Raw genomic sequence first — 57,671 nt, 5'->3', positions numbered from 1 at the left:
TTCGGACGGGTCGATTGAAATGAACCAGGATGTAAAATGTGAGTTCATTCGCACGCTGGCCCAGCAGGTTACGGTCCTTTCTGAGGTTGGTTCAAAGGATGAGAATAAAATTATCCCTCCTTACAAATGGATCCAGCTGATCAAATCGGAATTGCAGGCGGGTGCATGGAAAGTGATCGGAGAGGCGCGCGAGTCTGGTAATGTTGGTTTATTCCGTGCCAGTGGCGAAGTTCGCCAGGGTTTGGTAGAAGAGATCCTCACCGAGATTGCATTCGAAGATATGCTTTGGGAGGCGCCCCAAAAATCACAGCAGGTTTGGTTTGTGAAACTCCTGGGTGCCAATGTAAATTTAGGAAACATTGCTCCAAGCGAGCTTATTCCACTCGAAACAATCCGCCTTGGATTGCGTGGTGATACATTCAATCACTTTCTGAATGCAAAGACCAAACAGAAATGGAAAATTGATTCCAAGTAGTTTCTGCGCCTTTCAAAATATTTAGTCCACCAAAACATACCTATGGAATTTTTAACGCAATTCGTCGATTTCTTCCTACATCTCGACAAGCATTTATTCAACATTGTTGAGGAATACGGAACATTAACTTACGTAATTCTTTTCCTCATTGTCTTCACAGAAACTGGCCTTGTAATTATGCCATTGCTGCCAGGTGATTCACTTTTATTTGCTGCGGGCGCCATTGCTGCCAACGAAGGGACCGGCCTTAATGTCTGGCTGATCATTATCATTCTAATCGTTGCGGCGCTTTTAGGAGACAATCTTAATTATTTCGTGGGGAAAAAATTTGGGGGAGAAATCAAGAAGCGGGAACGCATTCTATTCCTGAAAAGGGAATATCTTGAAAAAACCGAAGCATTCTATGAAAAACATGGCGGAAGCACGGTAATCATGGCACGTTTCATCCCGATCGTTCGTACAGTAGCGCCTTTCGTGGCTGGTGCGGGAAGCATGAATTATTCAAAATACATCGTTTACTGCGTAATCGGAGCGATTCTTTGGGTTCCTTCACTTACATTGCTGGGCTATTTCTTCGGCAATATGGAGATTGTTAAAAAGAACTTTGAACTGGTTATCTTCGGAATTATCGGATTCTCAATCCTCCCAATGATATATCAATATCTGAAAAGCAGATTTGCAAAACCGAATGTAGCGTAACCAGCATTCGCTTTTTTTGAGATACAATAAACATAAAAAACGCCTCGTAACATTTTGTCACGAGGCGTTTTCATGTTATGTCAATCCTACTAACTGCTTACGATTTCGAAGAATAATTCGGTGCTTCTTTCTGGATCATCACATCGTGCGGATGACTTTCTCTCACGCCGGCTGATGTGATTTTTACGAATTGTGCTTTTTGCAATGATGCAATGTCACCCGCTCCGCAGTAACCCATTCCCGCTTTCAAGCCTCCAACCATTTGATATACAATCTCGGAAACCTTGCCTTTGAAAGGAACGCGACCCACAATGCCTTCCGGAACCAGTTTTTTCACATCATCCTCAGCATCCTGGAAATAACGGTCTTTCGATCCATCTTCCATGGCTTCCACTGATCCCATTCCGCGGTATGCTTTAAATTTCCGTCCCTCGTAAATCACGATTTCGCCCGGTGCTTCGTCGCTTCCTGCAAGCATGGAACCGATCATAATGGTGCTTGCGCCGCCTGCCAATGCTTTCGTCATATCCCCGGAGAAACGAATTCCGCCATCCGCGATAACGGGAACATCCGTGTCTTTCAATGCCTCAGCTGCCCACATAACCGCCGTAAGCTGCGGAACGCCGATTCCGGCAATGATACGGGTTGTGCAAATACTGCCAGGTCCAACGCCCACTTTCACCGCGTCTGCACCAGCGTCTGCAAGTGCCTTGGCAGCTGCGCCTGTGGCCACATTACCAGCAATTACATCGAGTTTAGGGAATTGTGCTTTTACCGATTTCAATGCTTCGATTACGCCCAAGGAATGTCCGTGAGCCGTATCCAGGCTGATCACATCCACACCGGCTTTAACCAATGCTTCGACGCGTTTCAGCAAATCGGCCGTAACACCAACCGCAGCGCCTACGCGCAAACGACCATATTCGTCTTTACATGCATTCGGGTGCGATTTACGTTTCAGGATATCCTTATAAGTGATTAATCCCGTCAGTCTGTACTCTGAATCTACGATCGGCAGTTTTTCAATTTTGTATTCCTGAAGGATTTTCTCTGCGTCATCCAGTGACAAACCATCGGAAGCGGTGATCAACTTGTCTTTTGTCATAATCTCTGTTACAGGCTTGTTCATTTCTCTTTCGAAACGCAAGTCCCTGTTTGTCAGGATGCCGATAAGCTTGTGGTCTTTGTCAATAACGGGAATCCCGCCGATCTTGAACTCGCGCATGATCTGGTGCGCGTCACCTAATGTCGCTGTGTCCGAAAGGGTGATCGGATCGAGGATCATGCCGCTTTCGGAGCGCTTCACTTTCCTAACCTGCTCAGCCTGAGCTTCGAGAGACATATTTTTGTGAATAATCCCGATCCCTCCTTCTTGCGCCATGGCAATCGCCAGGTCGAATTCGGTAACGGTATCCATTGCAGCGGAAACAAGCGGAATGTTCAGCTCAATGTTACGGGTTAGCTTGGTTTTTGTTGTTGTGTTGCGAGGCAGAATTTCTGAATAACCAGGTATTAGAAGAACGTCGTCGTACGTTAGCGCCTCGAAGAGGACTTTGGATGGGTCTGTGCTCATAGCAAATAAACTATTGTTATTTGCCGGGCAAAATTAAGAATAAGTTTGATGCCGAGCAAACATTTTGTCAAATGCCAAATATTAATTTTTTAAGAAACCAAAATCCCCTATCGCCCCAGGCGCCTTCCATTCCGGGAAACACCAATCTTACCATGTGAATAAAACGATCTGCGAAATGCGTATTTTTAAAAATTATTAAAAATATGATAAAATGGTTTAGGGATAATTGCAGGTTGCTTGACTATAACTTTGCAGCCACAAATCCAGGCCACATTAAAGGTTCAGATGAAGCCAACATTTACCGATGAACAACTGGTCGTTCAGCTTTCCGAAAGCAATAAACGCGCTTTTGAGGAGATCTATGACCGTTATTGGTATAAGTTGTACTGCATTTCATTTCACCAGACAGGGTCCAAGGAAGAAGCAGAAGAACTGGTGCACGACTTGTTTGAAAGCCTTTGGAAGAGAAGGTTAGAGAGTAAAATCACGCATCTGAGCTCCTATCTGGTCATTGCACTGAAATATTTGGTCGTTAATCACATCAAATCGCAGATTACCTGGCGGAAATACCAGGAATATGTGCTTCTGAACAAGATCCACGAGATTTCGACGACGGAGGAGAACATTGAATTTAATGATCTTTCCGAAGCCATTGATAAGGCGATGAAAAAATTGCCGGAGAAAACGAGCCGCGTGTTTCAGCTTAGCCGCTTTGAAAATCGGTCTGTTAAGAACATTGCCAAAGAACTCCACATTTCTGAAAAAGCTGTGGAATATCACATTACCAAGTCCCTGAAAGTCCTGAAAGACAATCTTTGGATTTATCAGACAGATAATTGAGACCTTACCCCTTAAAAATGAATCAATACGATTTCCAGAAAACCCTGAAAAAATATCTTGCCGGGCAGCAAACCCAGGAAGAAGAGGATTTCATTCTGGAACATTTAAAAAATAACCCTTTGAACGAAACACCCGTTTTCGAGGACGAAAAGGCGGTTATAGGTAAGCGAATTAAGAAAAAACTGGTTGCTAACACGATCGCTGAGCCCATTGTTGTCCGTTTGAGGCCTTATCTGGCTGCTGCGGCTTCGGTGCTGGTTGTGATCGGGTTCTGGTATTTTTTTACAAATAAAAACACGCCTGAAACCACTGCTGCACTGGATTTCTTACCTGATGACAGCGTTATTGAAATTAAAAATACATCAGGCAAATCCCAAAATGTGCCGTTGGAAGATGGCAGCATTGTGATTTTGCAAAAGAACAGCAGCATTAGTTACCCCGAACATTTCGGCAAGAAAAACAGGCTTGTTTACTTACACGGCGAAGCTTTTTTTCAAATAAAACGAAATCCTGCAAAGCCATTTATCGTCTCGACGGGCACATTGGTTACAAAAGTGCTGGGAACCAGTTTTACGGTTAAATCCTATGACGAATCTGCGTCTGTGGAAGTACAGGTGAAGACGGGCCGCGTGTCCGTTTATGAAGGAACGGCTAAGAATGTTGTTAATCGTAACGGTGTGATCCTGACGCCAAATCAGCGCATTGTTTTTGATAAAAAATCGAAGAAAATAGAGTTGTCCATCATTGAAAACCCGATGCTGGTCGTTCCGGTCAGCGAAACCGAACATGGCTTCACGTTCTCCGAAGTCCCTGTGAAAAATGTATTCTCAGCCCTCGAAAAATCTTACGGAATTGATATCGTGCTCGAAAACGATTCAACCGATTCCTGCCTTTTTACAGGCGATTTGAATGGGTTAACGCTGTTCCAGCAGCTGGATCTGATCTGCCAGTCGGCCAACATTACTTACGAAAGACGCGGAACGGCCCTGTTTGTCCAGGGTGCGGGATGCGACATTTAGTAAGCAAATAAATGGCGATGATGCTCGAACATCACCGCCACCATTACGCTGTTGTTACCAACAGTTTCATTTGATTGTCTTTGCGTTTGCGTTCACAAAAACCTCTAAAAATATGCATAAAAAAATACCCCTCAAAAGGGTTGTTTACAAGGTCATGAGTACTACGGCTAAACAACTGATTATCGCCATATTATGCTGCGGCATGTCGTTCGCGCATACACTTCACGGGCAGGAATTGCTGAATAAGGAGATTTCACTGAAAGTGGAATCGCTGGAAGTGAAAAAGGTGCTCCAAATGATCGAAAAGCAGGCGGACGTGAAGTTCGTATATAGCACATCGAGTATTCAGAATTCGCAAAATACAAGTCTGAAAGAGGTTAAGGGAACCTTGAACAAGGTCTTGGATCAATTGCTGACGCCTTTGAATGTGTCCTACGAAGTGGTTGGCAACTCGCGGATCCTGCTCAGAAAAAAGCCCTTAGCTCCGACCGGGAACGAACAAACATTGCAAAACCAGGGGATCACAGCGGAGCGTAACATTACAGGAAAAGTGCTGGACGAAAAAGGCGCCGGTCTTCCGGGCGTGAACATCCTGCTTGTAGGCACGCAACAGGGTACTTCCACGGATGAAAATGGTAATTTTCGCATAGCAGTGCCCGATCAGAATGCCACTTTGAAATTCTCCTTCATCGGCTATGTAAGCCAGGAAGTGCTTGTGGATAAGGAGATTATCAACGTAACACTTGCTCCCGACGTGAGTGCGCTGAAAGAAGTGGTTGTGGTGGGTTATGGAACGCAGGAAAAGAAAGATGTGACTGGCGCGGTGTCATCCGTGAAAGGCGCGGATTTCCAAAATCTGCCTTCCGGCGGCGCACAGCAAGCATTGCAAGGCCGCGCCGCAGGTGTGAACATTGTCCGCAACGGCGGTGCTCCGGGTGATGCGGGTTCCATTCAGATACGTGGTTTTGGAACGGTTAACAACTCTTCTCCATTGGTGGTGATCGACGGCGTTCCGGCTGGCACAATGAATGACGTGAACCCGAATGACATTGAATCCATTGAAATTCTGAAAGATGCATCTGCTTCCGCTATCTATGGAACTAGGGCGGCAAATGGCGTTATCCTGATCACGACCAAACGTGGGAAATTCGATAATCCACTGTCTGTCACCGTGAATGCTTATGTAGGCGTTACGAACCGGATCAAATCCCTGGATGTGCTTACCGCGCCTCAATTAGCAGAAATGAAGCAAAAAGCATACACCAATGACAAGCTAGACATTCCGGCGATCTGGGAAGATAAACAATATCAGACGCAGCTTACCAACTGGCAGGACGAACTTTTAAAGCAGGGCGTTACCCGCAATTACGACGCATCGCTGCGTGGTGGCGGCAAATATTCGACCTTTGCGATTTCGGGAGGTTACTATAATGAGGACGGAATAATCGGGAAATCAAACTATACGCGGTATACATTCAGGATCAATTCGGACCATAAGGTGGGTTCGCGGATTAAAATCGGGCAGAATTTCCAGTATACCAACACGCATAATTCAGGTCCGGACACGCAATCTTCACAGACTGGCCTGCTGTTCACCGCTATCCGTTTCCATCCTGGTTTGCCGGTCCGCAATGCCAATGGCTCCTATGGTTCAACCGACGGATTGGGTGCATTCGGAGACTTGAACAACCCCATTTTTACAGTTGATACACAGGATAAAAATAATATCCGAAATCGCTTTCTTGGCAACCTTACCGGCGAACTTGAAATTGTGAACGGATTGAAATTGCGTGCAAACCTGGCCATGGACGGTACGTTTTCAGACAGCCAGACATTTGATATAAAGGTTAACGACCAATTCCGCAAAAATTCTTACAATCAGTTGAGCGTAGGCCGTGATAAAACGTGGTCTTTCTTGCAGGAATATTTCCTTTCTTACGACAAGGCATTTGGCAAAAATTCGCTGAGTGTGGTCGGCGGTTATACTTCGCAGACATTCAAAAGCATTTATGCTAATCAATGGGGACGTGAGTTTGCCAGTGAAGATCCTTCGTTGCGTTACATGCAGTATGCCGGGATCATCGTCTCGGTTCCTTTGGCGAACGGCGGCAACGGCGGCCGCAGTTATGACGCGCTTGGGTCGTGGTTCGGAAGGGTTAATTATTCCTTTAATGACCGTTATCTGTTTACGGCAACTATGCGGAGTGACGGATCTTCCAAGTTTGCTCCCGGAAATCAGTGGGGCATTTTTCCGGCATTCTCGCTGGGCTGGAGACTTTCGGAAGAAGATTTTTTCAAAAATGCATTGCCTGTTTTCAGCAATTTCAAGCTGACGGGTGGCTGGGGACAGCTGGGTAACCAGAATGTGGCTTCCCTGCAATATCTGGCTTTGATCAACTCTACTTTCCGTTATGCATTCGGAAATGGCGGGGTGCAAAATCAGGTTTCAGGCGCTGCTCAGAGCAGGCTTGCCAATTTGAACATTGGCTGGGAAACGGCGGAAATGAGCAACTTCGGCCTGGAAGCAGGTTTGTTTAAAAACAGCCTCTATCTGTCTGCAAACTATTTTATTAAGGATACCAAGAAAATGCTGCTTGCGCCGCCATCAGTCGGCACAATCGGCAGCGCCACTATTCCTGACCAGAATGTGGGACAGCTTAGAAACCAGGGCTTAGAGCTGGAAGCTTCCTACAAGCATACAGTTGGTGCGGTAACATTCAATGTAAGTGGTAATGCGACTTTTATAAAAAACAGAATTACCAAACTGGCCACGCCAGGTGGCTTCCTGGCAACGCAGCTTTACGGAAGGGGCCAGCAAGAGATTGTAAGAACGTATGAAGGACAGCCATATGGCACTTTTTATGGCTATAAAACGAATGGAATTTACCAGAATGTCAATGAAATTGATGGCGATGCAAACATTTCAAACGATCCGCGCCGTGCAGACGGACAGATTGTGCCGGGCGATGTGCGTTTCCTGGATTTGAACAACGACGGCATTGTGGATGATGATGACAGAACGATCATCGGCAGCCCGCAGCCAAAGATCAACTACGGATTTTCTGCGGGTGCTAACTATAAAGGGTTTGACTTCACATTGTTCTTCGTGGGTGTAGGCGGCGTTTCGATTTACAATGCTGACCGCATGCAAGGGCTTGACGCAAGTTATCCTTTCAACCTCTATGCCGATGCTTTGAACAGCTGGAACGGCGAGGGATCGAGCAACACCATTCCGAGGATGAGCATTAACAACACGAACCGGAATTTCAGGCCTTCCGACCTCTTTGTGGAAAAAGGAGATTACCTGCGCTTGAAAAACATGACCCTTGGATATGCTATTCCAAAGAATGCGATCAGCAAACTAAAAATGTCACAGGCGCGGATTTATGTGACAGGGCAAAACTTGTTGACCTTCACGAAATACTCGGGCCTTAATCCGGAGCTGGGATATGTCGGAAGCGGCGGCACTTACAATCAGCTGAACGTGGATTATGCGCAATATCCGCTGGCCCGCACGTGGACGATTGGCACCACCATTTCTTTCTAAAACCCACTTAGACCAAAACTGAAAGAATTTATTTATGAAAAAGATAACAATACTATCCGGTTATATCATGCTGGCAATGCTCACAGGCTGTGATGATTTGCTGGAAACAACGCCTTACGGACAGGTGACTTCCCAACAATACTGGCGAAGCGGCGATGATGTGGTGGCGGCAGTGAATGCAGTTTACGCGCCATTGCTTGAAGAAGACGGTTTTGCCCACACAGAATACACATTTGATAACTGCTCGGATGACATGAACCGCGCGGGCGACCATTCGGATGAAACGGCTTTGGAAATGTTCACTTTCGATGCTTCCAACTCGCACATTCTGGCAACCTGGAAAACCAAATACGAAGTCATTTCCAGGGCAAATGCTGTGCTGATTAACGCCCCAAAAGTTGACATGGACGAAACATTGCGCAACCGCAGCATGGGTGAAGCCTACTTTTTGAGAGGTTTTATCTATTGGAGACTATCGCTCATTTACGGTGAAGTGCCCATTTTACTTGAAGAGGACGCATTAGCATTAAATTTTAATAAGCCAAAATCAACATTGGCAGAAGTCCGCGCACAAGCTCAGGCCGACTTTATTAAAGCTGCTTCATTGCTACCCGTGTCGCATGCAGATGGTGATGCAGGCCGCGTTACCCAGGGTTCTGCGAATGGGTTTTTGACCAAATTATACGTGTATCAGGAACAATGGGCGAAAGCAATTGAGGCGAGCACGAAGGTGACATCAAATGCTGCCTACAAGCTGGCCACTGGCTTCAACCAGAATTTTGAGCTGGCCACAGAAAACAATCCCGAAATCTTGTTCTCGCTGCAATACGAAACGGGCTGGACGGCCGACAACTCCCCTACTTTCTACCATACGCCGCAGGCATTCGGCGGCTGGGGCTTCCATGAGCCGATTGCGGATCTTGTTCAGGAATATGAAAAAGGCGATACGCGCAAAGCATCTTCCATTTTTAGTCCGGGTGATAAGGTGGATCGCAATGAAGCTGGCGTGGAAACCTTCGACGCAAAGATGACACGTGTGACAGGTTATGCATTCAAAAAATACACGCAGTTCGCTGAAAACGGCGATATGAGCCAGAGTTTGAATGCGCCGTTTTTGAGAACTGCCGATGTTTATCTGTTAGCTGCCGAGGCAAAGATTCGCTCGGGTGCAAATGGTGACGCAGAATTGAATGTCGTGAGAAAACGCGCTGGATTGGCTGCTATCACGGGTGCAACCATGAAAAACATCATGCACGAAAGGCGCGTGGAATTGGCTGGGGAAAACGAAAGACATCAGGATCTGATGCGTTGGGACAAAGCCGGATTGATCGACATTGTAGCACATTATAAGATTAACCGTGGCCCGAACAAGCCCAGCCGCAATTTCGTTAAGCCAAAACATTACTATTTCCCGTTGCCGCAGCGCGAGGTGGATTTGAGTAACGGCGTTTTAATCCAGAATAGCAATTATTAAGTTTTGATCAAAAAAGGAATTTCATTGATCTGCCTGCTTGTCTTTTTTACGGGATGCTCGTCCCGTGAAAAAGACATTGTAGGTTTATGGCGAACCGATTCCATTTCCAATTATGTAAATGGTTTCAGTTTTACCAACAATACAAAAGATGCACATTGGTCCTACTTTGACTATCGGGCCGATGGAACATTGTTCGAAAGAAGAAAAGGCGAATACCGCAAATCGCGCTATCAGCTAGGCTCCGCCGATTCACTCTTTTACACGGATTCGACGGGCAAAATCTTGTCAGGCTATAAAATCCTGGATCTCAACGAAAAGATTATGGTCTTAAAAATGTCGCAGAAGCCTTATTTGTCCGGAAAAAATCAGGAATTGTACGAAATAAGATATTTTTCAAAAGCAGTTCCAAAAGGCAAATAAGCTATCCAACCAGCACCCTAACCTTCTTAATCCGCTTCTTATCAGCCGATTGCACTTTAAAAGTCACTTCCCGGTGTGTCGCCATTTCGCCTGTGCGCGGCAATCTTGAAAACAATTCGAGGAGCAGGCCTGCTAATGACTCATTATTGCCCCTTACTTCGTCAAAATAATCCGTTTCCAGGTTCAGAAGTCGACAAAGGTCGCTGATAGAAACTTTTCCTTCGAAAACGTAAGTGTTATCGTCTACCTGGGTGTAATTCACTTCATCATCCTCGTCATATTCATCATTGATATCGCCGAAAATCTCTTCAATGATGTCCTCCAATGTGATTAATCCGCTCGTCCCGCCATATTCGTCCACGACAATGGCCATATGCACACGGCGATTCTGAAATTCCTTCATCAGATCATCCAAATGCTTGCTTTCCGGGATGAAATAAACCGGGCGCAGCAATTTTTGCCAGTTGAAATGTTCGTCCAAATGAATGTGCGGCAACAAATCCTTCACGTTCAAAATCCCCTCAATGTGATCCAGGTCATCCCGGTAAACCGGCACCCGCGAGTAACCCGATTTATTTATTTTATCCATCAATTCATGGAAATCCAGCTCAATATCGAATGCTGTAATGTGCAGACGCGCCTGCATGGCCTTCTTTGAATTGGTCTGACGGAAATTAGCCAATCCGCGTAAAAGGTCGGTTTCTTCTTCACTTTCCGCTTTTGCTTCCAGTCGCTCGGTTGTGATTTCGGCCCCTTCCGGCGTAAGCACGCCAAATGAATAGCCCAGCTTCATAATGGGCTGCGCAAGTGGCTGACAAATCTTGATCAGGAAATTGGTAACGCCCGAGATCTTCGGAATAAATTCCAATGCACGTCGCGCGGCATTGTAGCGGACCATCGCATCCAGCCAGATCCATAGCGCGAGACAGCCAATGAAAATCCACTTGTAAACATTATTTGGATCGTCCTGAATGTGAATCCAGGCAATGCGTGCTGCCAAAAGCAGAGCGAGCATCGTAATTCCACGCTGAATCAGCGAAAGGGCAAGCTGCTGAATGCGGTTTGGGAGCGTGCTTTCGGTATCACTTTTTCGTTCCCAGGGATTTTCCAATGCACCGGAGGCAGCATATGCGGCGCGGACGCCGGAGAGAAACAGGGAAACCAGGAAGAGGAATATAACCAGGATCAGGTCGTAAGGCGCAAGGAAATCAGTGGGTATAATGACTCCTGCAAATAAAGTTTGCGTACATCTTTGGGGGACGGTAATCCCCGTACGCGTTCGGGCAAGCGGATCGTCGCTGTCTGCTGTTTCTTTCACGAATTGGTTTGGAAAAGTTTGCAATAAACTTTCGTTTAAATAAATGTAGCGATTCTGTTCAAAAATATTATTCCAATCGACTATAAAAGCTGAAATAAATACATTTGAGCAGAATCGCTGACTTTTTGTAATTGCTTAGAACGGCAGATCGTCATCATCATTCCCGGCTGCCAGTGATGGCGGGATCGGGTCGGATGATCGAGGTGATTGCTGTGCTCTGGGTTGTGAAGATTGTTGTGCATAACCGCCGCTGCTTTCGCCGCCGCCAGACCCAGGTGCGCCCGGACCGCCCAGCAATGTCATGCTGTTTGCGCGGATCGTAACGCCGGTTCTTTGCTGTCCTTCTTTGTCAGTCCAGCTGTCGGTGCGGATGCGGCCTTCGATGTAAACCTGGTTTCCTTTTTTCAGATATTTTTCCGCCACTTTGGCCAATCCTTCCCAAAGCTCAATGCGGTGCCACTCCGTATTATCGACGCGTTCGCCACTTTTGTTGGTGTATGATTCTGTTGTTGCAATGTTGAATTTGGCCACTGCCGAGCCGCTTTCCAGATATCTAACTTCGGGATCGCTGCCCAGATTGCCTATCAAAATGACCTTGTTAACGCTTCCTGCCATGATTTCTAATTGTGGATGATTTGTTTAAGTTAATATTAAAGATACGGATGTAAAAGCACTTTTAAATATCCTGTTCGCTGATTTTGCCCGTAATTTTATGTTTCAAAATTAATTTATTCCGCCCGTCATGCGTCATTTCCTGTTTGATCAAATAATATTCGTCATTATAGGAAGTGTAGTTTGAAGGTTTGGTCACGCCTTCCTGTCCGCGCCAGACCGGCAGTTCCACTTTTTCCCAAAGCTTGGTTTTCGCCGATTTGTAAGCTGCATCAATCACTGCATTCACAACATAGCCATCATAAAAAGTTTCCGCCGCTTCCCTGCCATTTTCCACTGCATTGAACATGTCGGTAAACATATGGTTGTAGCCCAGATCATTCACCTCGTCCCCCACCGGAAACAGCCAGCCTGTATTGCTTTCGGCCTTTTCAGCTACGTAATCCTCTCCTTTTCCATCTGCATTCTGCCCTGTTGTGAACATTTCAAAACCCGTCCGCAGGAAATTGTTGATCCAGATCGTTCCTTCTGTTCCCATGACCTCGTCGCGCAAGTCCATGCCGCCACGGAAAGTCCAGCTCACTTCAAACTGCCCGATCGCTCCGTTTTCATATTTTACCAATGCAATGGCATGATCCTCAGCATCAATGGGTTTCACCTGCGTGTCCGCCCAGCACATGACTTCAATGGGCTTAATGTCCTTACCAATAAAATTGCGTGATATTTCAATGCAATGACAGCCCAAATCCAGGATACAGCCGCCGCCGGCCTGCTCAATGTCCCAGAACCATTCACTATGCGGACCAGGATGCGCTTCACGAGATTTTGCCCAGATTATCCTTCCTAATGAGCCGTTTTTGACACTTTCGAGCGATTTTAAAAATTTTGGTGTGTAACAAAGATCTTCCAGATAACCTGCAAAGATTCCTGCTTCCTCTGTCGCCGTCATCATCCGCAATGCCTCCGCCGCATTACGCCCGAGTGGTTTGGTAGAAATAACAGCCTTTTTATGTTTCACGCAGAGCTTAACTGCCTCTTCATGAACATTATTAGGCAACGCAATGCACACCATATTCACATCCGGGTGCGCAATCACTTCTTCCATACTGGACGACCAGAAATCGCAGCCATAGTCTTTGGCGAACTTTTGGGCACTTTCATCACGCCGTGCGTAAATGGCAACTACCCTATCCCGGCCCCGCTGCCCGTTAATGGATTCAGCGTAAAAACGTCCGATAAAACCGGAACCTAACATTGCAATTTTCTGCATAATCGTATTTTGAAGTTGTTTAGGAATAAATTCAAATGGCCTTACCTGTGGGAAATGGCCCTATCTAGATGCGTCTGCTAGTTGGTCTTCACTTCACTCTCCCAGCCAGTTGATTTCAGCGCCGGATCATCTTCTTTTTTAAGAAAATCGGCATCGCCAAAGGATGAAGCATCCCATTCGAGCAAAGCCCGGTCAGGAACTACGGAAACCGGAACACGCCAGGATGTGGAAGTTTCGGCGTAAGCAATGTTGGATTGTGAATTATAACAGGAAATCAGGGACCAGCGCGGATGATCGGACAAATTAGCTTCCGACCTGTGCATGAGGTTACTATGAAAGAATAATGCGTCGCCCGGTTCAATTTCACAATAAACCAGCTCCATCGTTTTCAATGCATGATTCACCATTTCCATATCCGCGCCCACCTGCTCACCTGCAAAACCATGATTGACACGACCCATTTTATGAGAGCCCTTAATGACTTGCAAACAACCATTTTCCTTGTTTGCAGGCGTTAGAGCGATCATTACACTCATTAACTGATCCGGGAATATAAACTGATTTTTATACCAATAACCATAATCCTGATGCCACTCCCAGGCACCGCCGACCTTCGGTTCTTTCTGCATTAACTTGGTATGAAAGTGACAAACCGGACTTTCCTGCCCCAGCAACTGCCAAACCGAATTGACCATGCGTTCGCTGCGGATCAGATAGCCAAAAACGTCATCACCCGGCGTAAACCAGAGCGAAAGCTTCGTCTTCTTCCCCGACTGGTCATTCAGGTCCATCGCATTTTTCTGCATCACCGAATTCTCAACCGCCGTCCGATATAATTTATCAGTCTCTTGTTCCGAAAACAGCCCTTTCACGACCACATAACCGTCTTCATGGAATGTCTTAATCTGGCTTGTATTTAAACTAAAACTTGTCATAACTCATCCGTTTTACGTGTTTAGTACAAAAATATATTACTTAAAATACAATTCCTCGCAGATTACGAAGATTAAAACCATTTAGACGTGAAGGTTTCGAAATGGTCACAAATATTTTTCTTCTTTTAAAACTGTATCGATCAAAATCGGCTTTGGGAGCGTCTCAACCTCGCTTTTGGAGAAAAAATAAATATTCGGGGGAAGGTCGACGGGCTCGTTTTCGGGGATAGTCAGCCACCAGAACTGCACGTGAAGCTTCTGATGGGTCAGCAAGTGAATGTATAATTTCGGCACCTGGCGGATAGTCCCTTTTTTCATTATTGCCAGCAACATTGGGTTATCGGCCAGCTCCTCTGGTGAATCGACGTGGGCAGCGGATTCAATTAAGAGAAAATCATAAAGTCCTTTCCAGATATCCTTAGTGTTCCGCTCCTGCATGGCCAGCTTATCACCTTGTTGTATGATAAAATAATTCAGGAAACGGTTTTTCACTTTCAGTTTTTTGGCCTTCACCGGAAGTTCATTCTGCACATTGAATGCACAGGCATAGCAAATGTCATTGAACGGACAAATGCTGCAATTGGGCGAAACAGGCACACATTGTAGCGCACCGAACTCGATCATTGCCTGGTTGTAAGTCGCCGGATCTTCGTGCGAAATCAGCGCTTTCGCAACTTTGGCAAACTCCTTTTTCCCTTCATTGGAAAGCATATCCGCCTTGATCCCGAAAATCCGAGACATGACCCGGTACACATTCCCGTCAATCGCCGCAACGGCCTCGCCGAAAGCGAAAGATGCAATCGCTGCGGCTGTGTAATTCCCCAAACCTTTTAATTTCGAGAGGGTTATTGCTGTTTCCGGAAACCTGCCTTCAAATTCGCTGACGATCTGCCTCGCCGTGTAATGCATATTTCTCGCCCTGGAATAGTAACCTAAGCCCTGCCAGAGGCGCAGCACATCGCGTTCATCGGCATTGGCGAGGTCGAAAATGGTGGGATAATTTTCCAGAAACTTCTCATAATAAGGCGTTCCCTGGGCGACTCTGGTTTGCTGGAGAATGATTTCCGATAACCATATTTTATAGGGGTCCGTCGTTTGTCGCCAGAGCAAAGGCCGGTGGTTTTTGAGATACCAGGATTTAAGTTTTTTGTTAAAATCATCTACCTGTAAAGGGTCTGATATCATAATGTTTGTCCTTATGTACGCTGTTATTTAACCAATTAGAAAAAAAATGAAAACGCCTTCCTTTTAAATCTTGGTAAAATTAGCGTACCTTTGTGTTCCCAAAATTTAGAGGAGTAAGTAAATAAATGAAATAATATCCACTTAAAGTAAACAATCAAAGTGACTAAGGCAGACGTAATCGCACAGATTTCTGAGAAAACAGGTGTAGACAAGGGCGATGTTCAGCAAACGCTAGAATCGTTCTTCACCGTGGTAAAGGACTCACTTTCTGAGGGAGAGAACCTTTATGTAAGAGGTTTTGGTAGTTTCATCAATAAAAAACGTGCGCGTAAAGTTGCCCGTAATATTTCGAAGGGAACTTCAATGATCATTGACGAGCACTTTGTACCGAGCTTCAAACCTGCAAAAGTATTTGTAGAGCAGGTAAAAGAAAGTGACAAATTGAAAGCTGTCGCTGAAAAGTAATTTACCTGAAAAGGTTTGGGTTATAACAGTATGAAAAAGTCTATTTTCCTTTCTTGTGTGCTTGCAGTTGCTCTTGTCGGAACGCTTTTCAGCCTTCCCAAGGTGGTTGTTAATACCAAAGGCAAGGAAGTAGGCAACGAGAGAAACCAGTCTCAGGCAGCTGCTACGGCGGCTGCTCCGGACTCTTCCGTTCAATCGTCATCACATGAAGCCACTATCGCGCCGGATCAGCAAAAAATCGTCGATCAGCTCAGAAATGGCTTTGCGAATGCGAATGATAAGGAAAAGGTTGCAGCGGGCTTGAAGTTGTCTGACAAATTTGCTCAATTGCAAAAATTCGACAGCGCAGCATTTTATGCTGAAAAAGCAGCACTTTTGTCTCCCAGCGTTGAAAATCTTGTCAGGACCGGCGATCGTTATTACGAAGCTTATGGTTTTGCCATTGATGATCAGAAAGCAAAAAATCTGGGAACGAAAACCCGCGAATATTACCAAAAAGCACTTGACCAGAATCCTGGCCTGTTAGCTGCAAAAGCCAACATGGCAATGACTTACGTGAACACAGAAAACCCGATGCAGGGAATTTTAATGTTGCGCGAAGTGATTGACACCGATCCTACCAACGAATTGGCATTGTTCAATTTAGGGATCTTGTCCATGAGATCTAACCAATATTCAAAAGCTGCCGACAGGTTCAGACAGATTTTGACCAATAATCCGGCCAATACAAAAGCGAAGTTCTATTTAGGATTGACGCTCGTGGAACTGGGAAACAAGGAAGAGGCCCGCAAGGTCCTTTCCGAAGTTAAAAAGGAGGAAAAAGATCCTGTAATCCAGCAAGCGATTGGCGAATTGGAAGGTCGTCTGAACAATTGATAAGCAGAAAAAACAATCAATTTTTATTTTAAACGACATAAAACATGCCTTGCGGAAAAAAGAGAAAGAGACATAAGATTTCCACTCACAAGAGAAAGAAAAGACTTAGAAAAAACAGACATAAGAAGAAATAATATACCATGACCGGATTTTCAAAAAAGTCCGGTCATGCCTTCTTCCCCTCGTATGTATTGCCCCTTTCATTCTGAAAGAGGAGGTTAAGTATCAACATTATATAGCCATTCAGTTGGTTGAACATTGAGTAACGAATTATTAATCAATTCTACTCAAAAGGGAGAACGTATAGCCCTTTTGCAGGATAAACGTCTTTTAGAATATCACGTCGAAACACCGGATCAAAGCTTTACCGTGGGGGATATTTACCTCGGTACGGTCAGAAAGCTGGTAGCGGGGCTTAATGCCGCGTTTGTTGATGTCGGTTTTGAAAAAGATGCGTTTCTGCATTATCTTGATTTAGGGCCAAATATCAATTCCCTCAACAAACTGACCAAGGACGTAATATCGAAGCGTCAGACTTCGGGCAAATTGAATAACTTCAAGATGGAGCCCGAAATCGAGAAGCTTGGTAAAATTGATAAGGTACTTTCCAAAAACCAGCCTATACTTGTTCAGATCGTTAAGGAGCCTATTTCTACAAAAGGTCCCAGACTTTCCTGCGACATTTCGATTGCCGGCCGCTATATTGTGCTGGTGCCGTTTTCAAATTCTGTAAACCTTTCCAAAAAGATCACGGACAAAGCGGAGCGCAACCGCCTGCAGCGTCTGATGTCGTCCATTAAGCCTGCCAACTTCGGTGTCATTATCCGCACCGTTGCAACTGGGAAGGATGTGGATGAGCTCAATAAAGATTTGCAGGATTGCCTCGACAAGTGGGAAAACGGGATCAAAGCATTGAAAGATGCCAAGCCCCGCGACCGGGTTATAGGCGAGATGAACCGCGCTTCTTCCATCATCCGCGACATGTTGAATGAATCATTCGACAGCATTACGGTTGATTCCAAAGAGGTTTACGACGACATTAAGGCTTACATTCACAACATTGCGCCTGACAAGGAGAACATTCTGAAACTGCACAGTGGTAAGAATAAAATCTTTGAACAATTTGGTCTTGAAAAGCAGATCAAATCCCTTTTCGGACGTTCTGTAAGCTTGCCCAATGGCGGTTACCTGATCATTGAACATACTGAGGCGCTGCACGTTATCGACGTAAACAGTGGTAACAAGTCCAATTCAGAGGAAGATCAGGAAGCGACTGCATTGAGCGTCAACCTCGAAGCAGCCAAAGAAATTGCCCGTCAGTTGCGGCTTCGCGATATGGGCGGGATTATTGTCGTCGATTTTATCGATATGAAGAAGGCGGAAAACAAACGCGTTCTTTTCGATACAATGCGCGACGAGATGAAGGGTGACCGGTCGAAATATACGATCTTGCCGCTTTCAAAATTCGGTCTGCTGCAGATTACCCGTCAGCGCGTACGGCCTGAAATGAACATTGTAACCCGCGAAACATGCCCTACTTGCGGCGGAACGGGCACTATTCAGGCAAGCATTCTGGTTTCGGATGTAATTGCTAATAACCTGGATTACATTCTGACCAAGCAGAATGAGCGTGGAATCACCATTTCACTTCATCCATTCCTGCATTCTTATTTTACAAAGGGATTAATCTCCGAGCAAGTGAAGTGGCTTTTCCATTACAAAACTTGGGTGAAGCTGATCAAAGATACTTCGCTGGGTGTGGTCGACTTCAAATTCCACAACCGTTACGGCGAGGAAATTGAGATTGTTCCGGGTAACTAACAGCCTGATTTAAATCTCAGCATTCACCGTCATTTCCCTTTCCAGTTCGGGCTTCTTTTTTCTTTAAAAGCCAGTACACCCTCTTTCGCGTCTTCGGAAGCAAGAATTTGATCCAATTCTGCTTTGAGAAAACTGTGCTTTTCGCTTTCAGGCATTTGCTTCAACTTTTGCAAAGCTTTCATGCCCTGGTGAATTGCGTAAGGAGCATTCCCGCAAATTTGCACAGCCATTTTCTGAACTTCCTGGACAATGCTTTCGGCTTCTGTAATATGTGTTACCAATCCCAATTCAAGCGCTTTCTCAGCATTATAGCTTTCGCCTGTAATGCACATTTCTAACATCTTCCGCGGAGGGACAATCTGGCTAAGTGAGGCCATCACCTGCATCGGCCATATGCCACGCTTAACTTCCGGCAAGCTGAAAACCGCATCATTTACACTAAAAACGAATGTGCAGCCACAAATGATCAGGAAGCCGCCCGCCAAAACCGGACCTTCAACTTGTGCGATAACAGGCTTACAAACCTCATTAAATGCATCCCCTAACTTCGCCTCTTCGCTGATTGGCGGCAATGTAGGATTCTTGATATCTGCAGAAACGTTATGGAAAGCATTTAAATCGGCACCTGCACAGAAAACGGAACCTTCTGCATTGATTATCAGGCATCGCACGTCATTATGATAATGTGCATATGCCAATGCGAAGATGATTTCCTCGGCCATACCCAGCGTAAATGCATTGCGCTTTTCTGGACGGCTTAGCGTGATGGTGAATATGTGATTGGCAAATGAAGTTTTGATATACAAAAACTTCACCGAATCGAAATGCTGGACGTCGTCTTCTGAATAAAACCGCATACAGGCGCTTGTTAGCGTTATGGAATAGCGGAATGTTTGTTAAGCCTTGTTTACGACACCTTCGAGCATCGTTATATATTGCTTGATTCCCGCCTTGATCTCATGAAGATAGATAAATTCATCCGCACTATGCGAGCGTCCCGAATGTCCGGGGCCCATTTTCAATGATGGGCAATCGAGTAATGCCTGGTCGGAAGTTGTGGGCGAACCGTATGCTTCCCGTCCCAGCTTCAAGCCCTCCAGCACAATCGGATGATCCATCGGAATGCTCGAAGGCCGCAAACGGATGGATCGGGCCGAAACTTCGGATTGAATGTTGGCCTGAATGACTTCAATGACCTCTTCCAATGTATATTGATCCGTTACACGCACGTCGATTGTGAAATTGCAGGCGTCGGGAACTACATTATGCTGTGTGCCTGCATTAATGATCGTCACTGACATTTTTACCGGCCCTAATGTGGGTGAAACCTTTGGAAATTTGTATTCCTGGATCCAGCTAATGTCCTTTAATGCTTTGTAAATGGCATTATCACCTTCCTCGCGTGCAGCGTGGCCGGACTTTCCTTTTGCCGTGCAATCCAAAACCAGCAATCCTTTTTCAGCAACCGCCAGATGCATTTCAGTCGGTTCTCCAACAATGGCGAATGCAATGTCAGGCAACTCGGGGACAACGATTTCGAGCCCTTCTTTTCCTGAAATTTCTTCTTCGGCAGTTGTGGCAATGGCAATGTTGTAAGCAAGATCTGTTTTATCAAAAAAGTAACAGAATGTGGCAATCAGCGAAACCAGGCAGCCACCGGCATCATTACTGCCTAACCCGAACAACTTATCGTCTTCAAAAATCGCCTTGAACGGGTCTAACGTCCAGGATTTATTAGGCTTAACCGTATCATGGTGAGAGTTCAAAAGCAATGTTGGCTTATGCTTGTCAAAATGGCGGTTATAGGCCCACAGATTGTTCTTTTTTTGTTGAAACGGAATGTTTTTTGATTCAAAATATGCTGCAATCAGTTGCGCAGTTTTGTCTTCTTCCTTACTGAATGAAGATGTTTCGATCAGGCTTTTCAGCAGCGCAATCGCCTCATTTGTCAATGTTTGTATGTTTTCCAATGCGCTTACCATCTTACTTGCCCGTCACCTTTAACAATCCATTTTTCGGTTACGAGCTTTTCCAATGCGAAAGGTCCGCGTGCATGCAGTTTTTGTGTTGATATGCCTATTTCTGCGCCTAATGCGAAAACAGCGCCGTCCGTAAAACGGGTTGAAGCATTGGCATAAACAGCAGCCGCATCCACTTCTCTTAAAAACCGTTCAATTTTAACTTCGTCCTTTGAAATGATCGCCTCGGAATGCCTGGAAGAATGTGCCCTGATATGCTCCAAAGCCTGATCTAAACCATTTACAACCTTAACCGAACATTTGTAATCCAAAAATTCCCTCCCAAAATCTTCTTCCTCCGCATGCTGGAGCAATGGATAACCATCTTCTTTAAATATCGCATAAGAAGTGTCATCGGCAAAAATCTCGACATTCCACTTGATAAAATCAGCTTTCAGCTTCGGTAACAGTTCAGCTGCCACTTCCCTGTCCACTAAAATCGTATCCAGCGAATTGCAAACCGATGGCCGGGAAACCTTTGCATTCACCACAATCGCAGCTGCTTTGTCCAGATCACCCGTCTTTTCAATATATGTGTGACAAACGCCTGCGCCCGTTTCAATAGTCGGAACGAGCGAGTTCTCACGCACAAATTTGATAAGACTTTCCGATCCTCTTGGGATGATAATGTCTACAAATCGCGTTGCAGTAAGCAGCTCGGTTACAAACTTTCTATCCGTGGGAAGTAACATTACCGCCGCAGCATCAATATCAAATTCTATTAATGCGCGGTGGATCAAACCCACCAGAAACAAGTTCGAGTAATGCGCTTCCTTGCCTCCTTTTAACACACACGCATTGCCCGAACGCAGGCATAGCGACGCCACGTCCAGCGTAACATTGGGCCGCGATTCGTAAATAACCCCCACTACACCCAGCGGAACTGCTATTTTACGTAGCGACAAACCCTGCTCGATTGTACGCTCCAAAAGCACTTCGCCGCTCGGATCCGGCAAAGCCGCCACATCACGCAGACTTTGCGCCAGTGCCTGAATCCTTTGTTCGTTCAACAACAGCCGGTCCTTTTTCGGGTCGGCGTCGTCCATCACATCAAGGTCTTTCTGATTAGCGGCGATAATGTTGGCAACATTGGCCTGCACCTGAGTAGCAATGTTCAGCAAAAGGTCCGACCGCTGCTGTCCTGTCAGGTTCCTGACCGACGCGGCTGCCTTTTGGGTTTGTTCTAAAAGAGGTAAAATGGATTCCATTATAATAGTACGATGTCGTTGGCATGCGCCACTTCAAAATTCATTGTCTTCAAATTGGCCCGGATAGCGGCCGAATTTTCCCTGGCGCGCGCAACAGCGACCATTTCGCCGGCTGCTGTGTAAATTTCGATGATTTCACCGGCCTCAAATTCGCCCGTTACTTCCATCACGCCCACGGCCAGTAAGCTTTTTCTTTTTAATAACGCTTTCGACGCGCCTTCGTCGATCTGCAATGTTCCGGAAACGAGCCCGCCGCTTCCTAACCACCTGTTTCGGGCAGAAAGTGTGCTTTTGCCGGGATTTATCAATGTTCCCGCGTTTCCTCTCAATGCTTCGAGCAACTCATTTTCCTGCTTCATTCCAAAAATAACGACCTTAATCGCCATTCTTGCGGCCAGTTTGGCGAATGTTAGCTTTGAAGCCATTCCGCCTAAACCGAGGAATGATTTATCAGTCCTTACGAATTTGAAAACCTCGTTCACATTCGATACGTTCCTGAGAATGTTGCCGTGCTCGTCCAGCAACCCGCCTACCGACGTGCAGAACATCAGCGATTCAGCTCCAAAACCCACGGCCAGCAATGTGGCCAGCTCATCATTATCCGAAAATTTCAATTCACGGTCGCTCACAACGTCGTTCTCATTCACGATGGGAATGATGTTGTTTTCCCACAATTCCTCGAACGTTTCTTTCAATTGCAAAAACTTGGCGCGGTTCGCAAAATGCTGTCTTTCGCACAGACTTTGGGCAATATAAATTTTATTTGGCGCGAAATAAGATGCGTACAAACCCACCAGAAGCGGATTTCCAACAGACGCGGCTGCTTTCCGCTGCGTCATCGTGCCTTTGTAATCCTGTATATAAGCCTTCCCCGCACCCACAGCGCCCGAAGAAACAATGATAATCCTGTATTGCGAATGGATCTCCGAGACCTGCCGCGCTATTTCCGAAATGATCCTGACGTCAGGTTCACCTGAGGGAAGGGTTATGGAGGCAGTCCCGAATTTGATTACGAGTATTGGTTTTGACACTTTAAATAGGGCTTGAACGGGACGCAGGCCAAAGGGCGGTCCCAAGTCTGAAATCTGAGCCTAAAAGTAGAAAATTATTCAAAGAATGTCTTCCAGCACTTTACCGTTGAAACGTCTTTTCAGCTTTAAAGCATTTTCCAGTTGGTGCAGATAGTGCTCACGCGGAATTTCAATAGCCCCATAACGCAGCACATTGTCATTGATAAACTGCGTATCGAGCAACACAAAGCGGTTCATTCGCAGGATTTGGATCAGATAATGAAACGCCACCTTCGAAGCATTGCTTTCATACGAAAACATCGATTCGCCAAAGAAAACACCATTGATCGAAACGCCATAAAGCCCTCCTACGAGCTTGTTTTCGCGATAAGTCTCCACGCTGTGCGCATAACCGAGCTCGTGCAGCGCGGTGTAGGACGCAATGATCTCCTCAGAAATCCAGGTTCCCGGCTCCGTAGCCCGTGGCGCTGAACAGCCGCGCATCACGCCTCCAAAATCCCAGTTAACCCTGATATCAAAGTACTTTTTATTCAAAACAGGCCGAAGGGATTTGGAAGGTTTATAGGTCTCAATGGGAATAATAGCCCGTGGGTTTGGCGAATACCAATAAATGGTCCCGTCCGCCTCGGCCATTGGGAAAATCCCATTTATATATCCGTTTAAAAGGTCATCTGTACTGATTGCTGACATGAAAGTCATATTTTAAAAATGGGTATGCCTCGGTTTTGTACAAAACACAAGCGGGTAAGTAATAAAAACTTTTATTCAAAATCGAACCATAAAAATATATCTTCTGTTTCTTTGGAGTGACAATTTTTTTTTCAAAATTTGCAGCCTCTTAGACGCATTAGCAAGTCAATGAACGACAACGGCATACATACTGTTCTTCATACTACGCCTTTTCGATTCAGGTCCCCCCGGACCGCATAATTTCTTTTTACCTACGTGGTAAAACTTTTATACCCACCAACTTTTCCAATTTTCAAAACGTCCCATCGTTTTCTCTGGGTGTAATAATTATTGTTTCGAACATTTTTGTCAGAATCGCCATCAATGAAAAATACCGAAGTAGTGGGCAGTAAGTTTATAGTGCAGACTGCCAATGAAAATCATCTTCACTTTGCGGATACAATTTGCGCAGAGATGGAAGAGAGCGCCAAAAAGCGTGGTACTGGTATCGCCAAACGTTCTCCTGTATATATAATGGAAAAAATGGTGGAAGGGAAAGCGATCATCGCAACTACCGACACCGGCGAATGGGTAGGTTTTTGTTACATTGAAACGTGGGAACACGGCAAATTTGTGGCAAACTCAGGCTTAATCGTACATCCTGACTTCCGTAACAGCGGAATGGCAAAGGCTATCAAGCAAAAAGCTTTTGAATTATCGCGCCAAAAATATCCTGATGCAAAGATCATTGGCATTACAACCAGTTTGCCCGTGATGAAAATCAATTCCGACCTGGGCTATGAGCCTGTGACTTTCAGTGAATTACCTGCTGATGACGCTTTCTGGAAAGGATGTGCGAGCTGTGTTAATTACGATGTATTGACCCGGACCGGCAGAAAGCACTGCTTATGCACAGGAATGATGTATAATCCTGAGGATAAAAAGAAAGAGGAAGTGGCAGTTACGGTTGGCGTGGAGCCAGAAAAACATTCCTGGGATTTCCTGAAAGAATCGAGCTTGTACGAGCGCTGGATGCGCATTAAGCAACGCATTTTGTTGCGAAGGGAAGAACGCGCTAAAAAGAAAAACGCCGGCACATTGCTCGTACATTAAAGTACAGCCTTTATTTACAGATTTATATATCTCTTAAATACCTCGCCCGGCAGCCGTTTTTTGGCCCGAAGCGAGGTATTTTTTTGTTACTTTTGTACTCCAATTTAAGCATTTAGTCAGAATCAGATTTTAATATAATGTCACAACCCAAAGTAGTATTAGCGTTCAGCGGTGGATTAGACACCTCTTTTTGTGTAAAATATTTAGCCGAAGACAAAGGTTACGAAGTCCATTCGGTTTTGGTTGATACAGGCGGTTTTTCGGATGAAGAACTGAAAACAATCGAGGCCAATGCGTATGCTTTGGGTGTGAAACAGCATGCAACGATCACAAAGACAAGTGATTACTACAATGACTGCATTAAATATCTGATTTTCGGGAATATCCTTAAAAACAACACTTATCCGCTTTCGGTAAGCGCTGAGCGCGTTTTTCAAGCTGTTGCCGTTGCTGAATATGCTAAGGAGATTGGCGCAAATGCCATCGCGCATGGCAGCACAGGTGCTGGAAATGATCAGGTTCGTTTTGATATGGCTTTTCGCATTATCATTCCTGAGGCTGAGATCATTACACCGATCCGCGACCTGAAACTTTCGCGTGAGGCAGAAATTGAATATTTAACAAATAAAGGCGTTGGCCGTGAATGGGCCAAGGCTGCATATAGCATTAACAAAGGCCTTTGGGGCACTTCGGTTGGTGGAAAAGAGACATTAACCTCTGATCAATATCTTCCGGAATCCGCCTGGCCAACACAAATTTCTAAAACAGAGCCTGAGACAATCACGCTTGAATTTGTAAAAGGTGAATTGAAAGGCGTTGCGGGCGAAAGTTTTGAAAATCCGGTTCAGGCCATTCAGAAATTAGCAGCCATTGCACAGCCTTTCGGAATTGGTCGTGACATTCACGTGGGAGATACGATTATCGGGATTAAGGGGCGTGTTGGTTTCGAAGCTGCGGCTCCTTTGATCATCATTAAGGCGCACCATACATTAGAAAAACACGTGCTGAGCGAGCAGCAGCTTTATTGGAAAGAACAACTTTCTAACTGGTATGGCAGCTTGCTTCACAAAGGTCAGTTTGTAGAGCCGGTGATGCGTAACATTGAAACGTTCCTTACTGATACACAGTCACATGTAACCGGAAAAGTGCACGTCCACCTGGCGCCTTACCGCTTCCACGTAGAAGGAATCGAATCACCATTTGACTTGATGTCATCGAAATTCGGCAGCTACGGTGAAATGAACAACGCCTGGACCGGCGACGACGTAAGAGGATTTTCAAAAGTGGCTTCCAACCAGGTGATGATTTATCAGAAGGTGAGTGAGTCAGCTGGAATTTAAATGGTGCACACCAAATCATTGTGTTATGACTAAAATAGAATTGCAAAGTCAAATTCAGCGAAAAGCGCAGGAATTACCCTTGGATTTACGTCAAGACGTGTATGACTATATGGAATTCATTTTAGAAAAACGAAAAAGAAAGCCTTATTCAACAACCGAGGACTTAGAAAACTGGTGGCAGAACATCTCTAATTTTTCAGGGGATTTTATGGAGAAAAGCATTCAGCCGCAGGTTGAAAATTTGAGAATTGAAAATTGGGTTACGGAATGAACAATATTAATATAGGAATAATAGGCGCGGCAGGTTACACAGGCGGGGAATTGATCAGAATATTGCTGAATCATCCGAATGTTGTTATTGCTTTCGCGCATAGTAAAAGCCAGGCTGGGAAACCGATTTATGCGACGCATACAGATTTGCTTGGAGATACAGATCTGGCTTTTTCGGGAGACGAGATCCAGACGCTGTTAGAGCAGGACAATTTGCATGCAATCTTTCTTTGCTCTGGTCATGGTGAATCCCAGAAATTTCTGAACGAGTACAATGTTCCGGAATCTGTTAAGATCATTGACCTGAGCACTGATTTCCGTGACGAGTCGAACGGGTTTGTTTACGGATTGCCAGAGTTGCAACGTGAAAGAATTAAGACAGCAACGAAAGTCGCCAACCCGGGTTGCTTTGCAACAAGCATTGAACTCGCGATTTTACCATTGGCTGAGGCTCGATTGATCAAAGATGACATTCACGTGAGCGCGGTTACGGGCAGCACAGGCGCAGGTCAGGCATTGAGTGCGACGACGCATTTTAGCTGGCGGAGCAATAATATCTCGATTTACAAAGCCTTCACCCATCAGCATTTGACCGAGATCAAAATGAGTTTAGGCAAGCTGCAGGATGGTTTTGATAAAGCAATCAACTTCGTTCCTTACCGCGGCGATTACACACGCGGCATCATGGCGAATGTCTATACAGCCTATGAAGGAACATTAGAAGAAGCCAAAAGCATTTACAAAAGCTTCTACGCCTCACACCCATTCACGCACGTAACCGACGCACCGATTGATTTGAAACAAGTTGTAAACACCAACAAGTGCTTCATCAATCTGGAAGTGCATGACGGACAGCTATTAATAAGCAGCATTATCGATAACCTCACAAAAGGCGCTTCCGGCCAGGCGGTTCAGAATATGAATCTGCTCTTTGATTTGCCGGAGGATGCTGGATTGAGGTTGAAAGCGCCGGCGTTTTAACATTATCTTTTGTAAATCGTAAACTCCATTGCCATGAACGATTTGATGCAAACATTCAATCAACTTAGCGAGTCGCAGCAAAAACAGCTGTTGGCATACGCGGATGGACTTTTGCTGCAACAAAAGGCAAAGAAGGTTGACGGAGATCTCGCGATTTGGAAAGAAAAAATTCTGAATGTGTCAACTTGGAGCGAAGGTGACATTACAGCATTGGAAGAAAATATAAAAGGCATGGACAATTGGAAAGCCCCACAATGGTAATCGATACAGGCATATTCATCGAGCATCTACGGAAGCCAGACAAGTCAAGAACAATCTTGGCGTCTCTACCAAATGACATTTCGATCTTTGTATCGGCGGTGACCGTTTATGAGCTAATGATGGGCGCCACAGACAATCAGAAAAAGACGGATGTCGAAACGCTATTAAATGGGTTGCCTATTTTGCCTTTCAATGAGGAAGTTTCGTTAAAAGCAGCTGAGATTTACCATAACCTGCGAAGGCGGAACTCACTGATAGAATTCCGGGATATTTTCATAGCTGCAACGGCGCTAACATTTCAATTACCAATCAAAACATTAAACCAGGGACATTTTCAGCGGATTGAAAATCTTGAACTTGCCTGATAAACGATATCTAAAATGTCACACTTATTCGATGTTTACCCCATCTACGATATAGAGCCGGTGAAGGCGCAGGGGAGTTATTTGTGGGACCAGAATGGGACCAAGTATCTCGACCTTTATGGCGGGCATGCGGTGATCTCGGTTGGGCATTGCCATCCTTATTATGTGGATATGCTTACGAAACAGCTGAACGCAATTAGTTTTTATTCCAATTCGGTGAAAATTTCTTTGCAGGAAGAGCTGGCGGAAAAACTGGGCGAACTTTCGGGTTATCCCGATTATAAGCTGTTTTTATGCAACTCCGGCGCGGAGGCGAATGAGAATGCGTTGAAACTGGCTTCGTTCCATAACGGTCGCAAGAAGGTTATTTCGTTTATAAAATCGTTTCACGGCCGGACGGCTGGTGCGGTCGCGGCGACGGATAATGCTTCGATTGTTGCGCCGGTTAACTATAAAGAACACGTAACATTCCTGCCATTTAATGATGTTGCAGCTGCGGAAAACGGCATTACGGATGAAGTTTGCGCAGTGATCGTTGAGGGAATTCAAGGTGTTGGCGGGATTAATGTGAGCTCGCATGAATTCTTGCAGACATTAAGACGCAAATGTGACGAAACCGGCGCTGTGCTGATTTTGGATAGCGTTCAATGCGGTTACGGACGGACTGGAAAGTTCTTCTCGCACCAGTTTAGCGGCATTGATCCGGATATAATCTCCATGGCCAAAGGCATGGGCAACGGCTTCCCGATCGGGGGAATCCTGATTTCTCCGAAGTTCAAAGCGAGTTATGGCATGCTGGGAACAACATTTGGTGGGAACCATTTGGCTTGTGCGGCTGGCGTCGCGGTCCTGGATATCATGAAGGATGAAAACTTGCTGGATAACGCCGCGGAAATCGGCGATTATCTTTTGAAAGGAATCGAAGAAATCGGCGGATATAAAGAGCTGAGAGGACGTGGGTTAATGATCGGGATTGAGTATGATTTCCCGGTGAAGGACCTTCGCAACAAACTTTTGTTCGACTATAAAATGTTCACAGGAGTGGCGGGCGCCAACACCATTCGTTTGCTGCCTTCGCTTGCTTTGGGCAAGGACGAGGCGGATCAATTTTTGGAAGTATTGAAAAAAGAGACGTCCGTCACCATTTGATTTAACCTAAACCGCCGCAGAAATTACCAAACTGAATGAAACACTTTCTTTCCATTAACGACGTAACCGACCTGAATCAATTGATCACAAATGGCATCGCTGCCAAGCGTAACCCATTTGCTGAAATTGAGTTAGGAAAAAATAAAACCATCGGACTGCTATTTTTCAATTCAAGTTTGAGAACGAGGATCAGCACGCAGAAAGCCGCGCAAAATCTTGGGCTTAATGTGATTACGATGAATGTTGGCCAGGATGGATGGGGTTTGGAAATGGAGGAAGGCGTGATCATGAACGGTGATAAGGCCGAGCACGTGAAGGAAGCTGCGGCTGTCATCGGCAGTTATTGCGATATCATCGGCATCCGGTCGTTTGCTGGATTGCAGGATCGGGAAAAGGATTATGCCGAGATCGTTTTTCAGCAATTTAAAAAATACGCTGACGTTCCGATCATTAATCTGGAATCGGCCACAAGGCATCCTTTACAATCCCTTGCAGACTGCATTACGATTGAAGAATTTAAGATCAAACAGCGCCCTAAGGTCGTTTTGACGTGGTTACCCCATTTCAAAGCATTGCCGCAGGCCGTTGCCAATTCGTTTTGTGAATGGATGAACCCGATGGACGTGGAACTTGTGATCACGCATCCCGAAGGTTATGATCTTGCGCCGGAATTTGTTGGAAAAGGTCAGGTGATTTATGATCAGGATAAGGCTTTGGAAGGTGCTGATTTTGTTTATGGCAAAAACTGGTCGTCCTACCAGCATTATGGACAGGTTTTGACGAGCAATCCTTCCTGGATGATTACGGAAGCAAAAATGTCCCGGACGGATAATGGTAAATTCATGCATTGCCTGCCATTGCGCCGGAATATGAAGGTGGCGGATGAGGTTTTGGATGGACCAAGATCATTGGTGATTGAACAAGCGGCAAACCGCGAATGGTCTGCGCAGGCGGCGTTACGCGAGGTTTTGCTACATATTTGAAATGATTTAAAGAATGACTACGGAAACATTGGCACAGCCAGACAGCTCAATAAACATGAAATCGGTCCGCAAAACGGGCGTCCTGATCGTAAACCTGGGAACGCCGGATAGCCCGTCCGTGCCGGATGTGCGCAAGTATCTGCGTGAGTTCCTGATGGACGAGCGCGTGATCGACATTCCATACATTAACCGCTGGATGCTGATTAACCTCATAATCGCACCATTCAGGGCTCCGAAATCGGCCAAGGTTTACAAGCAGCTTTGGAGACCGGACGGATCTCCTTTGAAGATTTACGGCTTTTCGGTTAAGGAAAAATTGCAGCGCGTGCTCGGCGATGATTATGTTGTAGAACTTGCGATGCGTTACCAAAGCCCGAGCATTGAAAACGGTTTGAAAGAACTAAGGAAGCAAACACTTTCTGAAATCATTGTCGTTCCGTTTTTCCCTCAATATGCCTCAGCTTCAACGGGTTCTGTATACAAAGAAGTGATGCGCGTGGTGCAGGACTGGGAAGTTTTGCCTGAGATTAAATTCATCAACCGCTTTCTGGATCATCCTAAATTCATTGAAGGTTTTGTGAATCTGGGAAAAAAATACATGGCGCAGCAGCATTATGACCATGTTGTTTTCAGTTACCACGGATTGCCTGAAAGACAGATTACAAAAGGCGATGTAACAGGCAGTTTCTGCCAATTTGGCTCTTGCTGCGATCATTTGGATGCAAGAAACCAACATTGCTATCGTGCGCAATGCTTTGAAACGACTCGTTTGCTGGTGGAAGGCTTAGGCTTGAAAGAAGGCACTTATACAACTTGCTTTCAATCCAGATTGGGCAAAAATCCCTGGATAAAGCCTTATACAGATGAAGTGATTCCTGAATTGACCAAAAAAGGTGTAAAAAGCGTCCTTGCATTTTCGCCCGCATTTGTTGCCGATTGTCTGGAAACGACCATTGAAGTTGGTGAAGAATATAAAGAGATTTTTGAGAAAGAAGGCGGTCAGCACTGGCAGCTGGTGGAGAGCTTGAATGACAGTGACATCTGGATCGAAACTTTGGAAGACATCATAAAAAAAGCGGTTTGATAACCGCTTTTTTGCTTTATAAAACTACACTTTCCTTTTTATATAATTCCGCCAGCGTATGCACGGCATAATCAATCTCCTCTTCCGTATTATATTTTCCAAAAGAGAAACGAACATTAGCGCGGTTCTCATCAATTTTCAGCTCCGTCAGCACGTGTGAGCCGATTTCCGTTCCACTGGCACAAGCGCTTCCTCCTGAGACTGCGACGCCTGCAATATCCAGGTTAAAAAGTAGCATATCACTAATATCAGAAGGCGGCAAGCTGACATTCAGCACAGTGTAAAGACTTTTGTCCAAATCCGCCGAATTGCCGTTGAATGTAATGCCATCAATGCTGTTCGTCAATTTGCCTATCATGCGCAGTTTCAGGCTTTCAATGTGCCTGCGGTGCGCATCCATGTCGCGGTAGGCGATTTCCAATGCTTTCGCTAAGCCCACAATGCCGTAAATGTTTTCCGTTCCGCCACGCATGTTACGCTCCTGCGCGCCTCCGTGTACGAAGGGAGCAATTTTAATTCCCGGACGCATGTAAAGGAAACCAACGCCTTTCGGACCATTGAATTTATGGGCTGCACCGACGATGAAATGGGTTTTCAACTTCTGAAGATCATGGTTATAATGACCCATCGTCTGCACCGTGTCACTGTGAAAAACAGCATTGTATTTTTCGCAAATGTCGCCTACTGCTTCCAGATCGAGCAAATTACCTATTTCGTTGTTGCCATGCATTAACGAAACCAGTGAGCGGGAATTGGATTGCAGCAATGTTTCCAGATGCTGTAAATCAACCTCTCCTTTTTCGTTAAGATTAACGAAACTCAGCTGAATTTGTCCCGACTTTTGAAGATGTTCGAGCGTGTGCAAAACGGCATGATGCTCGATGCGGGACGTGATAGCATGTTTTAATCCAAGTGTTTCAATGCTGGAACGGATTGCTGTGTTATCTGCTTCCGTGCCGCCTGATGTAAAGAATATTTCCGCAGGAGCTGCATTTAAAATCCCTGCAATGCTTTTTCTGGCTTTTTCTATAGATGACCTGACTGCCCTCCCAAAGGAATGTATGGAAGAAGGATTGCCGAATTGCTCGGTCATAAGCGGCAACATAACCTCCAACACTTCCGGATCAAGGCGCGTAGTGGCGGCGTTGTCCAAATAAACTTTCATTGTTGCCTGTTTTTTGGCTCAGAGATGATCTCCTTAATGTCTGAAATGATCTTGTTCGCAAGGTTAATGGCAGTCGTTTGCGTTTCCGACTCTGAGTAAATGCGAATAATCGGCTCAGTATTAGACTTGCGCAAATGCACCCATTCTCTGTCAAATTCAATGCGCACACCATCAATTGTGTTCAATGGCTGCTTGGAATAACGCGTTTGAATGCGGCTCAGAATGTTGTCCACATTGATATCCGGCGTCAGCTCGATCTTATTTTTTGAAATATAATAGCTTGGGTATGAGCGGCGCAGCACAGAAGCAGTTTTGCCAAACTTGGCCAGATGCGTCAGAAATAAAGCAATTCCAACCAAAGCATCACGTCCGTAATGGCTTTCAGGATAGATCACCCCGCCATTTCCTTCACCACCAATAATCGCCTGGTTCGCTTTCATCATATTTACAACATTCACCTCGCCTACTGCCGAAGCGAAATATTTTCCTCCTGCCTTAATCGTCACATCACGCAATGCGGCCGTGGACGACAAGTTGGAAACCGTGTTACCAGGTGTGTTTTTAAGCACATAATCTGCAACGGCCACCAATGTATATTCTTCACCAAACGGCGTTCCGTCTTCGCACATCAGCGCCAGACGATCCACATCCGGATCCACGACAATGCCGAGATTGAAAGAACCATCATTCAGTTCCTTGCTGATTTCACGCAAATGTTCAGGAAGTGGCTCCGGATTGTGTGCGAAATTGCCCGTAGGCTCGCAATTTAACTTCTTAATGTTCTTTGTAGAAACACCTAACGCTTCCAGGAGCATCGGAACAACGATCCCGCCCGTAGAATTGACAGCATCAACAACGATCCTGAAATTTGCATTCGTAATGGCTTCCACATCCACCAATGGAAGTGCAAGAACCTGATCTATATGCTTTTGTAAATATGTATCATCCGCAGTGTAGCTTCCCAATTTTTTAACGTCAACAAAAACAAAATCTTCCTCATCGGCAATCCGCAAAACTTCTGCACCTTCTTCTTCGGAAATAAATTCTCCGTCGTGGTTCAGCAGTTTCAGCGCATTCCATTGAATCGGGTTGTGGCTTGCTGTTAAAATAATCCCTCCTGCTGCTCCTTCGGCCGTAACGGCAATCTCAACAGTAGGCGTAGTGGATAGGCCAAGATCAGTTACATGAAGCCCGACTCCCTGCAATGTCCCGGCAACAAGGCGGCTCACCATTTCACCGGATAAGCGTGCGTCCCTGCCAATAATAACCTTTAAATTTTGTGGATTTGTACGCCTCAGCCATGTCCCGTAAGCCGCTGCAAACTTAACAACATCAATCGGAGTCAGCGCCTCACCCGATTTTCCACCCACGATACCTCTGATTCCTGAGATAGATTTAATTAACGTCACGATCTAGAATTCCTCTTTTTGTTTGGTTGCAAAAATACTAAATTTCCCTCTCTACTGTCCGATTTTTCTTGAAACAAAAGTAACATTTGACTTAGCGTTGGTGCTAGCCTTATAGTAACTCAATGTCTACATTGGTCGTAAGCCAGGAGCTTGTATAGCCTAAAAATGAACCCATCACGGGCGCCAGCTGGTCGTAATCCGCGGATGTTCCCATACTGATATGATTGTTTATCACAGCTTTACCTTCCGTGGGGTCAAATCCCCGCCATCCTGCGCCGGGCAGAAAGACTTCCGCCCATGCATGCAATTCGTGTGCCTGCTGAGGGTTTCCGTATAAATATCCGCTCACGAATCTTGCCGCAATTCCCAGGCTCCTGCAAGCGCCAATGAACAAACGGGCGTATTCACGGCATGACCCGCTCCTGTCCCGCAAGGTATCATCAGGAGGATAAGCATTGCCATATTCACGTTGCTGATACACAAAGTTTTGGCTGATATATTGGCTCATTTCCACCAGGAAAGGAATGGTTGCGTAGTTAACATGCGCAGCGATTTTCCGGGCAAACTGCTCCACTTGCTGCGTTGCGTCAGTTTTGTCCAGATAGGGGATCAGGTATTTGTAAATCCGGTTATCGTATAAAAAAGGGATTTTGCTGGTCTCGAAAGGATAAAACACAAAGTCGAAAACATTGACAGGCTCCGAACTCACGGTTATGGATGCTTCTACAAAAAGCCTGCTGTAAGGTTGATTATAGAAGTAAATCAAATGCTGAACATTGCCTTCGACATCTACGTTTTTAACGATTTTAGATGGTTGCGGATCAATGGACAGGTTATATTCCAGCAATCGCTGGTGCGGATAAGATCTTGGATACAAATACAAGGTGTGCATTTCCAAGACCACCGGAGCATTATACTGATATTCCAGAGCGTGCCGGACTTTTAAATTCATAAACTTTCCGGTCAGTTAGTTGTGATGATTTGGTCAATTCATCCACTGGGTTTTGAATTGCCCGGATGATTGGCTTTGCGTCTGACTCTGTGAATTCCCCTGGGACTGGCTTTGAGACTGACCTTTTTCCAGACCGAAATACATGTCGAAAATCGCGTTGTCTACTTCGTTGTTCTTAGTCTGAAATTTATCCAGATATTCATGAAGGCCCATTTTAAAAACGTCTTCCACGTCTGTAAATTCCAGTTCTGTCCGGATTTTACTTAATACACGTTCAGCAGGATTGGTGTGGCCGCGTTCGGGAATCGACCCGGCAATCGCGTACAAGGAAAGCTCGGCCTGCCGCACGCAGTAAGCAATGGATCTCGGGAAGAGCTTATCGAGAATAAGAAAAGCCACAATGTTCATCGGCGTGAGCGCACGGTGCGTCTGCCTGTACATATTATATGCGCTTACCGATTTTAGAACCGCCGTCCAGAGCATCAAATCAAGCGTAGAGCCCGAGGTTCCTGAATCTTGTAGTAATGTAAAATACTTCACATCAAGAAAACGCGAGCATTTATCTGCGCGCTCTATATGCCTGCCCAGGCGACCAAAATGCCATGCCTCATTGCGCGTGATGGACGAATCCACAACTCCGTGAAAAAGCTGGCAGCTTTTACGGATATCCGTGAAATAGGACTGCATATGGTCCATATTCCGGAAATTGTCCGGGTTTGTGCTGCGGATCGAGAGATAAAAAGTATTGATACTCTCCCACATTTCCTTAGAAATCGTTTCCCTTATCGTACGCGCATTTTCACGCGCTTCGTATAAGCAGCTGATGATGGAATTAGGATTTCTCTTATCAAACGTCATAAAATGTATAACGTCCTCTTTTGTAGGCTTTTCGTAATATTTATAAAACAAATAATGATCAGCAGTTGCAATCAGAAGCGGTTCCCATTGCTCATCCACGTCGGGCGGCAGGTCCAATGCCAGATTAAAATTAACTCCCACAAACCGAGCGTAGTTTTCAACCCGTTCTATGTAACGATTCATCCAGTATATTGAATTGGCAACTCGGCTAAGCATAAATTGAAATTGTTGTCTTTAAAATGTTTAATCAGAATAATTGCTAAGTAATTATACCAAAATACCTAATAAAATTTTGCAAATACAAGAACCTACGAAAAGTAATATAAGTTCTCGAAAGATTATTATTGGCAGAAAAGAGAGAGTGATCCTGTGAAAACTTCCTGAAAAGGTTAATTTTTGTAAATTAACAATCCATAAACATAACCTTTATTCCCGTGTCAAAAAAAGAACAATTTGTTGCAGCCATCCAAAAATCCTATCGTACCGATAAACCTGTGATCCATTTAGGTTCCGCTATTCTAGAAGGCGAAATCATTGGAGATGCAAGGGTAAATCTGCCTTTGCGCATGATGAACCGGCATGGATTGGTGGCTGGGGCAACGGGATCAGGAAAAACACGGACTTTGCAAGTGCTTGCAGAACAGCTTTCTGCGGCGGGTGTGCCAGTTTTTATGTCGGATATAAAAGGGGATCTTTCAGGCATTGCGCAGCCCGGGCAAACCAATGCGGCATTGCAGGAAAGGTCGGCGGCACTGGGAACGGTGTTCGAACCCAAAGGTTATCCTGTTGAACTTTATTCATTAAGCGGCCAGAAAGGTGCCCAAATGCGTGCTACGGTCCTGGAATTCGGGCCGATATTGCTTTCCAAAATCTTTGAACTGAATGACACGCAGTCAGGCGTTTTAGCCATTCTATTCAAATATGCCGATGACAAAGATCTCCCTATGGTGGATCTTAATGATTTAAAAAAAGTGCTGAACTATCTTTCCGAAGGACCCGGAGCGGCAGAAATTAAAGCTGATTATGGCAGCATTTCGACTTCTACGGCCGGGACTATCCTGCGCAAGATCGTTGCCCTGGAACAACAGGGTGTAGGGACGATTTTTGGCGAAAAATCTTTTGACATTACCGATCTGATTAATCGCGTGGACGGACAGGGCGTGATCAGCTTGCTGAACATTTCAGACGTTCAGGACAAGCCAGCATTGTTTTCAACATTTATGCTTAGCTTGTTGGCAGAGCTTTACACGAAACTGCCCGAAGCCGGCGACCTTGATAAACCCAAGCTTGTCTTTTTCCTGGACGAAGCGCATTTGCTGTTTAAAGATGCACCAAAGGCGTTTCTGGATCAGATTGAGCAGGTTGTGCGACTGATTCGTTCCAAAGGTGTTGGGATTTTCTTTTGTACACAAATGGCGCAGGACGTTCCGGTGTCGGTTTTGTCTCAATTGGGAAACCGCGTGCAGCACGTGCTCAGGGCATTTACGCCGCAGGATGCAGATGCATTGAAACAGACCGTTAAAACTTACCCGAAATCTGATTTTTACGCTATCGATCAGATCCTAACTACACTAGGGATCGGACAGGCATTGATTACGGTTTTGAATGAAAAAGGTATCCCGACTGAGGTTGCGGCAACCCATTTGCTTCCGCCGAACTCGGTAATGGGGCCAATGGTGCAGGCCGATTACGATAACCATGTCAGACAATCAGACGTTTACCTGAAATACAAAGATCCAATCGATCCAGAAAGTGCTTACGAAATGCTTACCAAGCGCATGGAAGCGCATGCACAGGTCGAAGCAAAAGCCCAAGAAGAAGTTGCGGAAGTAAAAAAAGGAAAGGAAGAAAAAGGAATGCTTTCCGAGGCGCTAAACTCACCACTCGCCAAGCAAATTGGCCGGGAAGTGGTAAGGGGCGTTTTCGGAATGTTATTTGGTAAAAAAACGACGAGTACCCGCAAGAAAAGCGGCGGATTCTTTGGTTTCTAGTCTGATAGTTTCACACTGATTTTCTGTCCCGGATCTTTGAAAACAAACTCACAGTCTTCAAATTTCGGGGCAGAGAATTTAGGCCTGAAATTCTTGCTGAAACCATATGGTTCTTTGGGAATGCCGACTAAGTTTTTATCCAGCACCCCATTACTGTTCAGGTCGTGGTAAACGGCCAGGGCATAGCGCCCGGGAGCGAGGTCAAATGCAACATACTGAGGAGCAGCGCCTTTCACATCAACGATCCTGTAAATTTTAGGCTTTTCTTTGCCGGCAAATTTCTCCTCCGGCTTATATAGGGCGATCCAGAGCTTTCCCTGGTTCTTTTTGATGTTGGTAAACTCAATATTCAATGTCATTGCAGGCTCTGTATACCAGCCTAACAAACAACTCACAATCCATACAAGCATAATCATTCTTGTTTTTCTGTATCCCAACCAATTACGCAACGCTGTTTTGACAGCTTATGCAAGTTATCCTGCACATCCATTCGTGTTTTCGCATTATCAAATGCATCCTTATAATTCTCCTTCAACTCGCGGCGTTTGATCGCTTCCAGAAACCTGCGCGCATCATCCTCATTTTCAAGCAGTAATTCGGGCACAACAGTGGGCTTATCATCATCTCCCTTGGCAACCATGGTTACGTAAGAAGTATTTGTATGCCTTTGCGTCCCGTTCCTCACATTCTCGGCAATCACCCGGATTCCAATGACCAGCGAAGTCCTCCCCACAAAATTTACGGACGCATGCAGCGAAACGAGGTCCCCGACTTCCACCGGCTCTAAAAAATCTACGCCATCCACAGAAACCGTCACACAATAGGTGCCGGCATGTCTCGCGGCACACGCATAGGCGACCTTGTCAATCAACGACAATAAGATGCCTCCATGTATTTTTCCGCCAAAATTAGCGTAAGACGGAATCATGAGTTCCGTTAAAGTGGTCTGTGAAAATCGAACTGAGCGAGGTTCCAAATGCTTGATGTTTGGTTTATTTTTTCAAATAAACGCTTTTTCCTGATTTAGCCGACTCCTTTGCCGCTTCTAATATTTCCACAACCGTCACATTCACCGGCAATCCGTACAAATCATTCTTTTCAAGCTTTAATCTGCCCTGGACTACATCGGCCAAAACCGAGAAAGGATCTGTAAATGGTGCAGGACGCGGATCGAGCTTAATCGTTTCTTCGGGTGTCTTTTCTGCCAGGCGTTGCCGGACAGTGGTGGGATTCACGGCAACCGCATAACCCTTATTTCCAAACACTTCCATGTCTTTCCGTGCGAAAGACCAGTTCCAGGAACCCTGAATGATACATTGTGCCTTAGGATATTGCAGAATGATGGATGCTTCATCATCCACTTCTTTGTAAATCTCCGGTTTATTCTGGTGCGTAACCGCCGTGACCGACAATGGCCGTTCGCCTTTCAAAAGCCATGTCATCAGATTGGCACCATAGCAGCCAAAATCAATTAATGCACCTGCTCCATTTTTCACAGGATCCGTCAGAATAGCCAGGAACTCTTTGCTGACACCAATTTCCTTCGGTCCCTGGTGACCATCGTTTACCATTACTTTCCTGATTTCGCCTAGTTTTCCCTGCTCCACCAAATCCCGGACGTGCTGGTTGCTCGCATACCAGGATGTTTCATAGTTTGTAAGCACCTGAATGCCATTCTGATCCGCCAGTTTCTGGATTTCTTTTGCGTCGGCAAATGTGGTTGCCAGCGGCTTTTCCACCATTACGTGGATTTTTTTCGGCGCACAGGCACGTACAACGGTAATGTGTTCATTTATTGCCCCAAATGCCGAAACCGCTTCCGGTTTGGCCTCGGCCAGCATTTTATTTAAATCCGTAAAGAAGAGCTTTTTGTCCAGCTTGTATTTGGTCATGAACAAGTTAACGAGGTCGGGATTGGTTTCATAAATGCCCACAATTTCAATATCCTTCTTATCCGAACGGTTGAAAACCCAGCCGACGTGGCCGTGACTCAGCCCGGCGACCGCGATTTTTAAAGGTGCTTGTGCCATGGATTGAATGCTAAAAAGTGCTAATAAACAAAGCAGCAATGTTTTCATATTCGATTTGGTTTAGGATAACTTATCAATAATGTCTTTGATCACCTCTTGCAGATAAGCACCATTATAAGGGCCATACCAGCTCATGGTTTTGGTTTCGTAAAGGTCTTTATCAAAATGCTTGTCGTGCGTAATGTAGCCGATATAACCTCCGTTAAAGCTGGTAACCATTAAGTTAAGCCCTTTTGTCTTTGCATAGGCATCCAATCCCGCGACCAATTCGCCCGAAAAATCACACGGCATGCCAACCATGAGAATGTTGCCGATCCGTAATGCTTTTACAAACACCGGATAATCGCCAAAAGCCTTTTTAAAAACCCAGGACCTCAGGTTAATGTTCATCGTTAGCCTGGGCGACGGGTCGCGCAATGGTAATGGCAATGTGATCGCCTGCAACATTGCGCCACTTGATTTTTCCTTAATTGCTGAATCAGATAACAATGCTTTTTGCACACCATATGCCTGATTTTTAAGCTCATCAAAATCGTCTGAGCCCTTCTCGATCGGCCCCATGCTGCCCACTGCACCGGCCATGTACATGGCAAAGTCATATCTTCCCTTTTCAAGAGAATCTACCAGCACCCCAGGATAATCTCTGGACAAAACAATGTTGCCCGAATTCAAAATCGTCGAATGTGCTGCATAGGAGCTCAAAATTGCCTTTTTTCCGCTTTTTGTAACAAATGCGGCCGAACGGATCTCAGGATCGACCTCTCCATCCTCTCCTACCAGCCTGTTTCGGATATCAATGTTATCAACCGACTCCATATAAGTCAGTGAAACCGGTTCAAGCTTGGCTTTTGCTTGCACAATGGCCTGGAAAATAGCATCCGCAAGGCGCTCAACCGTGGCCGGGTTATATTCTCCCGAAAAAAACAGAGAAGAAATCCCCGTTCCCCATCCGCCTACACTATTATGGCTATGTGTTGCGCCAAAAAAGACCTGATTAAAGGGAATTTCCTTCTCAGTAAGCCTCGATTGCAATAGCTTGATCACAGTAGGAGGCATAATAAGGAGGTCGGCGGCGATAATTGCGGCCTGGGTTCCACCATTGTCAATAACCATTGCCCGGACATAAACGGAGTCATGAACGGCAGTGTATAATTTGCCCCGACGTTTGCCGTAACCCGCTGTGGGTGTGGGCAATGGAGGTGTAATATTCACCTTTGCCCAGCCTGCCTGCAACTGCCCCGAGGAACCCAATGTATCTATTTTAACATTACTAATCTGTTTTTTCCATTGACCATAATACGGCATTTCTTTATACGGCGTGTTGTCCATTGTCGTGATCATGGTGGCAATTGTCAGTATCAATAGTAATACGATCACCCCGATGATGCGCAGGAAAATTCGAAGGAATCTCATTAATTGAATGTGGGAGGTTAGGTTACCAATATGCAAAAGGAGCAAACATTTGTTTTATCCTCATTATAAAAAAACCCGACATTCCGTGACGGCTGATGTCGGGCATTGTCCCGGACTAACCGGGTAAACTGTATGATTTAAGATTGTTTAACCAATTGAATGTTGGCAATCAGTTTTACATCTTCTCCGATGACCAATCCTCCGGAATCGGTCAATTGCATGTAATTAAGGCCGAATTCCTGACGGCTGATCCTGCCTTCCACTTCAAAACCAATCCTGAGTTTCCCATCCGCATCACGCTCGGCACCGCCATATTCTGCATCCAGCTCGATAGGCTTTGTAATGCCTTTTAATGTAAGCAACCCGGAGAGCTTGTAATTATCGCCTTTCACCTTATGAAAGTAATTGGACTGAAAAGTGATATGCGGGAATTGTTCTGCATCAAAAAAATCTGCCGACCTTAAATGCGCATCGCGCAAATCGACCTTCGTGTCGATACTGCTTACATCCAGCGAGAAGTGAATTTCAGCGTTTTCGAAGTTATTCAGGTCCGAAGTTGCGCCGCCTTCGAAGTTGTTAAAGGAGCCTGTAATGGTGGAAATGACGAGGTGTTTAATCTTAAACTGTACTTCCGAATGTACCGGGTCTACGATCCATTTTGTAACTGACATAGATAAAGAATTTAGATTCTACAAAAACTGCAGACGGGAACGTCCCGATGCTGTTATTAATCCTAAAATTAGCATTCCTGACGTATAAACGTCCATTAAAATGTTTTAATTCGGTCCGTAATGCATGTTTAAACGAAAATAATGGCACGTAATTTTTAACTCACTCGTTGTCATAACATTTACCAAATATATTAAATCGACTCATACATGAAAATGAAGGGAAGAAGCATATTCACGTATGACGTGTATGCGCCCACAACCGTAACGACCATGTTACGCCCCCGCAGACAAGAAGGCCAGTCTATCATTCAGGAAGGTTTCAACATTGAGCCGTCCGTTCCTTTTTCAGAATACACCGATATATACGGCAATCCGTGCCAGCGTACAATCCTGCCGGTAGGCAGGGTGACAATTACGACCGAAGTTCAGGCGCAGGTGAGCGCAACGAAGTCCATTCCAAGTCCGCCGCCAACATTCATGCTGGTTGGCGATTTGCCTGACGAAGTGATGCATTACATCCTGCCAAGCCGTTATTGCGAGTCGGACCTGCACGAAATCAATATGCTTGTAATGAACATCGCAGGCAATCTGGCACCTGGTTATGAGCAAGTTGAAGCGATCCGGACCTGGATTCATCAGAATGTAAAATATCAGTACGGCGTAACCGATTCCAGCACGACAGCACTGGATGTGGCGCGCAATCGTATAGGCGTATGCCGTGATTTCACCCACCTGGCCATCGCCTTGTGCCGTAACCTATGCATCCCGGCCAGAATGACCGTTGGCTATCTGGACAGGCTTAAAGTAATGGATTTGCACGCCTGGTTCGACGTATACATCGGTGGACAATGGTATACATTCGACGCGGTGCAGGAAAAAACAGATGGATACAGAATCGAAATCGCCCACGGCCGCGACGCCGCGGATGTAGCGATGGTAACGCAGTACGGCAATGCTACATTGCAATCGCTGCATGTGGAAACGGAGCTTTTGGAGCCGGAGACTGGCAACTGATATTTATCAATTGACTTGTCACCCTGAGCGGAGTCGAAGTGCGTTGCTGCTAGCAGTAGCGCCCTTCGGCTCCGCTCAGGGTGACAGGGGATGTTATCTTTAAATAACCCCCAACCCCTTCCCTACCTTCGTAAACGCCGCGACAGCCTTTTCCAGATGTTCTTGCTCGTGCCCGGCGGAAATCTGAACGCGGATGCGGGCTTTGCCCTGCGGGACGACGGGATAGAAGAAACCGATCACGTAGATACCTTCTTCCAATAATTGCGAAGCGAATTCCTGCGCAAGTTTCGCATCGTAAAGCATGATTGGTACGATCGGATGTTCCCCTGGTAAGATATCGAAACCGGCCTCTGTCATGGCTTTGCGGAAATAGGCTGTGTTTTTTTCCAGCTTATCGCGCAGTGCCGTTGATGAAGAAAGCAGATCCAGCACTTTGATGGATGCGCCAACAATGGATGGTGCAAGTGTATTGGAGAATAAATAAGGCCTTGAACGCTGGCGCAGAATCTCGACAATTTCCTTTTTAGCGGCTGTAAAACCACCCGACGCACCGCCCAACGCTTTTCCGTATGTGCCGGTAATGATGTCAATCCGGCCCATAACATTGCGGAATTCGTGCGAGCCGCGGCCCGTTTTACCCATAAAACCCGATGCGTGACATTCGTCGATCATGACCATGGCATTGTTTGCCTCGGCCAGGTCGCAGATCTTGTCGAGCTGCGCGATGGTTCCGTCCATGGAGAATACGCCGTCAGTTACGATCAGGATTCTGCGGCTTCCGGCTGCGTCTTTAAGTTGCTGTTCCAAATCGGCCATATCATTGTGCTTGTAGCGAAAACGTTTCGCTTTACACAGCCTGATGCCGTCAATTAAGGAAGCGTGATTCAGTTCGTCGGAGATAATAGCGTCTTTTTCGTTTAGTAATGGTTCAAAAACGCCGCCATTGGCGTCGAATGCTGCTGCGTAGAGAATGCAGTCTTCCATGCCTAAAAAAGCAGCGGTTTTGCTTTCCAACTCTTTATGAATGTCCTGCGTTCCGCAAATAAAACGAACCGATGACATACCAAATCCGTGTGTGTTAATGGCTTCTATACCAGCCTTAATTACCTCAGGATGAGAAGAAAGTCCCAGGTAATTGTTTGCACAAAAATTTAGCACATCCTTTCCATCGGTTGCGATCTTAGCGGCCTGTGGCGTAGTGATAACCCTTTCTTTTTTGTATAAACCGGCTGCCTTAATGGCTTCCAGCTCCTGATGCAGTTCTTCCTGAATGCTAGCGTTCATAAATCTGATTTTTTAATGTTGATATGTAATCGCTTTTCAGCTTTTAACGGATTGATATTTTTTCTTCAATTCAAAAATCATTTCCTCCGTCATTTTATCCAAATTATAAGCCGGACGCCAGCCCCAGTCTTTCCTGGCTTGCGAATCGTCAATTTGTGCAGGCCATGATTCGGCAATCTTCTGGCGGAAATCAGGCTTATAGGAAATTTTAAAATCTGGGATAATCTTGCCAATGCTTGCTGCTACTTCTTCCGGGGAAAAACTGATTCCAGCGAGATTGTAACTCGTTCGTACCGTGATTTTATCCTTAGGTGCTTCCATTAAACGCACGGTTGCGTCCATTGCATCACTAATGTATATCATCGGAAGTGTTGTTTTGGCTTCCAGAAAACATTCAAACGCTTCTCCCTGAACGGCCTTGTGGTAAATGTCAACGGCATAATCCGTGGTCCCGCCGCCCGGCATAGACTGGTAACCGATGATGCCCGGATATCTCAGCGACCGGATATCCATTCCATATCTTTGAAAATAATAATTCGACCAGTTTTCACCGGCTGCTTTGCTAATTCCGTAAACCGTCGCCGGATCCAGATAGGACCATTGCTCTGCCTTCGTATCCACATTATCCCCAAAAACCGCGATAGAACTTGGGTAAAAAACCTTTGCAACATTATTTTCCCGAGCTGCTTCCAGAACATTAAAATAGGTTTGCATGTTGATATGCCACGTTTTCAATGGCTCCTGCTCACCCTTCGCAGACAGGATTGCAGCCAGGTGATAGATCTGGGTGACCTTGTATTTTTTTACCAATGCAGCCAGGGCATTGCCATCTGTTGCATCCAGTTTTTCGAAAAGCCCGGTTTTATACTCGGGCAGCCTGATGTCTGAGGCAACTACTTTTTCAACTCCGTAAATCTCTCTTAAATATTCTACAAGCACCGAACCAATTTGTCCGTTCGCACCAATCACTAATATGCATTCTGATTTCATGACAAGCCTGTTTTGATAAAGCATTAATCACTTGCAATTTCCCGAATTCGGATAATAAACTCAATGTTTGACCCTATTGACAGGAAATGTTCCTGCACTATCATAGATTCAAAGAAAATATTACTTTTAAACTTCACTAAGCTTTCGGCTCACAGTAAATATTCTTGCACCATGGAACAGTTGGACAAAATTGATACCAAGATCCTGCGCATCTTGCAAAAAGACGCGAAAAAGACGACCAAAGAAATCGCTACAATGCTAAATCTGACGGTGTCGCCGATCTATGAAAGGATAAGAAGATTGGAAAGCCTGGGATATATCAAACATTACGTGGCGATCCTGGACAAGAAGCTGATCAACCGGCAGGTAACGACTATCTGCCAGGTTTCCATGCGTTACCATAATGAGGCTTTTATCGAAAAATTCGAGCAGGAAATCCAGAATTTGCAGGAAGTTCAGGAATGTTATCATATGGCCGGACAAGTTGACTTTTTGTTAAAAATCAACGTCGCCAGTCTGGACGACTACCACGACTTCGTCAAATACAAACTTTCCAAAATCGACAACATTGGCGTGCTCAACAGCACATTTGTACTCAAAGAAATCAAGCATACATCAGAATTTTACATCTGATCAAAGGCTGCTTTTGCCAACGTTGAAAGAAAGCGTTTTGCTTCCGGAGACTCCGGAAGGCGTAATGCCCTGGATTACAACCTGATAACGCCCAGTCTGATCGGAAGTGTAGAAATCTAGCTTTGCCTTTCCGGAAGCGTCAGTGGTAATGTTCGGTGCCCAATGTAAAAGGTTTCTGAAATCCGGAATGCGGCTGTCGGCATTGCCTTTGTCGTACCGGGGCGAATAAAATTCGCGTTGCACCTGCACGCCTTCATAGGGGATAACCGTCACCTTTGGATCCAGCTCAAAGCCCGCCAGATCATTGCGATAAGTCGAAAAGCTGGCAATTCCGGTAAAAGTCATCGGCCCAAGGAAGTAGCGGGAGTTCAAAACTTCTATTTTTTTGATCTTCAAAGGATCCATTTCCATGATCTTGTCTGTGTCGAAGATCGGAATGCCGTCCAGCAACACCAGCGGATCGGTGGTGTAAAATGTGTTCGGAAGCAGCTTATCCACCATGCGGAAATGGAATTCCTTTTGTCTCTTTCTAACAAGCACACCACGCACATATTCCCTCAAAACCTCCTCCATAGTAGGAAAACGGGTGAAATCATCGAGGAAATACTTTTCATCCGGCACGCCAAAAAACGCAACAGAATCGGCTAATGTAGCTTTTTGTTCCACCACCACAGGCGGCAGGAACACATTGGCCGTCTGCATGTTAATGGCCCGGGTAAGCAGCTGGTTTTCCCAGGTTTTGCTAAAAACGAACGGCGCCAGCGGCCTGGTGGCATATTGTTTGAAAAATGGACTCGCTATCTCGATACGATGCGTGGAATCCATGTTCAGGTTGGTCTGCAGAGTAATTTCTTTTGGCCCTGTGAATTTCCTGACTTCATACATAACATTGCCTTTCTGATCACTTTGGGCAACATATAACCGCGCCGGAAAGTCGAGCGCTGCGAGATATGTGTCAACGCCTTTGGCTGGAGTGCTGTCAATTTTGTTGATAACCCTGCCCTGGATCAAATGACCATCAAACTCCGGCAGGAATTCGAACGGAACGGCCTGGCCTACGAACACATTTTCCCACTTAAACCGGCGCCAGCCGTGTGTGAGCATTAAGTTGTCCAGCTGCCTGTCCGTATCGGCATTGTTGTTTGAAAAATAATATTCGGGAGATTCGACACTGCCTTTTAGGTCCGAAGAAAGCCACAAATGGCTTGTAATGTCCGATTGCGGCTGGCTAACGATGGAATCTGCCAAATAAACGGCGACAGAGACATTGGCCAGTTCCGATGCTCTGGCGGAAGAGACGGCCGCAGAGATGTCCATATTCACTTTTTCCCTTGTTACAAAGGCATTTTTAATCGTTGCTTCAATGGCCAGCTCTTTCGCCGGTCTTTTGAAATACAACCTTTCACAAAGTGGTTTCAGTTTTTCATTGAAGATCGTAATGTGCGAAATCCCTTCTCCGAGTTTGGATTTGTCCAGAACAAAAACTGCCTTGTTATTTTTCAGATATTTCCGGTCCGCAGATGCATTAAGCTGCCGCGTGTGGCTCATGAGATAAACCGGCACGGGCTCATCGCTTACAACCGTTGCCGTTACAGTGACTTTCAGCAGGTTATTGGTAGAATCTTTCAGCTGCATAACATATCCCCTTTCCTCCGCTTTGGGCAGCGGGAAAGTGAACTGCTGTCCCTTACCATCTTTTATGACTGCATTGTAGGTGGTGCCGGATTCGGGTTTTAATGTAAAAAACCCAATCCCATTCTTTTCAGGCTGAAACTTGGTAATGCTTTCGTTCTGGCTGTTGACAATGTCGCCTGTAAAGCTGATGCCAGTGCCCTCCTTTCCAATGGCCCTGAATGCGACTTTACTTTCAATTCCCTGGACTAAATATCCGCCTTCGGGAAAAAACTGCACGTCATATTTTTCGGCTTCTTTTGCCAACCTGTCCGGATCGAAGCGCACAAATGGATTCACGATGGAGATGGAAGATTCAAAGAAATATTCAGGACCGTAATTCTTCATCCAGTTGGTATAGCAACGCACTTTATATTTTCCGCTCGCGATTGTAGACGGGATGAGGATAGAGCCATCTCCTTTGCCCTCTGCTAATGAGAATTTCGTTTGTATCAATGCATTGTTTTCAGCATCAAGTACTTCCAGATATGCGACTTTGCTCACATCCACAAACTGATGCGAGGATGCATTTAAATTATAAGCCTTAAACCAGATCGTTTCCCCGATGAGATACAAAGGGCGATCGAGATGGACATACATTTTTTCCTGCAACGCCTTTTCGGCATATAAGCCAAACCTATACTGAATCGACTTGACCATAGCGTCGTCCTGCGCCTTCGCGGATAAAGCGGCACAGAGCAGCACATAGCAATAGAATAAAATCCGTTTCATAAAATTATATGATCATTAAAATATCATTTCCAGAAAGATGGTCTTGTGGTTGTTCCGCCTTGTGCCCGGCAATCGGCACAATCTTCGGAAGAACTCAAAATAAAAGTGCTTCCCCCTGCATCTATATATGAATTCAGCAGCACACCGTAGGATTTGTAAGCATCGTCTGGCGTGAGCGTATCTGGCGCAAGGCACATCGGCGAACGACCGAGTGCGGGCGTCATAAAAATGCGCTGTTTTTGTTCTGTAACCGCGCTGAAATAACCAAAAACAAGCTCCTTGGGATCTCCTGTATTCTTAATGTTGCCTGTAACCTGCGAAGGTTGTGGGTCAAAAAGACTTCCGGTTCCCTGCGTTGTCTTTGAAAGATCTGTCCAATATTCAAATGCCTCCCGTGACAATGCATACTGCCTGACCAGAATGCTGTATTTAATAAAGAGCTTATTTGTAGAGATATCAATGATATTGATCGGCAGATCTTTGATTATATCCTGATTCAACTTTATTGTTGAACCCAACTTAATGTCCCTGGATTCCAATGTGTTCCAGCATGTACTGATATCGTCCCGCCGCGGAATAATTTCGCCTGCCTCCGTATCACGCACCAAACCTGAAAAATAAGCACTCTTGTACTCAAAAGTTTCTTCAAATTTCCACCGGTAAAACCGCGTGTTGTTTGCAGGATCGTGTGTGTTTACATAAATGATCATTGCATTTCTTCTCAAATCCAGCTTGTAGGTCAAACTGTCAATAGGAGGTGTTTGCGTCACAACCACATAATCGGATAAATATTCCCTGCCGTTCGACCGGCGAATGTGCAGGCGATATTTGGTGGTCATGTTAAAATTTACCGGCGGCAAAAGATAAACACCTTGCCCTTTTTCTTCAAATTCATATTTTTCCCCACTTTCCGCATCCACTGAAATCCGCGCGCCGCCTTCCACGACAGGCCGTGTATCATCATTTGTATTCTGCGTGTTCCGTAATGTGATCCTGCTGGTGTCACTTCCCACATTAAGAAATCCGTCGACAACCAGAAAACTCTCTGTATTAGTCACTTCCGGCGGAGAAAACGGCTCAATGCAGCCGTATATGATCAGGATTAGTGCAAGAAAAACCGCAGACTGATAACACCAATGCATTTTTTTAACAGAAAACCATTTCCGTGTGACCATGTTAAAATCTGAAATTATAAGTGATGGTCGGGATAGGTTGTCCAAAAATAGAAAGCTGGTAACCGCTTACCTTGCCGCCTACGGTCTGAAAATAAACGGAAGTTGGATTTTTGCGGCCCAGTACATTGTATACGGCCAGCGTCCAGGAACTGTGTGCCAGCTTTTTAATCCTGTGATTGCCTTCCAGGTTCAGCGAGACGTCTGTACGGTAATAATCCGGGATCCGGAACTGGTTTCTGTCTGCATAATAAACGCGTTGCGATCCATCGATCAGGTATTTCCCGATCGGCGGCGTGTACGGCCTTCCTGTGCTGTATGTAAAATTGAATGAAAAGCTTACGCGGTGCGAGAACCTGTAATTGGAAATCAATGTAAAATCGTGCGGCTTATCATAGTTACTTGGATAGAAATTGCCATCATTAGGCGCGTCCGGGGAATCGCGGTCAATGGCCCGCAGCAATGTCCGGGCGTATGTATAGCCCAGCCAGCCATTGAGCTTACCGGTCATTTTCTTGATCATAAATTCAACCCCATATGCCTTGGCTTTGGTATTCAGCACGGCGGCTTCAATGTTGTGATTCATAATCAGCGAATCTCCGCCTTTGTAATCCAGGAAGTTTTGAATGTTTTTATAATAACCTTCCAGTGAAACCTCGATCTTATTCCCCCTGAAATTCCGATATAACCCCACCGAGATCTGATCGCCGATTTGTGGCTTTACATAATTATCGCTGAGCTTCCAGATGTCCGTCGGCGAAACCGTCATGGTGTTGGTCAGCAAGTGGATATACTGGCGCAATGTATTGTAACTCACTTTCAGCGAAAGATTGTCAAAGACGCTGTAACGCACCGACGCACGATATTCCGGGCCGCCGTAGGACTTGATTTTCTTACCCGAGCCATATTGCTTTACACCATTTTGATAAATATATTCAATCGGAAGGCCTGGCACATAAGTATTTACATTTCTTGGCCCCAAATATTGGTAAAATGAATAACGGATCCCGGCAGTGATCGACAGCCTTGGGTTAACCTCAAATTTATCTTCAATGTAAATGGCGCTTTCGGTGCCTTGCTCAGCTTCCAGCACATCCGGAACGATCAGTGATTCAGTTCCTTTCGGCTGAAATGAGCCGGGATGCAGCTTGTAGTAAATGGTGCTCAGTCCAAAATCCAATGTATGTTTGGGATGCAGGACATAGCTCAGATCGGCCTTGAAATTGGATTGGTTAATGTCAAATTTGAGATCAAAAGAATTAAGCGGCAGACCCGCAGCCCCCATCGCATACTGGTATTTTGTGTGGGCAGCCGTGAAAACACTGTATAACCTGTTATTAAATGTATGTTTCCATTTCAATGATCCCAGCTGGTTCTGATACGTGTAAAGTGTATCGCCATACAGCCTGAACCGGTCGTCGCTAATGTATCCGGTCAGAAATAAGCTGTTCTTTTCATTGATTTCGTGGCTTATATGGAGGTTTACATCATAAAAAGAAGCCGAGCTCTTATTATAATTCTCATTATCCAACCTCTTGATCAGCCAGCTACTATAAGTGGACCGGCCGCCGAGTAAGAAGGAGGTTTTGTCTTTAACCAATGGCCCTTCCAATGTTAACCGGCCTGTTACCAAGCCAATTCCACCCGATGCCATAAACTTTTTCTTATTCCCATCCCGGCTGCTGATATCCAGAACCGACGCCAGCCTTCCCCCGAACTTGGCAGGGATCGTGCTTTTGTAAAGCTCCACGTCTTTTAATACATCCGGGTTAAATGCGGAGAAAAACCCGAAAAGGTGGGACGGATTATAGATAACGGCATCATTATACTGGATCAGATTCTGGTCGGTTGAGCCACCGCGAACATTCAGTCCTGTGCTGTTTTCACCCACCGACTTGATACCCGGCAATGTCAGCACTGTACGCAGCAGATCCGTTTCCCCAAACACGGTTGGCACTTGTTTCAGGTTTTTAATGGTCAGCTTAACCGTTCCCATTTGTGTCCCTACTACATTCTTATCCATCCCCGCTTTTACCGAAACTTCCTTCAACGCGATCACACTTTCACGCATCTCCACGTCCAGCTTTCCATCGGAATACAGCATTACCTGGCGTTGTGTTTCGCGCATTCCGGTGCTCTTAATGTGTACAATCTGCTTTCCACGCGGGATGGTGAGCGCGTACAGGCCGAGCGCATCCGTAGTAACGCCAATGGAAGGTGATGTGATGAACACCGCCGCACCGATCACCGGCTCGCCGGTAACCGCATTCCGCACGTAGCCGGTTATGGTTGAGTTTCCAGGGATTATGCGGTGTTTTTTGATGCCTATTTCGTGTAATTTGCTTTCAGCGGTTGAGAGCAGTCGTTCTTTCGCATCGTTTTCCGGACCGGAATAAGCGATGGTTCCGTTGTCACCAGCCAGATCCGGCTCAAAAAGCCCGGGCGTGAGTTGCGTAATGATCCGCTGGCCCTGGGTAATGTAAATGCGTTTTTGCGCATCAATGGAATATTCAAATTCCGAGCCCTTAAAAACCTGGTCGAGCACTTCGCGGATGGCGAGATCTTTAACGTTGAGATCCAGCGTAAGGCTGTCAAATTTGGAGGCGTCGTAGTAAAAATAGTAGCCCGTTTGGCTCTCGACCTGTTTTACGAAGTCATTGAAGCGCGCTGAATCCAGGCGCATGGTGATTTTCTTTTCCGGTGCCGACTGTGCGTAAGCATCTCTGGAAAACAACCCGACACTGAATAAGATCATTAAGGGTAAAAGTATTTTCATTGTTTGGCTAGTTTGTCGTAAGTGTCGACAATGGTGACGATGGCAGTTTCCCTGTTTTTCCTGAACTTAATTCTTTGATCTTTAAGCACTTTACGCAACTCCCTTTTGTATTCAGGAAACAGATTCAGCGCCGACTTTTTGGAACTGACGCCATAGTAACGGTCGCCTTTCATGATGAAGAAGTTATTTTTCTGGGGATATAATGCGATCACCATTTTATCCACGATCTTTTCCTGGCGCTGTTTTACCCGGCGGACGATTGTACGCGATTTACCTTCGTACAAGACATCATAAAACCCGGTGCGCATTTGTTCATTAATGTCCTTACCGGCCTCATATCGCACGAAATTGTGGTTGTCCACTTTGAAATAGTCAACCTTTTCGGATTGCAGAAGGATGTGATCGCCGTTGAAATGTTTGATTATGAGCTCATCTTTAAAGATGTCGTAAAGCATGGGGATGCTGTCAAAGCGCTGGCCGTCGTACATGATGACGCCGTTGTGCCATTTTCTGAACTCAAAAAACTGATGTTCTTCCGACCGGTTGTCGTAAACGTAATATTGCCGGCCATTATATAGGTTCTGAGACTGGCTGGTGGCCTCCTTGTACATGGCGATCGGATATGCGGTCTCTTTGGCCTCGGCTACGCCACCATTTTGCCCGAAAGACTGGAATGCGAGACAGGAAAGAAGAAAAATAGTAAAGGTACAAATGCGCATGTATGGCCGGTTTGTTATGCTTAGTACGAAGTAGAGCTAACGAATTGTTGCAGTGGAGTATGCTGAAAAGGATGTGAACATAAGTTACATACTACATTCCAAATTTATTCAAATTAATTAGATTTCGATGTTATACATAACAAGTTTTAAATATAAATATTCCTGGCAAATTTATCCGTTCTTATGGAATCTCCTAACTTTGGAAACAGTTTACTTCCACACTTTCTGCTTACACATAAAATCGCTTTATGAAAATTTTAATTACCGGAGGAGCCGGTTTCGTAGGTTCCGCATTAGCCATATCCCTGAAAGTTAATTATCCTGATTACCAGGTTTATGCACTGGATAACCTTAAACGCAGGGGTTCCGAGCTCAATTTGAGCCGACTGAAAGCGCAGGGCGTTGAATTCGTGCATGGCGATATCAGGAATAAAGAAGATTTTGACTCGGTCCCGGCGGTTGACGTGGTGATCGAAGCTTCTGCCGAACCTTCGGTTCTGGCTGGCCTGGACGGCACACCCGATTATCTGATTAATACCAACCTGGTTGGGACCATTAACTGCCTTAATTATGCATTGAAGCATAAAGCTGGCTTTATTTTCCTTTCCACGAGCCGGGTTTATCCGATCAAAACCATTGAAACATTAAACTTCGTTGAAGAGCCTACGCGTTTTGCGTTGTCGGACGACCAGCCTGTTGCCGGTGTTTCGTCCAAAGGGATTGCGGAAGATTTCCCATTGAATGGTGCGCGCTCTTTATATGGTACGACCAAACTGGCTTCTGAGCTTATTATCCAGGAATACAACGAGTTTTATAATCTTAAAACAGTTATTAACCGCTGCGGCGTGATCACAGGTCCCTGGCAGATGGGCAAAGTGGATCAGGGCGTGATGGTGCTTTGGATTGCAAAACATTATTTTGAACAACAACTGGGCTACTTTGGCTACGGCGGAACTGGTAAGCAAATCCGTGACATGTTGCACGTGGCAGACCTTTACCGCCTGATCGACTGGCAGTTGCACAACCTTGATAAAGTTAACGGAGAGATCCTGAATGCAGGCGGCGGACTGGAAAGCAGTGCATCCTTGCAGGAGTTAACGAAAGTCTGTCAGGAAGTTACCGGCAAAACGATCCCTATTAAAGTAGTGCCCGAAAACCGCACCGCCGACATCCGGCTTTACGTAACGGATAACACGAAAGTAACAGCACTTACAGGCTGGAAACCCGAAATCGGCATCCGCCAGATCGTCGAGGACATTGCAGCGTGGCTCGCGGAGAATGAGAAAGATTTGGCACCAATATTGAAATAATTTTGAATGATTGAATGAGTGAATGACTGAATGTTTTAAAAAACGAGTATTCACTCATTCACTCATTCACTCATTCACTCACTCACTCATTGAATCTTGAAAATCATCGAATGTCCGCGGGATGCCTGGCAGGGAGTTCATCGCTTTATTCCTACTGAGAAAAAGGCGTATTACATTAACCAGCTGCTTCGCGTTGGGTTTGATACCATTGACTTTGGGAGTTTCGTTTCTCCCAAAGCCATGCCTCAGGTGAGCGATACTGCGGAATTAATAAGCCAGCTGAATACAGCTGTTTCCACTACCAGGCTGCTTGCCATCGTTGCTAACGAGCGCGGCGCCATGGATGCATGCCAGTTTCCTCAGATCACAGACATTGGTTTTCCATTTTCCATTTCCGAAACTTTTCAGATCCGTAATGCCAATTCCACGATTGCAGAATCGTTGGAAAGAGTGAAGCGCATTGCAGCTTTGGCTGAGGACAATGGGAAAACTCTTGTTATTTATATTTCAATGGGTTTTGGAAATCCGTACGGAGACGCCTGGAATGCTGAAATTGTATTTGAGAATATTGAAACGCTGGCCCAATTCGGCATCCGTACATTTTCACTGGCCGATACTGTGGGCGTAGCGCAGGAAAGCGACATTAAGAATGTATTTTCACAAATGCTGGCGCTCCGGCCTGATCTGGAATTTGGGGCACATTTTCATACAACACCTGGTCAATGGCGGGAGAAAGTTGCAGCAGCATATGAAGCAGGCTGCCGGCGTTTTGATGGCGCAATGCTGGGTTACGGCGGTTGTCCCATGGCGCAGGACGAGCTCGTAGGAAATATGCCGACCGAAAATCTGGTGGAATTTGCAAAAGAAAAAAAAGAACTGCTCAGTCTGGATTTGCAGGCTTTGCAAAACGCTCGTGAGCAGTTCCTTCAATTGGTATAAATGTCTATTGACCTGAAAATTTACGTTTTACAATCGCCAACAGCGCTGTAACCGCCTCTCCATTCACATCCCAGGCATATTTGGACGCATAACGATGCCAGATCAGGTTTTGCGCTTCTTCAAAACTTTTCACCATATCCAATTCATAAATGGCTTTGTCGAAATGCTCACTGTTTTTGTCAAAAAGCTGATTAACAAACATGAAGCGCTGTCCCAAGGGAATAGAACCCGCAATGCTTTCCACCTTCACAGGAACGCTTCCGTATGACTTGTCTTCATCATGTTTAGGAAGCTCCACTTTGTAGCGGCTGTTGAGGCTGTCTTTTTCGGTAGAATTTGTTTTAGCGATAATTTCACCGATCACTGCCGAAGCAGGTTCTGCGCGTGGCGGCGCAGGCTTAGCAGGTGCGTCCAGCTCATTGAATGCTGAATCGAAGAATGATCTCGATTCATTTCTTCCGCTCGTTGATGTATTTCTACCACTTTCAGAAATGCGAAGATCTGATAGATTGAGCGGGAAAACATCTGAGAATTGCAGCAAATAAGGATCCAAATCGTCGATCAGGTCCGGATTGCCTTTTAATTCGTATAACCAGCTAACGGCTTGGGTCTGATAAACCGAATTTGAGCCACTGTCTGTCAGGCGGGCTAACATCGCTTCTGCCAGTCCACGGTGAATGTGGGTATATTTAACAAGATGCTCTGCCTTTTCATGCGTAAACTCCGCATCCTGCTTTTCCCTGATTTTATCCTCGAAATAACTTTCCGGAGCCAGTAATAACCTGAGCGCGTCCTTCACAGAGTCCGATAATATGGGTTCCAGGTCGGCCCGTTTCACAGCGATATGTTGCGAAGCCGTGTTCATAAAATCTTCCAGTGCCTTTTTTACCTCTTCATTGGTAAAATCAAAATAAGGGCTCCGAAACTGTTCTGCGTTACTTCTCCAGGCGTCAAATAACCGGTTCAAAATTCCAAGGTTTACTTGTCTTACGGGCGTGAGTTTCAGTAATCCGGCTCCTGAGATCGTATCCTGGTCCCGGTACATCTCATTTAAGATCGTTGTGGTGAACCTGGCAGCGTATTGGTTGAGTGCAATTAAATTCAAATTATCCGGCATAACGAATAAGAGCTTTTGATAACGTCTGTGTTTAAAAAAAATGTGCTTGATTTGTAAAGATAAAGAAATTTGCCTGTTCGGCAGCCCCGTATCCCGTCAAACATGTTCATAGAACCATCGCATAGGAAAGAAAACGAGAGTCCGCGAACCGGCTGGATCGAAGTGATCTGTGGATCAATGTTTTCCGGAAAAACGGAGGAATTGATCCGCAGACTGAACCGCGCCAAAATAGCCCGGCAACGGATACAAATTTTCAAGCCTGCGTTGGATAAACGCTATCACGAGGAGAACATTGTTTCTCATAATGACAATTCGATCCGCTCTATTCCTGTCCAGACATCCCTTGAAATCCTGGGCCGGGCCGAAAACTGTGAGGTGGTCGGCCTGGATGAAGCGCAATTTTTTGATGAGAAAATTGTGGAGGTATGCACCTTGCTGGCGGACTCCGGCAAGCGGGTGATCGTGGCGGGGCTGGATATGGATTATATGGGAAAACCATTCGGATGCATGCCCCAGCTGATGGCTGTCGCGGAATATGTAACCAAAGTGCACGCCATTTGCATGGTCTGCGGGGAAGTTGCCTCCCATTCCTACCGGCTTTCCCCGTCTAACGAACGCGTTTTATTAGGCGAAACCGATCTTTATGAAGCACGGTGCCGCCGCTGCTTTAATTTGGGTGAACGAGTATGAAGACCAGGAAATGGCTTATTGCTTCTCTGGCGCTGAATGCACTTCTGATCGTGTCAATTTGCGTTTTCTCATACATTTATCGTGATAAGATTATGCAAAGATTTGTTGCCATGAAAGGAAATCCGACCATTGTCATGTACGGAAATTCGATCACCGCACAGGGAAAATGGACCGCATTACTGGACCGAACGGATGTCCTGAACAACGGACTGCCCGGCATGAGCACTTATCATTTCCTGCAATTGCTTCCCACACATGTTGTTAACCTGCATCCGAAGATATGTTTTGTAAAAGGCGGCATTAATGACATTACAGTCGGCGTTTCGCAGGAGCGAATGCAAGGTTACTATAAGGCTATTCTTGACAAAATAAAAGAAAGCAAAATCATCCCCGTTGTCACGCTTACTGTCTATGAGCAAAATGATCCCGTTAGCAAAAAGGAAGTAGATACATTAAACGACTTCCTGATTAAATATTGCGAGAAAAACGAAGTGGATTACATTGACCTCAATCAGTTTATTTCAGATTCAAAGGGGTTGAAAGCTGAGTATGCTGTTGATAAAACACATTTGAACGAGAAGGCTTATGAGATCTGGGCACGGGAGATTAGGAAGGTTTTGAAGGAAAAGGGAATTTGATCAAACATATAAATAAAAACGGCCGCTTCTTTCGAAACGGCCGTTTTTGGTATGCTATCTTAAATCCTAAACATTAACCTGGTTCATCACCTCGGTTTGCTTGCGGATTGATTCCATGTGAACAAGTTTGAAAAGCTCGTCAACAAGGTTTGGATACAAATTCATGCTTTTACCCCATCCTGCGCGTGTTTCCAAAACTTCACGGAAACGGTCAACCTGGTAAGCTGCAACATTGTTATCGCGTTTGTATTCAGCCAATTTCTCAACCAAAGCCATGCGGTTTGCCAATGTTTCAAGCATTTCGCGGTCCAGGTTGTCAATTTTGCCACGAATGATCTCTAATTGAGATTGGTAATCGCTGCCGTAAGACTCTTTACGAACGTGCAGGTCATGCAACATTTGACCAAGGGCAGCTGGCGTCAACTGCTGAGCAGCATCAGACCAAGCTTTGTCCGGCTCGCGGTGTGATTCGATGATCAGACCTTCATAGTTCAAA

The 57,671-nt window shown here is 45.5% G+C and carries 54 protein-coding genes (2 of these 54 running past the window's edge); 26 read left to right on the top strand and 28 right to left on the bottom strand.

Annotated elements, in window-relative coordinates; all coding sequences use genetic code 11:
- Both LZG74_RS03490 and LZG74_RS03485 read left to right on the top strand, forming a co-directional pair.
- Window positions 1–475, top strand: the 3' portion of a protein-coding gene (locus tag LZG74_RS03490; protein WP_026631322.1) for a phosphosulfolactate synthase. 320 nt of this gene lie to the left of the window's left edge; 475 of the gene's 795 nt are visible here — the last part of the coding sequence; the start codon falls outside the window, past its left edge; the stop codon is at window positions 473–475.
- Between the two features lie 42 nt (window positions 476–517).
- On the top strand, window positions 518–1,174 hold the full coding sequence (locus tag LZG74_RS03485; protein WP_233795220.1) for a DedA family protein: 657 nt from the start codon (window positions 518–520) through the stop codon (window positions 1,172–1,174).
- Window positions 1,175–1,271: 97 nt separating this feature from the next.
- Here the strand turns inward: LZG74_RS03485 and guaB are convergent, their stop codons facing one another.
- The gene (guaB, locus tag LZG74_RS03480) at window positions 1,272–2,747 is read right to left on the bottom strand and encodes an IMP dehydrogenase (protein WP_233795219.1); all 1,476 of its coding nucleotides are present in this window, start codon (window positions 2,745–2,747) and stop codon (window positions 1,272–1,274) included.
- A gap of 249 nt (window positions 2,748–2,996) precedes the next feature.
- Here guaB and LZG74_RS03475 point away from each other — a divergent pair, with 249 nt between their 5' ends.
- From LZG74_RS03475 to LZG74_RS03455, 5 genes are all read left to right on the top strand, one after another.
- Window positions 2,997–3,587 (top strand): RNA polymerase sigma factor, encoded by a 591-nt coding sequence (locus LZG74_RS03475; RefSeq protein ID WP_233795218.1) that lies wholly within the window; start codon window positions 2,997–2,999, stop codon window positions 3,585–3,587.
- Window positions 3,588–3,604: 17 nt separating this feature from the next.
- The gene (locus LZG74_RS03470) at window positions 3,605–4,606 is read left to right on the top strand and encodes a FecR family protein (RefSeq protein ID WP_233795217.1); all 1,002 of its coding nucleotides are present in this window, start codon (window positions 3,605–3,607) and stop codon (window positions 4,604–4,606) included.
- A 112-nt stretch (window positions 4,607–4,718) separates the two neighbouring features.
- Window positions 4,719–8,153: a TonB-dependent receptor gene (locus LZG74_RS03465; RefSeq protein ID WP_233795216.1), complete on the top strand. Its 3,435-nt coding sequence runs from the start codon at window positions 4,719–4,721 to the stop codon at window positions 8,151–8,153.
- 34 nt (window positions 8,154–8,187) lie between these two features.
- Window positions 8,188–9,627, top strand: coding sequence for a RagB/SusD family nutrient uptake outer membrane protein (locus LZG74_RS03460; protein WP_233795215.1), 1,440 nt, complete (start codon window positions 8,188–8,190; stop codon window positions 9,625–9,627).
- A 3-nt stretch (window positions 9,628–9,630) separates the two neighbouring features.
- The gene (locus LZG74_RS03455) at window positions 9,631–10,047 is read left to right on the top strand and encodes a hypothetical protein (RefSeq protein WP_233795214.1); all 417 of its coding nucleotides are present in this window, start codon (window positions 9,631–9,633) and stop codon (window positions 10,045–10,047) included.
- A 1-nt stretch (window position 10,048) separates the two neighbouring features.
- Here the strand turns inward: LZG74_RS03455 and LZG74_RS26375 are convergent, their stop codons facing one another.
- From LZG74_RS26375 to mutY, 5 genes are all read right to left on the bottom strand, one after another.
- Window positions 10,049–11,365 (bottom strand): transporter associated domain-containing protein, encoded by a 1,317-nt coding sequence (locus LZG74_RS26375; RefSeq protein WP_233795213.1) that lies wholly within the window; start codon window positions 11,363–11,365, stop codon window positions 10,049–10,051.
- 135 nt (window positions 11,366–11,500) lie between these two features.
- Window positions 11,501–11,980 carry a single-stranded DNA-binding protein gene (locus LZG74_RS03445; protein WP_255698926.1) on the bottom strand — a complete coding sequence of 160 codons (480 nt, stop codon included), beginning with the start codon at window positions 11,978–11,980 and terminating at the stop codon, window positions 11,501–11,503.
- 61 nt (window positions 11,981–12,041) lie between these two features.
- A complete protein-coding gene (locus tag LZG74_RS03440; RefSeq protein ID WP_233795212.1) occupies window positions 12,042–13,247 on the bottom strand; it encodes a Gfo/Idh/MocA family protein in 1,206 nt (401 codons plus the stop codon).
- A 77-nt stretch (window positions 13,248–13,324) separates the two neighbouring features.
- Window positions 13,325–14,182 carry a phytanoyl-CoA dioxygenase family protein gene (locus LZG74_RS03435; RefSeq protein ID WP_233795211.1) on the bottom strand — a complete coding sequence of 286 codons (858 nt, stop codon included), beginning with the start codon at window positions 14,180–14,182 and terminating at the stop codon, window positions 13,325–13,327.
- Window positions 14,183–14,287: 105 nt separating this feature from the next.
- On the bottom strand, window positions 14,288–15,367 hold the full coding sequence (gene mutY, locus LZG74_RS03430) for an A/G-specific adenine glycosylase (protein ID WP_233795210.1): 1,080 nt from the start codon (window positions 15,365–15,367) through the stop codon (window positions 14,288–14,290).
- A gap of 159 nt (window positions 15,368–15,526) precedes the next feature.
- Between mutY and LZG74_RS03425 the strand changes: the two genes are divergently transcribed.
- The 3 genes from LZG74_RS03425 (at window position 15,527) to LZG74_RS03415 (ending at window position 18,529) form a co-directional block, all read left to right on the top strand.
- A complete protein-coding gene (locus LZG74_RS03425; RefSeq protein WP_026631310.1) occupies window positions 15,527–15,832 on the top strand; it encodes an HU family DNA-binding protein in 306 nt (101 codons plus the stop codon).
- Window positions 15,833–15,862: 30 nt separating this feature from the next.
- Window positions 15,863–16,708, top strand: coding sequence for a tetratricopeptide repeat protein (locus LZG74_RS03420; protein ID WP_233795209.1), 846 nt, complete (start codon window positions 15,863–15,865; stop codon window positions 16,706–16,708).
- A 258-nt stretch (window positions 16,709–16,966) separates the two neighbouring features.
- Window positions 16,967–18,529 carry an Rne/Rng family ribonuclease gene (locus LZG74_RS03415; RefSeq protein ID WP_233795208.1) on the top strand — a complete coding sequence of 521 codons (1,563 nt, stop codon included), beginning with the start codon at window positions 16,967–16,969 and terminating at the stop codon, window positions 18,527–18,529.
- A gap of 29 nt (window positions 18,530–18,558) precedes the next feature.
- On the opposite strand, the gene LZG74_RS03410 is transcribed toward LZG74_RS03415, so the two are convergent.
- From LZG74_RS03410 to aat, 5 genes are all read right to left on the bottom strand, one after another.
- Window positions 18,559–19,386, bottom strand: a complete 828-nt coding sequence (locus LZG74_RS03410; protein WP_233795207.1) for an enoyl-CoA hydratase/isomerase family protein — start codon at window positions 19,384–19,386, stop codon at window positions 18,559–18,561.
- A gap of 39 nt (window positions 19,387–19,425) precedes the next feature.
- Complete coding sequence (locus LZG74_RS03405) at window positions 19,426–20,511, bottom strand: M20 family metallo-hydrolase (RefSeq protein ID WP_233795206.1); 1,086 nt, start codon at window positions 20,509–20,511, stop codon at window positions 19,426–19,428.
- Entirely contained in the window at window positions 20,505–21,755 is a 1,251-nt protein-coding gene (locus tag LZG74_RS03400; protein ID WP_233795205.1) for a glutamate-5-semialdehyde dehydrogenase, read from the bottom strand. The genes LZG74_RS03405 and LZG74_RS03400 overlap by 7 nt, the downstream gene beginning before the upstream one ends.
- Complete coding sequence (gene proB / locus LZG74_RS03395; protein WP_233795204.1) at window positions 21,755–22,786, bottom strand: glutamate 5-kinase; 1,032 nt, start codon at window positions 22,784–22,786, stop codon at window positions 21,755–21,757. Before proB ends, LZG74_RS03400 begins: the two co-directional genes overlap by 1 nt.
- A 78-nt stretch (window positions 22,787–22,864) precedes the next feature.
- On the bottom strand, window positions 22,865–23,476 hold the full coding sequence (aat, locus tag LZG74_RS03390) for a leucyl/phenylalanyl-tRNA--protein transferase (RefSeq protein WP_233795203.1): 612 nt from the start codon (window positions 23,474–23,476) through the stop codon (window positions 22,865–22,867).
- 363 nt (window positions 23,477–23,839) lie between these two features.
- Between aat and LZG74_RS03385 the strand changes: the two genes are divergently transcribed.
- From LZG74_RS03385 to hemH, 9 genes are all read left to right on the top strand, one after another.
- Window positions 23,840–24,568, top strand: coding sequence for a GNAT family N-acetyltransferase (locus LZG74_RS03385; protein ID WP_233795202.1), 729 nt, complete (start codon window positions 23,840–23,842; stop codon window positions 24,566–24,568).
- A gap of 137 nt (window positions 24,569–24,705) precedes the next feature.
- Window positions 24,706–25,908, top strand: coding sequence for an argininosuccinate synthase (locus LZG74_RS03380; protein ID WP_233795201.1), 1,203 nt, complete (start codon window positions 24,706–24,708; stop codon window positions 25,906–25,908).
- Window positions 25,909–25,933: 25 nt separating this feature from the next.
- A complete protein-coding gene (locus LZG74_RS03375) occupies window positions 25,934–26,179 on the top strand; it encodes a DUF2281 domain-containing protein (protein WP_233795200.1) in 246 nt (81 codons plus the stop codon).
- Window positions 26,176–27,159 (top strand): N-acetyl-gamma-glutamyl-phosphate reductase, encoded by a 984-nt coding sequence (gene argC, locus LZG74_RS03370; RefSeq protein ID WP_233795199.1) that lies wholly within the window; start codon window positions 26,176–26,178, stop codon window positions 27,157–27,159. Before LZG74_RS03375 ends, argC begins: the two co-directional genes overlap by 4 nt.
- A 33-nt stretch (window positions 27,160–27,192) precedes the next feature.
- Window positions 27,193–27,420 carry a hypothetical protein gene (locus LZG74_RS03365; protein WP_233795198.1) on the top strand — a complete coding sequence of 76 codons (228 nt, stop codon included), beginning with the start codon at window positions 27,193–27,195 and terminating at the stop codon, window positions 27,418–27,420.
- Window positions 27,414–27,785, top strand: coding sequence for a type II toxin-antitoxin system VapC family toxin (locus LZG74_RS03360; protein ID WP_233795197.1), 372 nt, complete (start codon window positions 27,414–27,416; stop codon window positions 27,783–27,785). The genes LZG74_RS03365 and LZG74_RS03360 overlap by 7 nt, the downstream gene beginning before the upstream one ends.
- Window positions 27,786–27,800: 15 nt before the next feature.
- A complete protein-coding gene (locus tag LZG74_RS03355) occupies window positions 27,801–28,934 on the top strand; it encodes an aspartate aminotransferase family protein (RefSeq protein WP_233795196.1) in 1,134 nt (377 codons plus the stop codon).
- A gap of 35 nt (window positions 28,935–28,969) precedes the next feature.
- Window positions 28,970–29,917, top strand: coding sequence for an N-acetylornithine carbamoyltransferase (locus tag LZG74_RS03350; protein ID WP_233795195.1), 948 nt, complete (start codon window positions 28,970–28,972; stop codon window positions 29,915–29,917).
- 13 nt (window positions 29,918–29,930) lie between these two features.
- The gene (gene hemH / locus LZG74_RS03345; RefSeq protein ID WP_233795194.1) at window positions 29,931–31,001 is read left to right on the top strand and encodes a ferrochelatase; all 1,071 of its coding nucleotides are present in this window, start codon (window positions 29,931–29,933) and stop codon (window positions 30,999–31,001) included.
- 16 nt (window positions 31,002–31,017) lie between these two features.
- Here the strand turns inward: hemH and LZG74_RS03340 are convergent, their stop codons facing one another.
- The 4 genes from LZG74_RS03340 to LZG74_RS03325 form a co-directional block, all read right to left on the bottom strand.
- On the bottom strand, window positions 31,018–32,166 hold the full coding sequence (locus LZG74_RS03340) for a cysteine desulfurase family protein (RefSeq protein WP_233795193.1): 1,149 nt from the start codon (window positions 32,164–32,166) through the stop codon (window positions 31,018–31,020).
- Complete coding sequence (gene glmM / locus LZG74_RS03335; protein ID WP_233795192.1) at window positions 32,163–33,575, bottom strand: phosphoglucosamine mutase; 1,413 nt, start codon at window positions 33,573–33,575, stop codon at window positions 32,163–32,165. The genes LZG74_RS03340 and glmM overlap by 4 nt, the downstream gene beginning before the upstream one ends.
- Before the next feature lie 109 nt (window positions 33,576–33,684).
- Window positions 33,685–34,527 carry a transglutaminase family protein gene (locus LZG74_RS03330; protein WP_233795191.1) on the bottom strand — a complete coding sequence of 281 codons (843 nt, stop codon included), beginning with the start codon at window positions 34,525–34,527 and terminating at the stop codon, window positions 33,685–33,687.
- Between the two features lie 33 nt (window positions 34,528–34,560).
- Window positions 34,561–35,601 (bottom strand): alpha-E domain-containing protein, encoded by a 1,041-nt coding sequence (locus LZG74_RS03325; protein ID WP_233795190.1) that lies wholly within the window; start codon window positions 35,599–35,601, stop codon window positions 34,561–34,563.
- A gap of 218 nt (window positions 35,602–35,819) precedes the next feature.
- Between LZG74_RS03325 and LZG74_RS03320 the strand changes: the two genes are divergently transcribed.
- Window positions 35,820–37,376 (top strand): helicase HerA-like domain-containing protein, encoded by a 1,557-nt coding sequence (locus LZG74_RS03320; protein WP_233795189.1) that lies wholly within the window; start codon window positions 35,820–35,822, stop codon window positions 37,374–37,376.
- Here LZG74_RS03320 and LZG74_RS03315 read toward each other — a convergent pair.
- From LZG74_RS03315 to LZG74_RS03295, 5 genes are all read right to left on the bottom strand, one after another.
- The gene (locus LZG74_RS03315; RefSeq protein WP_233795188.1) at window positions 37,373–37,786 is read right to left on the bottom strand and encodes a DUF2141 domain-containing protein; all 414 of its coding nucleotides are present in this window, start codon (window positions 37,784–37,786) and stop codon (window positions 37,373–37,375) included. The genes LZG74_RS03320 and LZG74_RS03315 overlap by 4 nt on opposite strands.
- A gap of 2 nt (window positions 37,787–37,788) precedes the next feature.
- Window positions 37,789–38,304 carry an acyl-CoA thioesterase gene (locus LZG74_RS03310; protein ID WP_233795187.1) on the bottom strand — a complete coding sequence of 172 codons (516 nt, stop codon included), beginning with the start codon at window positions 38,302–38,304 and terminating at the stop codon, window positions 37,789–37,791.
- Between the two features lie 64 nt (window positions 38,305–38,368).
- Window positions 38,369–39,454 carry a Gfo/Idh/MocA family protein gene (locus LZG74_RS03305; RefSeq protein ID WP_233795186.1) on the bottom strand — a complete coding sequence of 362 codons (1,086 nt, stop codon included), beginning with the start codon at window positions 39,452–39,454 and terminating at the stop codon, window positions 38,369–38,371.
- 12 nt (window positions 39,455–39,466) lie between these two features.
- Entirely contained in the window at window positions 39,467–40,819 is a 1,353-nt protein-coding gene (locus tag LZG74_RS03300) for a neutral/alkaline non-lysosomal ceramidase N-terminal domain-containing protein (RefSeq protein ID WP_233795185.1), read from the bottom strand.
- Window positions 40,820–40,956: 137 nt separating this feature from the next.
- Window positions 40,957–41,490 carry a YceI family protein gene (locus tag LZG74_RS03295; RefSeq protein WP_233795184.1) on the bottom strand — a complete coding sequence of 178 codons (534 nt, stop codon included), beginning with the start codon at window positions 41,488–41,490 and terminating at the stop codon, window positions 40,957–40,959.
- Between the two features lie 207 nt (window positions 41,491–41,697).
- Here LZG74_RS03295 and LZG74_RS03290 point away from each other — a divergent pair, with 207 nt between their 5' ends.
- Complete coding sequence (locus LZG74_RS03290; RefSeq protein ID WP_233795183.1) at window positions 41,698–42,504, top strand: transglutaminase family protein; 807 nt, start codon at window positions 41,698–41,700, stop codon at window positions 42,502–42,504.
- Between the two features lie 99 nt (window positions 42,505–42,603).
- Here the strand turns inward: LZG74_RS03290 and kbl are convergent, their stop codons facing one another.
- Together kbl and LZG74_RS03280 are read right to left on the bottom strand one after the other, a co-directional pair.
- Window positions 42,604–43,788 (bottom strand): glycine C-acetyltransferase, encoded by a 1,185-nt coding sequence (gene kbl / locus LZG74_RS03285; protein WP_233795182.1) that lies wholly within the window; start codon window positions 43,786–43,788, stop codon window positions 42,604–42,606.
- Between the two features lie 36 nt (window positions 43,789–43,824).
- A complete protein-coding gene (locus LZG74_RS03280) occupies window positions 43,825–44,778 on the bottom strand; it encodes an NAD-dependent epimerase/dehydratase family protein (RefSeq protein WP_233795181.1) in 954 nt (317 codons plus the stop codon).
- 171 nt (window positions 44,779–44,949) lie between these two features.
- Between LZG74_RS03280 and LZG74_RS03275 the strand changes: the two genes are divergently transcribed.
- Complete coding sequence (locus LZG74_RS03275) at window positions 44,950–45,411, top strand: Lrp/AsnC family transcriptional regulator (protein WP_026631284.1); 462 nt, start codon at window positions 44,950–44,952, stop codon at window positions 45,409–45,411.
- Here the strand turns inward: LZG74_RS03275 and LZG74_RS03270 are convergent, their stop codons facing one another.
- The 4 genes from LZG74_RS03270 to LZG74_RS03255 are packed head-to-tail and all read right to left on the bottom strand — an operon-like array spanning window position 45,412 to window position 52,481.
- Window positions 45,412–47,814, bottom strand: coding sequence for a hypothetical protein (locus LZG74_RS03270; RefSeq protein ID WP_233795180.1), 2,403 nt, complete (start codon window positions 47,812–47,814; stop codon window positions 45,412–45,414).
- Window positions 47,815–47,837: 23 nt separating this feature from the next.
- Window positions 47,838–48,956, bottom strand: coding sequence for a DUF4249 domain-containing protein (locus LZG74_RS03265; protein ID WP_233795179.1), 1,119 nt, complete (start codon window positions 48,954–48,956; stop codon window positions 47,838–47,840).
- A 34-nt stretch (window positions 48,957–48,990) separates the two neighbouring features.
- Complete coding sequence (locus tag LZG74_RS03260) at window positions 48,991–51,762, bottom strand: TonB-dependent receptor (protein WP_233795178.1); 2,772 nt, start codon at window positions 51,760–51,762, stop codon at window positions 48,991–48,993.
- Window positions 51,759–52,481, bottom strand: a complete 723-nt coding sequence (locus LZG74_RS03255; protein ID WP_233795177.1) for a hypothetical protein — start codon at window positions 52,479–52,481, stop codon at window positions 51,759–51,761. The genes LZG74_RS03260 and LZG74_RS03255 overlap by 4 nt, the downstream gene beginning before the upstream one ends.
- 248 nt (window positions 52,482–52,729) lie before the next feature.
- On the opposite strand from LZG74_RS03255, the gene LZG74_RS03250 reads away from it, so the two are divergent.
- Window positions 52,730–53,791 (top strand): NAD-dependent epimerase/dehydratase family protein, encoded by a 1,062-nt coding sequence (locus LZG74_RS03250; protein ID WP_233795176.1) that lies wholly within the window; start codon window positions 52,730–52,732, stop codon window positions 53,789–53,791.
- 96 nt (window positions 53,792–53,887) lie between these two features.
- On the top strand, window positions 53,888–54,730 hold the full coding sequence (locus tag LZG74_RS03245) for a hydroxymethylglutaryl-CoA lyase (protein WP_233795175.1): 843 nt from the start codon (window positions 53,888–53,890) through the stop codon (window positions 54,728–54,730).
- Between the two features lie 4 nt (window positions 54,731–54,734).
- Here the strand turns inward: LZG74_RS03245 and LZG74_RS03240 are convergent, their stop codons facing one another.
- Complete coding sequence (locus LZG74_RS03240) at window positions 54,735–55,847, bottom strand: hypothetical protein (protein ID WP_233795174.1); 1,113 nt, start codon at window positions 55,845–55,847, stop codon at window positions 54,735–54,737.
- A gap of 102 nt (window positions 55,848–55,949) precedes the next feature.
- Between LZG74_RS03240 and LZG74_RS03235 the strand changes: the two genes are divergently transcribed.
- Window positions 55,950–56,537, top strand: a complete 588-nt coding sequence (locus tag LZG74_RS03235; RefSeq protein ID WP_233795173.1) for a thymidine kinase — start codon at window positions 55,950–55,952, stop codon at window positions 56,535–56,537.
- The gene (locus LZG74_RS03230; RefSeq protein WP_233795172.1) at window positions 56,534–57,175 is read left to right on the top strand and encodes a GDSL-type esterase/lipase family protein; all 642 of its coding nucleotides are present in this window, start codon (window positions 56,534–56,536) and stop codon (window positions 57,173–57,175) included. Before LZG74_RS03235 ends, LZG74_RS03230 begins: the two co-directional genes overlap by 4 nt.
- 66 nt (window positions 57,176–57,241) lie before the next feature.
- Here LZG74_RS03230 and LZG74_RS03225 read toward each other — a convergent pair whose 3' ends face one another.
- Window positions 57,242–57,671, bottom strand: partial view of a chorismate mutase gene (locus LZG74_RS03225; protein ID WP_233795171.1) — the 3' portion only. The gene runs 665 nt beyond the window's last position; only the last 430 of its 1,095 coding nucleotides appear in the window; its start codon lies off the right edge, out of view; its stop codon occupies window positions 57,242–57,244.

The sequence above is a fragment of the Dyadobacter sp. CY327 genome (assembly GCF_021390415.1).
GTDB lineage: Bacteria > Bacteroidota > Bacteroidia > Cytophagales > Spirosomataceae > Dyadobacter > Dyadobacter chenhuakuii.
The sequence above is the reverse complement of the archived record's forward strand: the minus strand, read 5'-3'. Positions and strand labels throughout refer to the sequence as shown.

Excerpts from the sequence above, each read along its gene's own strand:
- LZG74_RS03485 (WP_233795220.1), top strand. The coding sequence starts at position 518 with ATGGAATTTTTAACGCAATTCGTCGATTTCTTCCTACATCTCGACAAG.
- guaB (WP_233795219.1), bottom strand. The coding sequence starts at position 2,747 with ATGAGCACAGACCCATCCAAAGTCCTCTTCGAGGCGCTAACGTACGAC.
- LZG74_RS03470 (WP_233795217.1), top strand. The coding sequence starts at position 3,605 with ATGAATCAATACGATTTCCAGAAAACCCTGAAAAAATATCTTGCCGGG.
- LZG74_RS03465 (WP_233795216.1), top strand. The coding sequence starts at position 4,719 with ATGCATAAAAAAATACCCCTCAAAAGGGTTGTTTACAAGGTCATGAGT.
- LZG74_RS03460 (WP_233795215.1), top strand. The coding sequence starts at position 8,188 with ATGAAAAAGATAACAATACTATCCGGTTATATCATGCTGGCAATGCTC.
- LZG74_RS03445 (WP_255698926.1), bottom strand. The coding sequence starts at position 11,980 with ATGGCAGGAAGCGTTAACAAGGTCATTTTGATAGGCAATCTGGGCAGC.
- LZG74_RS03440 (WP_233795212.1), bottom strand. The coding sequence starts at position 13,247 with ATGCAGAAAATTGCAATGTTAGGTTCCGGTTTTATCGGACGTTTTTAC.
- LZG74_RS03435 (WP_233795211.1), bottom strand. The coding sequence starts at position 14,182 with ATGACAAGTTTTAGTTTAAATACAAGCCAGATTAAGACATTCCATGAA.
- mutY (WP_233795210.1), bottom strand. The coding sequence starts at position 15,367 with ATGATATCAGACCCTTTACAGGTAGATGATTTTAACAAAAAACTTAAA.
- LZG74_RS03420 (WP_233795209.1), top strand. The coding sequence starts at position 15,863 with ATGAAAAAGTCTATTTTCCTTTCTTGTGTGCTTGCAGTTGCTCTTGTC.
- LZG74_RS03410 (WP_233795207.1), bottom strand. The coding sequence starts at position 19,386 with ATGCGGTTTTATTCAGAAGACGACGTCCAGCATTTCGATTCGGTGAAG.
- LZG74_RS03405 (WP_233795206.1), bottom strand. The coding sequence starts at position 20,511 with ATGGTAAGCGCATTGGAAAACATACAAACATTGACAAATGAGGCGATT.
- LZG74_RS03400 (WP_233795205.1), bottom strand. The coding sequence starts at position 21,755 with ATGGAATCCATTTTACCTCTTTTAGAACAAACCCAAAAGGCAGCCGCG.
- aat (WP_233795203.1), bottom strand. The coding sequence starts at position 23,476 with ATGTCAGCAATCAGTACAGATGACCTTTTAAACGGATATATAAATGGG.
- LZG74_RS03385 (WP_233795202.1), top strand. The coding sequence starts at position 23,840 with ATGAAAAATACCGAAGTAGTGGGCAGTAAGTTTATAGTGCAGACTGCC.
- LZG74_RS03380 (WP_233795201.1), top strand. The coding sequence starts at position 24,706 with ATGTCACAACCCAAAGTAGTATTAGCGTTCAGCGGTGGATTAGACACC.
- LZG74_RS03375 (WP_233795200.1), top strand. The coding sequence starts at position 25,934 with ATGACTAAAATAGAATTGCAAAGTCAAATTCAGCGAAAAGCGCAGGAA.
- argC (WP_233795199.1), top strand. The coding sequence starts at position 26,176 with ATGAACAATATTAATATAGGAATAATAGGCGCGGCAGGTTACACAGGC.
- LZG74_RS03365 (WP_233795198.1), top strand. The coding sequence starts at position 27,193 with ATGAACGATTTGATGCAAACATTCAATCAACTTAGCGAGTCGCAGCAA.
- LZG74_RS03360 (WP_233795197.1), top strand. The coding sequence starts at position 27,414 with ATGGTAATCGATACAGGCATATTCATCGAGCATCTACGGAAGCCAGAC.
- LZG74_RS03355 (WP_233795196.1), top strand. The coding sequence starts at position 27,801 with ATGTCACACTTATTCGATGTTTACCCCATCTACGATATAGAGCCGGTG.
- LZG74_RS03350 (WP_233795195.1), top strand. The coding sequence starts at position 28,970 with ATGAAACACTTTCTTTCCATTAACGACGTAACCGACCTGAATCAATTG.
- hemH (WP_233795194.1), top strand. The coding sequence starts at position 29,931 with ATGACTACGGAAACATTGGCACAGCCAGACAGCTCAATAAACATGAAA.
- LZG74_RS03340 (WP_233795193.1), bottom strand. The coding sequence starts at position 32,166 with ATGAAAGTTTATTTGGACAACGCCGCCACTACGCGCCTTGATCCGGAA.
- LZG74_RS03330 (WP_233795191.1), bottom strand. The coding sequence starts at position 34,527 with ATGAATTTAAAAGTCCGGCACGCTCTGGAATATCAGTATAATGCTCCG.
- LZG74_RS03325 (WP_233795190.1), bottom strand. The coding sequence starts at position 35,601 with ATGCTTAGCCGAGTTGCCAATTCAATATACTGGATGAATCGTTACATA.
- LZG74_RS03315 (WP_233795188.1), bottom strand. The coding sequence starts at position 37,786 with ATGCTTGTATGGATTGTGAGTTGTTTGTTAGGCTGGTATACAGAGCCT.
- LZG74_RS03310 (WP_233795187.1), bottom strand. The coding sequence starts at position 38,304 with ATGATTCCGTCTTACGCTAATTTTGGCGGAAAAATACATGGAGGCATC.
- LZG74_RS03305 (WP_233795186.1), bottom strand. The coding sequence starts at position 39,454 with ATGAAAACATTGCTGCTTTGTTTATTAGCACTTTTTAGCATTCAATCC.
- LZG74_RS03300 (WP_233795185.1), bottom strand. The coding sequence starts at position 40,819 with ATGAGATTCCTTCGAATTTTCCTGCGCATCATCGGGGTGATCGTATTA.
- LZG74_RS03295 (WP_233795184.1), bottom strand. The coding sequence starts at position 41,490 with ATGTCAGTTACAAAATGGATCGTAGACCCGGTACATTCGGAAGTACAG.
- LZG74_RS03290 (WP_233795183.1), top strand. The coding sequence starts at position 41,698 with ATGAAAATGAAGGGAAGAAGCATATTCACGTATGACGTGTATGCGCCC.
- kbl (WP_233795182.1), bottom strand. The coding sequence starts at position 43,788 with ATGAACGCTAGCATTCAGGAAGAACTGCATCAGGAGCTGGAAGCCATT.
- LZG74_RS03280 (WP_233795181.1), bottom strand. The coding sequence starts at position 44,778 with ATGAAATCAGAATGCATATTAGTGATTGGTGCGAACGGACAAATTGGT.
- LZG74_RS03275 (WP_026631284.1), top strand. The coding sequence starts at position 44,950 with ATGGAACAGTTGGACAAAATTGATACCAAGATCCTGCGCATCTTGCAA.
- LZG74_RS03270 (WP_233795180.1), bottom strand. The coding sequence starts at position 47,814 with ATGAAACGGATTTTATTCTATTGCTATGTGCTGCTCTGTGCCGCTTTA.
- LZG74_RS03265 (WP_233795179.1), bottom strand. The coding sequence starts at position 48,956 with ATGCATTGGTGTTATCAGTCTGCGGTTTTTCTTGCACTAATCCTGATC.
- LZG74_RS03260 (WP_233795178.1), bottom strand. The coding sequence starts at position 51,762 with ATGAAAATACTTTTACCCTTAATGATCTTATTCAGTGTCGGGTTGTTT.
- LZG74_RS03255 (WP_233795177.1), bottom strand. The coding sequence starts at position 52,481 with ATGCGCATTTGTACCTTTACTATTTTTCTTCTTTCCTGTCTCGCATTC.
- LZG74_RS03250 (WP_233795176.1), top strand. The coding sequence starts at position 52,730 with ATGAAAATTTTAATTACCGGAGGAGCCGGTTTCGTAGGTTCCGCATTA.
- LZG74_RS03240 (WP_233795174.1), bottom strand. The coding sequence starts at position 55,847 with ATGCCGGATAATTTGAATTTAATTGCACTCAACCAATACGCTGCCAGG.
- LZG74_RS03235 (WP_233795173.1), top strand. The coding sequence starts at position 55,950 with ATGTTCATAGAACCATCGCATAGGAAAGAAAACGAGAGTCCGCGAACC.
- LZG74_RS03230 (WP_233795172.1), top strand. The coding sequence starts at position 56,534 with ATGAAGACCAGGAAATGGCTTATTGCTTCTCTGGCGCTGAATGCACTT.